The organism is Sphingobium chlorophenolicum (assembly GCF_000722875.1).
In the GTDB taxonomy this organism is placed as follows: Bacteria; Pseudomonadota; Alphaproteobacteria; order Sphingomonadales; family Sphingomonadaceae; genus Sphingobium; species Sphingobium chlorophenolicum.
Map to the genome: position 1 here is coordinate 1 of NZ_JFHR01000023.1, position 57,671 is coordinate 57,671.

Sequence of the window (57,671 nt, forward strand, 5' to 3'; positions counted from 1 at the left end):
CGGCACAAAGTCGAGAATATGTTCGGCAGGATCAAGGACTGGCGGCGCATCCACACGCGCTACGATCGTTGCGCCCATACCTTCATGTCCGCCATCTGCATCGCCGCGACCGTCATATTCTGGATCAATCAATGAGTCCTGACCCTAGGGGATTCCTAAAAGCATCGCTGAGTGATTCCTGGCGTGTCGGCTTAGGAGACTGGTGCGTGGTGAAGCGGTACGGATTGCGGGACGATCAATGGGAGCGGATCAGGGATCTTCTGCCAGGAAGTCTTGGCTATGTGGGGACGACAGCCAAGGACAACCGGCTGTTCGTCGAGGCGGTGCCGTACCGGCATCGAGCGGGTATCCCCTACCGTGATTTGCCCGAGCGTTTGGGGATTTCCGGGTGATCCATCTCCGGCATATGCGCCGGAGCTGCAGCGGGCACGGCAACGGGTATTCGAGCCTCTTGCAGCCGACAGCTACAATGAATATGCGATGCTCGATGCCACGTTGATCTGCGCGCATCAGTCGAGCGCCGGCGCAAAGGCGGATTGAGCACCAAGCTCCATGCCCTGTGCTGGGCAATCCTGTCGCTTTCCACCTGATGTCCGGCTACTGGCACGACCTGCACGGTGCCGACGTCTTGTTGCCCAAGGTCGTCGGCGGCTTCGGGGCAGCGCGGCGATAGTCGGCAGTAAGCGGCTAGCGGCGGCTCTATCGTAGTGCAAACGGCGAGACATATTCGTTAAGTTTGTCCTGCGCGGGGCGCCATTGCCTAACAAGGCCTAGATTTTTCTGAGAAAAATTCACGATTTAGGTGCTTTCGGTCGCCTCCGGGATACTTCCGGAGGTGCAAAGCGGTCGGTCTCATGGGCCTGGTCGTGAAATATCCCGTCAGGCGTCCCACCGGGAAGCTCACTTTCCGCCGTAGCTATCTTTCGACGTGCAAGGCGTGCTGGGCCGCGCGCTGAAATCACCGATAGATAGCGATCTTAAAGGACAGAAGTTTTGCGTTTCCCGCATGTGGATTTCGATCCGCCTCGCGTTCCCGTAAGACAAGGGGATGGCATTGCCCCACGATATCGCGGAGGAACGTGAGAATGACTGTGGGTGAGAAGCGGGTTCGATACGGGACATGCGTGCGTCTTTTCCTGGCCTGTTCGACCATTGCGCTTGGCGCGATGGGCGTCGTGGAGGCGCGGGACAGCCGGACCGAGCCGTCCGCCAAGGTCCAGGCCGCGCCCGCCGAAGCACAGGTTCCTCCCTCCCAGCCATGGGCGCATCTGGCGAGCGACGTGCCGGTCGACCCCAGCGTGCGCTTCGGCATGCTGCCCAACGGCATGGGGTATGCGCTGCTGCACAATGCGACCCCGCCGGGTGAGGCATCGCTGATGCTGCGCATCGATGCGGGTTCCCTTATGGAAAAGGACGACCAGCTCGGCCTCGCCCATTTCATGGAGCATATGGCGTTCAACGGAACGACGCATATTCCCAAAACCGAACTGATTGCCATCCTCCAGCGGCTTGGGCTGGCCTTCGGCGCCGATCTCAATGCGGCGACCAGCTTCGACCAGACCTTCTATCAATTGCAGATGCCGCGCAGCGACGCGAAGACGCTGGATACCGGCCTGTTCGTGCTGCGCGAGCAGGTGTCCGAAGCGACGATGGACCCCGGCGCCATCGATGAGGAGCGCGGCGTGATCGCCGGGGAGGAGCGGCTGCGCAATTCTCCGGGGCTGCGGGCCGCGGAGAAGCAGATGGCCGTCCTGGCCAAGGGGCAGAAGGTTGCGACCCGATTCCCGATCGGCGACCTGAAGATCATCAACACGGCCAAGCGCGACCGGTTCGTCGACTTCTACAACAGCTATTATCGCCCCTCGCGCGCCACCCTTGTCGCCGTGGGCGACTTCGATGTGGACGCTATGGAGGCCAAGGTCCGCAAGACATTCGCAGACTGGCAACCCAAGGGGCCGGACGGCGCCGACCCCGACCTGGGCCAGGTCGCCGCCAGGGGCAAGGAAACGCATATCTTCGTCGAGCCGGGCATGGACTCCAGCGTCTCCCTGGCCTGGACGCGGGCGCCTGACAATGCGCCCGACCGGGTGGCGAAGCGCCGCGACGATACGCTCGAAACTCTTGCCCTGGCCGTATTGAAACGGCGGCTCGGCGAAATGTCGCGGACCGACGATGCTCCGTTCCTGGCGGCCACCGCCGATGGTGGAGCTCTCATGCGCAGCGTGCAGATTTCCACGATCGGCGCGCAGTTCGTGCAGGGCAAGTGGCAGCAGGCGCTGAAGGCGATCGAGCAGGAGCAGCGCCGGTTTGTGACCTATGGCGTTACCGACGCGGAGCTTCAGCGAGAAATCAACAGCACTCGCACGACGCTTGAAAATGCGGTGAAGTCCGCCTCGACCCGTTTCACGCGCGGACTTTCCGGCAATTTGCTCAACACGGTGAACAGCCGGGTCGTCTTTTCGTCGCCAGCCACCAATCTGGCCCTTTTCCAGGAGACGACGAAGGATCTGAAGGCGGCCGACGTCAACGCCGCCATCAAGCGGATATTCGTGGGCGGCGGGCCGATCCTGACGATGACGTCGCCCGTGCCGATCGAAGGCGGGGAGCAGGCGGTCGCCGCCGCGCTCGACGCTTCGCAGAAAATGGCCGTCCTGGCCCCTGCGGCGCCAGTCAAGAAGCCCTGGGAATATACCAGTTTCGGCACGCCGGGCCAGGTTGTCGAAACGAAGCAACTGGCGGAACTGGGCGCTACCATCGTGACGTTCGCCAACGGCACGACCCTGACGTTCAAACGGACGGACTTCAGCAAGGATACGATTTCCATCTATCTTCTCACCGGCGCGGGCGAGCAGAATTTCTCGCCCGACAAGTTCGATCCCCGCGGGCTTTTGATCCGTTCCCTTAATGACGGAGGTCTGGGCAAGCTGACGGTGGACGAGATGAGCCGGGCTCTCAACGGTCACTCCGTCCGCACTTCGCTGGCGACGATGGGGGACCGCTTCCTGCTTGTTGGCTACACGCGCGGCAGGGATTTCCAACTGCAGATGCAAATGATGGGGGCCTATCTGACCGATCCGGCGTTCCGCCCCACAAGTTTCGAGCAGGCGAAGGCCAGCTACCCGGCAGCCTATGAAGCCAATCTGGCCACGCCGGCAACCGCCTTCCGGCTCTATGCGGCCGAGTTGCTGGCGGGCGGCGACAAGCGCGTCGCCGCTCTGCGGCCGGAGGAGATCGCCAATATCTCCGTCGAACCCTATCGGACCCAGCTCAAGGCGTTGCTGGACCAGGGGCCGATGCATCTGACCATCGTCGGCGACACGACTTTGGAGGAAGCGATCAAGGTCACCGCCAACACTTTGGGCGCACTACCCGCCCGGCAGCCGGTCAGCGGCCTGGCGCCCGGCGCCGACCGTCGCGCATTTCCGGCGCCGACGGCGGAGCCGCTCCGCTTCACGCATAAGGGCCTGGCGGAACAGAGCCTGGCTTATATCGCGTGGCCGGCGACCGACGCGACACGGGATCTAACCGAAGCGCGCCGGATCGAGCTTCTGGGGGCGGTCCTGAAGTTGCGCGTCCTTGAGGAGATAAGGGAGAAGGAAGGGTTGGCCTATGCCCCCAATGTTTCGACCGAGTTCTCCGACACCTACAAGGGTTATGGCAGCCTCGCGGCGCAGGCGGAGACGGACCCGGCGAAGTTGCCGTTGTTCTTCAAGGCAATTGACGCGATCGCCCAGGATCTGCGCGACAAGCCGGTCAGCGCCGACGAGTTGAAGCGCGCGCGGGAACCGCTGGTCGAACATGAGAAATTGGCCCAAAAGTCCAATTCCTGGTGGTTGAACAAGCTGGTTTACGCCGTGGACCGGCCCTGGTATCTGCCGCAAAGCATGACCTATGCGGCCGATCTGGAGGCGGTGCAGCCTGCCGACATCCAGGCGCTGGCGCGGAAATATCTGCGTCCGGAACTGGCCTGGAAGGCGCAGGTGATGCCTGAGGCCCAGGTCGCTGGCGCGGGGCCGAAGCCGACAGGTTACTAGTCATCGGGGCGCGTTGCCGCCAATGGGCGGCGGGCGCCAGCAAGGAGAAACACGGTCACCCAACCTCGTTCGCCACAGCAGGGATCGGAAGAACAGGCTTCGTTCGAAGCGCTGAACCAATCTTTTCGTCCGTCCCTGCTGCGCTATTTCAGGCGGCGCGTGGGCGCGCGCGCCGAAGTGGAGGATCTGGTCCAGCAGGTGTTCGAGCGCCTGCTGAAACGGGGCGGCGTGACCGAGATGAAATATGTCGGCGGCTATGTGTTCCAGACCGCCAGCAGCGTTCTGACCGACCATCTGCGCCGGCAGCGAAGCCATCATGCCGACGCCCATGACGAATTCGATCCGCAGACGCATTCGGATGTGGATTTTTCGCCCGAACACGTTCTAATTGAACGGGAACGTCTGGCCAGGGCCACGGCGATCCTGATCGAGCTTCCGGAACGGACACGCGTGATTTTTGTGTTGAGACGTCTGGAAGGCATGAAATATCTCGACATAGCAGCGAGACTGGGAATTTCCGTGAGCGCCGTCGAAAAACATATGGAGCGCGCCGTAGCGCGCCTGACGGAGGGGTTGGAACAAGAATGATGCGTCCCCGCGCCATTCCCCGGACACGCGGCATGTCTCCATCGGAAGGGGCAGCCCATTGGCTGGTCATCCACGATTCCCGCCCGCTGAATCCCGGCGAGGAAGCCGAATTCGCCGCCTGGATCGCTGATTCCGGCAATGCGGAGGCTTGGCGGTCCGCCAATAATGCGATGGCGGTATTCGATTTCGATTCCGGCCACGACGCCAACCTGCGCGCCTTGCGCCAGGCGGCGTTGGAGGCGCAGCCGGTTCCCAAAGTGCGTCCGGCGTTCGTCCTCGGCGCCCTTGCGGCCAGCGTCCTCGCCCTGATCGCGGTGGGCACGGCAATGCATCAGGTCGCGACTGAGGGCGGACGCAAGGGTGCGGAAACCAGAATCGCGGCGTCTGCGCCCGATTCCGGCGCGCAATCCACGCCGGGCAGTCTGGAATATAGCACCAGGGCAGGCGAGCGGCGCACGATCCGGCTTGCGGACGGAACGTCCGTCACCCTCAACACGCGCAGCCGTCTGATCGTCGCCTTTACCGAAAAGCGGCGCGTTGTTCGGCTGGCGAGCGGCCAAGCGCTGTTCGAGGTGGCCCATGACCGGAACCGTCCCTTCGCGGTCATCGCCGCCGACCGGCAGATTACGGCCCTGGGAACCGTTTTCGAGGTGCGCGTCGATCCCGGCCGGGTCAATGTCGTCCTGTTCCAGGGACGGGTCGTGGTCGACCGCGTGCCCGATGCCGCCGCCGGATCGGCAGCCGTGCCGTTGGCGCCCACCATCCTCCAGCCTGGTCAGGGATTCAGCGCCGAATTGGGGACGCCGCAAAAGGTCGGCGCGGTCGATGTCGAGCGCCAGCTTCTCTGGCGGGACGGCTTCGTTGAATTTGACGACGAACCGCTGGGGCGGGCTGTGGCCGAGATCAACCGCTATTCGAGCCATCCGATCACGCTGAACGACGACGGCGTCGCTGCGCTGCATGTCAGCGGCGTGTATCGCACGGGCGCGCCCGGCCAGTTCATCGACGCGATCCAGGGAATATTGCCGGTCGAAGCGCATCCGACCACTGACGGGAATGTCGAATTGTCGCTTGGAAAACATCCTTGATGACATTTCCGTTTCTATTTTGTGATATTCAAATGTGGTTTTCCGAAAAGCTGACGTTCACGCCTTAGAGGAAGAGCGCAACGCCTCCTCGACAACAGGAGGGCCAGCACGTGGGGGAATTCCGAGGACTTCGAAAGCATATCCGCCGTCACTTTTCGGTCGGCGCGGCGGCCGTCGCATTGGCGATGGTTCCGGCGGGCGCGGCGAGCGCCCAGACCGCAGCGGCTGAGCAGGCGCGGGTCAATCTGAACATTCCGGGCGGTGAACTGGGCAAGGCGCTGAGCCAGCTTGGCCGTCAGGCAGGGGTGCAGATCGCCTTCCTTCCCGACCGTGTTCGCGGCCAGCGCGTCAAGGCCCTGAAGGGCAATTTCACCGTCGAGCAGGCGCTGGAGCAACTTCTTTCCGGGACGGCCCTGCGTTTTCAGAAGACGTCGGGCGGTTCCTATGTGGTGGGCGGCCCCTCCTTTCAGACCATGGAAAAGGCCAGGGATATCGCCCAAGACTTGAGCGCGGCGCAGGGCATAGGCGCGGGCGGCAAGATCGATATACCTGAAATCCTCGTCCGGGGGCGACGATGGACCCTTAATCTGGATATTCCACGAACACAGGACGATGCGCAGCCCTATGTGGTCTTCACGCGTGAAGACATCGTCCGGTCCGGCTCCGGAAGCCTTGAAGACTTCTTCCGAAACTATCTGGGCGCGAACAACAGCGGCGCCCTGTCCACCCAGGCAGGTCTCAGCAAGGGGCAGAGCCTTATCAACCTTCGCGGCCTCGGCCCGGACAGCACGCTGATCCTGGTCGATGGACGTCGCTATGCGCAAGCCAATACCGGCAACGGCGTGTTCACCCAGGCTTCTATCAACGGCATTCCCATGGACGCCATCGAGCGCGTCGAAGTGCTGGCTTCCTCGGCTTCGGGCATTTACGGCTCCAATGCGGTCGGCGGTGTCATCAACATCATCATGCGCCGTGATTACAGAGGCTTCGAAGCAAGCGCCTATTATGGAAACACCAGCCGCCTCGACGCTGATGACCGACGTTTGAGCTTCAACGGCAGCCTTCCGCTGGAAAAGGGCAAGACCACCCTGTCCTTTGCGCTCAACTGGCAAAAGACCGGCGCCCTCTATGAAGGCGAGCGGGATTTCGTCTCTCACGGACGAGCGCGCCTTCTTGCGAACGCGCCTGGCCATCTGAACACCATCACGCAGCCGGTGCAAGGCGCGACGCCGAACATCGTCAGCGCCGATGGCAGCAATCTTATTCTGAAACCCCTTTATGGCGGCACGTCGTTAGGGTCGAGGATCACCTATATCCCGGCCGGATTCCGGGGAATCGGGCTGGATGGCGTCGCTCCCCTGATCGCCAATGCAGGAAAGCAAAATCTGGAGGTTTCCCAGACGCCGACGGGCGGCGGCGCCGGAAATGGAGGGCTGGCGCCGTTGATTACGCCGACGCAAACCTACAATGCGTCGGCTACCGTAAAGCGGGAGTTTGCGTCATGGTTGAGCCTATATGCTCAGGGCGGCTATTCGCGATATGAACAGGCACGACTTACCAATCCGGCCGCAGGATCGTACACCCTGCCCGCAAGCGCCGCGAACAATCCTTTCACGCGGCCGATCATCGTCTCCGCACCGATCACGGAAGGCAATCTGGAATCTATCAGCTCCACCACCACCTGGCGGGCGCTCGCAGGCGGCATCATCAAACTGCCCTATGGATGGCAGGCGGCAATCGACCTGAATTGGAACTGGACCAGCTACAAGTTCGACGATAGCCCGCCCGGGTTCGACATGGCAACCGATGCGGCTGTGCGCAACGGCACGATCAATCTGGTTCGCGACATTTCGCTCAATCCGCCGACGTTCACCTATTTGAACAGGCCGTCCCAGGGGCTTTTGACGCCATCCGACTCCTTTTCGCGATCCTATACGCTGAAGGTTGCCGGGCCGACGCCTTTTCTGCGCCTATGGGGTGGCAGGCCGATTGTCACACTCCTGCTGGAGCAGGACAAGCAAGTCCAATATGACTATGTAACCTATAACAATACGGTGCAGGCATCGTCGGTCAACTTCACGCCGCGGCGATCCCAGCGCACCGACAGCGTTTACGGTGAAATCCGGCTGCCGATCGTGGGACCGGACAATCACGTCCCCCTGTTCCATCAATTGGAACTTCAGGTGGCCGGCCGCTACGATCGGTATATCGGCGTCGGCGCCAATTCTTCGCTGAACTGTTTTCCGGGCGTAAGCCCTGGCCAGATCGTCGGACCATTGCCGGACAGCGCCTACTCCACTGCCTGCCCGCAGGCGGGGGCCCAGCCTGCATTTGCCCGCACCGACAACAGTTCGACCAATCCCACGGTCGCGCTGAGTTGGGCACCCGTCAAGGACATCACATTTCGCGGTTCCTATTCGACGGGATATCAGCCCCCTTATCTGAACTCGCTCATCACGGTCGACGCCGGCGCACCCGGCACGCTCCTTGCTGGCGTAACCGCCGTCAATGTCAGGGATCCGCTTCGCGGGAATGAAGCGATCGGCAGCAATTTTCTGGGGCTATTGCAGGTCATACCGGCAAAGATCGGCGGCAATCCCAATGTCGAGCCGCAGACATCGGAAAGCTGGTCGTTCGGCGGGATATTGACGCCGCGCTGGTTGCCCGGCTTTCGATTCTCTGTCGACTGGACCCGCATCACGCAGAAAAACCTCTACTATCAACCGGCGATCCTGCTCAGCGGCGGGGCGATTCCGGGCGGTCAGCAGGCGTTCAATGATTTCCTCGCGGCTTATCCTGAACGCTTCCCGCGGTCGACCAACCCTGCCACCTTCGGTACGTTCGGAGTTGGGCCGATTCTCTCCGCGGACGTAACGACGGCCAACCTGTTGCGATCCGAATCGGAATCGATCGACTTTGCCGGAAGCTACGACACGAAGCTCGGCAATGGCTTTCTCAGCCTGAAGGCCGGTGCGACTTGGTTGAAAAGCCTTATCATACAAACCACGCCGCTTGCCGAACCCGTCAACTCGGCTGGCGCGCTCGACAATCTGTTCATGAATTTCGTGGGCGGGGCGGGCGGCGTTTCCTGGAAGGGGAACGGTTCGGCCGTCTATTCCACCGATCGCTGGTCCCTGGGCCTGCGCGGCCGTTATGTCGGCCCTTACTATCTCAACGCCCAGCATACGGTTCAGCCGCTTCAGGGGTCGGCCAAAATCCCGTCCCAGGCCTATTTCGATGTCTTTGGAACATATAAGATCTTCACCAAGACCGAACTGCGCGCTGGCGTGAACAATGTGTTCGACAAGTCGCCGCCGATCAACGCGACCGTCAGCCTCTTCTATAGCCAGTTCGGCGATCCGCGCCGGGCCAACTTCTATCTCAGCGTCAACCAGCGCTTCTGAGATGACGGTGCGGGGAGCCTGAAGAGGGCTCCCCAGGGCGTCCCTCGCTTTGGCGGCGGGGGACGTCTGCCGGTTGCGGGCCAGCGGACCCCATGTGCCCATCCATGATGGGACGGCGAACAACCGGCTTCTTCCAAAAAGGGACTAAATCAATGACGACCCAATTCCGCCTGCCTGCGGCGCTCGCAATGTTGTGCGCCGTAGCGGCGCCGATCTCCGCCCTTGCCAAGGCCCCGGCGGCCAGGTCCGCTATCGCCGCCGATCCGCTGGCGAAGCTGACGCTCGACATTCCCTATACGCGCATGGTGCTGAAGAACGGGCTGACGCTGATCGTGCATGAGGATCATTCCGCGCCGCTGGTCGCCACGAACATATGGTATCATGTCGGCTCGAAGGATGAGCCGAGGGGACGGACGGGCTTTGCCCATCTGTTCGAGCATCTGCTGTTCAACGGTTCGGAGAATTTCAACGACGATTTCTTCAAGGCGACGCAGAAGATCGGCGCGACCCGCCAGAATGGGACGACGAGCTGGGACCGGACGAATTATTTCGAGGTCGTCCCCAAAAATGCCCTGGACGCGATCCTGTGGCTGGAAAGCGACCGGATGGGGCATTTGCTGGGCGCGATCGACCAGACGCGGCTGGACGAGCAGCGCGCCGTCGTCAAGAATGAGAAGCGCCAGGGCGAAAACCGGCCCTATGCCAAGGCGCAGGAGATATTGATCCGTGCGTTGACGCCGCAGGGCCATCCCTATGACCATAATGTCATCGGGTCGATGGAGGATCTGAATGCCGCCAGCCTTGAGGATGTCCGCGCCTGGTTCAAAGGCTATTACGGGCCGTCCAACGCGGTGCTGACGCTATCGGGCGACATCACGCCCGGCGAGGCGCTGGCCAAGGTGGAGCGGTATTTCGGCGACATCGATCCGGGCCAGCCGGTCGCGCATCCCAAGGTCTGGCCGATCGACCGCACCGGCACTGTGCGCCAGACGGTGACCGATCGCGTCAGCCAGGCGCGGCTGATCCGGGCCTGGAACGTGTCGGACTATGGCGCGCCAGACACCAGCTATCTGGAGATATTGGCCGAGGTGCTGGCGGGCGACCGCAACAGCCGCCTGACGAAGCGGCTGGTGATCGACGAGCGGCGGGCGACCGAAGTGTCGGTCGGGGTCGACGATCGCGAGATCGGGGGACAGTTCATCATCGACGTCATGATCCGCCCCGGCGAGGATGCGGCGCGGGTCGAGGCGGTGGTGGACGAGGAGTTGAAGCGCCTGATCGCGCAGGGACCGACCGCCGCCGAACTGCAACGCGTGCGCACGCGGCACGTCGCCAGTCAGGTGCGCGCCTTCGAGAGCATCTCCGCCAAGGCCGACCTTCTGTCCCAGAGCCAGACCTATCTGGGCGATCCCGGCGGCTGGAAGAACCGGTCCCGGCGCTTCCGCGAAGCGACCCCGGCGGAGGTGCAGGGCGCGGCGAAGAAATGGCTGAGCGACGGCGACCTCGTGCTGACATTCCTGCCATCCGGCGCGCTCGGCGCTTCGGCCCCTATCGAGCGCAAGGCCATGCCGCAGCCGGGCGCGATGGCTCCGGCGGTCTTTCCGGCGGTTGAGCGCGCGACGCTGGCCAACGGGCTTAAGCTTGTGGTGGCGCGGCGGGCCGAGGCTCCGATCGTCAGAATGTCCATGCTGCTGAATACCGGCATCGCGCCGGACTTCGCCCGGATCGCGCCCGGCACCGGCAGTCTGGCGCTCGACCTGCTGGGCGAAGGCACGACGACGAGGACCGGCGCGGAACTGACGGAAGCCTTCAATGCCCTGGGCGCGACCTTCTCGGCCTCAGGCGGCGGCGAGACGAGCCAGCTTTCGCTTTCCGCGATCAAGCCGACATTGCCGCAGGCGCTGGCGCTTTACGCGGACATAATGATGCATCCCGCCTTCGCGCAAAGCGACATCGATCGCCTGAAGGCCCAGACCGTCGCGGATATCGTTTCCGGGCGGGACAATCCGACCCGCATCGCATCCCGGCTTCTGCCGCGCCTCGCCTTCGGGGCGGACAGTCCCTATGGTCGGATGGTCACGGAGGAGTCGATCCAGTCGGTCGCCCGCGCCGATCTGGCGGCGTTCCACGATCGCTGGTTCCATCCCGATAATGCGACGCTGATCGTGGTCGGCGATACCAGCCTTGCCGAAATCCGTCCCCTGATAGAGGCCGCGTTCGCCGGTTGGACGGGCGCCGGTCGGGGCGGTGGCCACGCGCCGGAGCTTCTGACGCCGGTCGCTCCTCCGCTCACCAAGCCGGTCGTCTATCTGGTGGACAAGCCCGGCACGCCGCAGAGCGTGATCCAGGCTGTGACGGTAGCGCCGCCGCGCAAGGATGGCGACGAAATCCCGCGCGAGATTTTCAACATGGCCTTCGGCGGAGATTTCGTGTCCCGGCTCAACATGAAGCTGCGCGAGGAAAAGGGCTGGTCCTATGGTGCGCGCAGCCGATATTCCTCGGCACGCGGATCGCGGCTGTTCTCGGCGGGTGGATCGGTTCAGACGGACAAGACCGCGGAAGCGATGGTCGAGACGGCAAAGCTGCTGACCGGGCTTGCGGAAAGCCAGCCGATCACCGCGACGGAACTCGCCAATGTGCAGGGTTCGATGACGCTCAGCCTGGCCAGCGAATGGTCGAGCGGCGGCCGGATCGTGGCCTATCTGGTCGATCAGAGTGTCAATGCCCTGCCCGATAATTATTATGCGCATTATGACGCCCGCGTGAAGGCGCAGACCCTGGTCGCGGTGAACGAGGTGGCGCGATCGGTCGGCACGGCGGTTCCGATCTGGGTCGTGGTGGGCGACCGCTCCCAGATCGAGGCCAAGGTGCGCGCCACGGGATTGGGCGAGGTGCGCGTGATCGATGCCGACGGGAAGGCCGTCCTTCCCTGAACAGGGGGGGCCAGGGTTCGGTGCGCTCCATCGCCCTGGCCGTTCATGCAGGCGATAGAACCGGGAAATTTGATGCTGCCGCGCGGGCCGAGCCTCTATTCGAACTCGATCGTCTCCGCCGGGCGCAACGCCGGGAAGCGATCCGGCGCTATGCCGCGGGCCGCCAGTCCGGCAGCCAGGCGGGCTGCGGGCTCTTCCCAGGGTTCGTCGGTCAGCTTGAAGGTGCCCCAATGGATGCCGAGGGCGTTCCGCGCATCGAGGTCCAGCATGATCTGGATCGCCTCCTCCGGATCGCTATGCTGCGCGGACATGAACCATCGCGGATCATAGGCGCCGATGGGCAGAATGGCGAGATCGGGCGAACCGAAGCGCGCCCGCAGATCGCGGAAGATCGCGCCGGTGCCATAGCCGGTGTCGCCTGCGAAATAGATGAGCCTGCCTTTGGCGCGCAGCATGAAGCCGCCCCACAACGCCATCCGCCTGTCCCCCGGACCGCGGGAAGACCAATGGAGGGCGGGCACGATATGCGCTTCCACGCCGGGCGCTATCGTGAAGCGGTCGAACCAGTCGCCCGCCTCGACCCGCGCTTTGGGGATGTGCCGATGGACGATGCTGTCATTGCCCAGCGGCGTGATGATGGGCGGATTGCGCCGCGCCTGCAACGCCCGCAGGGTGGGGATGTCGAGATGGTCGTAATGATTGTGGGACAGCAGGATCGCGTCGATCGGCGGCAGGTCGTCCATGGCGATGCCCGGCGCGGTCACGCGGCGCGGCCCTGCGAAGGAAAGCGGGCTGGCGCGGTCGGACCAGACGGGATCGGTCAGGATGTTCACGCCGCCTGTCTGGATCAGAAGCGTGGCGTGGCCGACCATGGTGACGCGCAATCCCTCTACGCGGGTATCGGGGATGATAGGGGAGACCGGGACCGATTGGGGCCATTGCGTCCTGGGCGCTTCCCGATGCCAGCGGAGCAGATCGCGCAAGGACCGGTCCGTTTCCGGCTCCCCGCGTGGGTTCAGGAAGCGAAGCCCGTCGAAGTGGCCGCTGACGGGGCCGTCATAATAGCGGTTCCGGCGCGGCATTCAGCGATGATTTCCGGTTGCCGCGCTGGCGATGATGGTCTTCGTCATCGCGGCTATTTAGTGCGGGATGACGGAAGTTGAAGTCCTTGCAGGCCATTGGCGATGCCGGCAAGTCCATAAATGACATGGTCAATTGAGCCGCGCTTTCAGCAGGGGGCGGAGCAGATAGTTGAGCACGCTGCGCTTGCCGCTCAATATGTCCACCTCCGCCACCATGCCGGGGATGATCGGCAGCGTCTCATTTCCTTTTTTGAGTTGGCGGCCGTCGGTGCGGATCAGGACCTGATAATAGGATTCCTTGCCGTGGGGGGTCTGTTCCTCGATCGTGTCGGCGCTGATCTGTTCCAGCGTGCCCTGCAGATCGCCGTAGACGGTATAGTCATAGGCGGTGATCTTCACCTTGGCGGGCATGCCGGGGACCAGGAAGGCGACGTCGCGGGGCTTGATCCGGGCCTCCACCAGCAGCCGTTCCTCGACCGGGATCACTTCCATGATCGCCTCGCCCGGCTGGATCACGCCGCCCTTGGTGTTGATGATGATCTTGTTCACGCGGCCCCGCACCGGGGAGAGTATCTGGGTGCGGCGAAGCTGGTCGTCGCGCTGCCGCACGATGGGTTCCAGCGCGCTCAGATCGGCCTTTTTCTTCGAAAGTTCGGTATAGGATTCCTGCGCGTAGGTGCTGCGGATTTCGGCCAGCTTGCCTTTCAGCGTCGCCACTTCCTGGCTGAGTTTCAGCGCTTCCATCTCGCTCACCATGTTGCGGGCGACGAGCGGGCGCAGGATCGCAAGCTGGCTTTCGGCGATGCCGATCTGCTGGGCGATGGAGCCGGTGGTTTCGGCCAGTTTCTCCCGGCGCGAGCGGAAAAGTTCGGTTTCGGTGCGGGCCACCGATCCGCCGGGGTCGATGCCCGCCGGGAAGGTGATCGCGCCGCGGCCCAGCACCTCCGCCTCCAGCCGGGCGACTGTCGCCTTCAACCCGGCCGCTTGGTTGGAGGATTCGGCATAATTGGTTTCGAAGCGCGTGGGGTCTAGCTGCACCAGCGGCTGGCCGACATTCACCAGATCGCCTTCCTTGACCAGCAGGGCGCCCAATATGCCGCCCTCCAGGCTCTGGATCTTCTGTTCGCGGCTGAAGGGCACCACCCGCCCTTCGCCCCGCGTCACCTGATCCAGCTTCGCCCAGGCGGCCCAGCCGATGAACAGGATGAGGCAGCCGAACATCACCCACAGCGCTAGGCGGGAGCGGGGATGGACGTCGGCGGCGAAGGGATCGGCCAGTTCGCGCCGCAGCCGTTCGGGCGCCGTCAGGCTAACGCGCATCGCTTCCTCCTTCATTGGCAGGGGTAGCATTGGCCGGGGCCGCATTGGCCGGACCTGTCCGGACCTGATCGCCGGAGACGATGCCGTCGAGCGGCCCGTCCATGACCACCCGGCCATGGCGCAGCACCACGGCCCGGTCGACGAGCGCGAGCAGGCTGCGCTTGTGCGTGGTGGCGATCAGCGTGCGGCTGCCCAGCCAGCCTTGCAGATAGTCGATCACGTGATTTTCGCTGGCCTGGTCGAAAAAGGCGGTCGGTTCGTCCAGCAGCACGATCTGCGGGTCCTGGAGCAGCAGCCGGGCGAGGCCCACCGCCTGACGCTGACCGCCGGAAAGGCTGGCGCTGCCCTGGATCGGCGCGTCCAGCCCCAGCGGATTGGCCCGGACGAACGCGCCCAGCCCGACCGCGTCGAGCGCGTCGAACAGTTCGGCATCGCCCAGCGCCGCCCCGGACAGGTTCAGATTGTCGCGCAGCGTGCCGTGCAGCAGCGCCACGTCCTGCGGCAGATAGCCGATGGCGTGGCGACGGTCGGCCGGATCGATGGTGTGGAGGTTGACGTCGTCCAGCAATATGCGGCCCGAAGCCGTATCGCCCAGCCCGGACAGCAGCCTGAGCAGCGAGGATTTGCCCGCGCCGTTGCCGCCCAGCAGCGCCACCCGCTCGCCCGCGCCGATGGACAGGGCGCCGACATGCACGACCGGCGGATTGTCGCCATATTGCAGCGTCACTTCCTCCAGCCGGAAGGCGCCCGCCAGCTTTTCCTTGCGGACGAACGCCTTGCCCGCCGGTCGTTCGACCGGCGAGGCCATGAGCTGGTCCAGCCCCTCCATCGCGACGCGGACATGCTGCCAGCGGCCGAGGATCGACGCCGCCTGCGACATGGGCGCGATGCCCCGCGACGACAGGATCGAACAGGCGACCAGCGCGCCCATCGTCATGTCGCCGGTGCTGATCCGGTAGACGCCGAACAGGATGACGCCGACATAGCCAAGCTGCTGCACCAGCGTGGCGCCGTAGCTGAGCATCGCGGTCAGCGTGGCGGTGCGGCTGGCGGTGCCCGCGAGTTCGGCGGTCAGATTTTCCCACATATGCAGGGCGCGGCCTTCGCCCCGCGCCGCCTTCAGCGTTTCGAGATTTTCGATGGATTCGAGCAGGATCGAATTCTTGACCGCGCCTTCGCGCAGGTTGCGGCGGGACAGCGCCCCCAGCTTGCGCTGGCTGAGCATGCCCGGCAGCACGATCAGCAGGATCGCCGCGACCGGCACCCAGACGATGGGTCCGCCCAGCAGCGCGATCAGCGCCAGGAACACCAGCACGAAGGGCAGGTCGCTGATCACCGCCGCGCTCGACGCGGTGAAGAATTCGCGGACCGATTCGAATTCGCGTATCTGGGTGCTGAACGCGCCGAGCGAGGGCGGCTTGGCGGCGAGCCGGGTGTTCAGAACCCGTTCGAAAAGCTGGGAGGAGAGGCGGAGGTCCAGCCGCTTGCCCATCGTATCGAGCAGATGCGCCCGCAGCACGCGCAGCACCGCTTCGAACAGCAGCGCCAGGCCGACGCCGCTGGCGAGAATCCACAAGGTATCGAACGCCGCGTTCGGCACCACGCGGTCATAGACCTGCATCGCGAACAGCGCCGATCCGATGGCGAGCAGGTTCGCCATCATCGCCGCCAGCGCCACCTCCAGATAGTCGCGGCGATAGTTTTTGAGCGTGCCGAAGAACCAGTGTTTGCCCTCGGCCTGGGCGAAGGCGCCTGCGCGGCCGTCCGCCCGGTAGCGCGGCTTGGCGAAGATCGCGGTGCCTTCGTAGAAAAAGGCGAGGTCGGCCCGGTCGAACCGTTGCTGGCCGCCGCCGCTGCCCGGCAGCAGCAGGTCGGCGCCGTCCGCGTCCAGCCCGGCCAGCACCGCCCAGTCGCCGTTCCGCAACAGGATCAGCGCGGGCAGCAGATAGGGTTCGACCTGCGCCAGATCGAACGGCGCCACGCGCGCGGCGACGTCGATGCGGCGCAGGGCGCGGGGCACCATCGCCACCGGCAGCCGCCCCTGTTCCAGCGGCATGCCGTCGCCCAGTTCGGCCGCGTTGGTGGCGCGCCCCAGTTCGCGGCAGAGCAGCACCAGCCCCTCGCGCAGCGGATCGAGCCGGGGCGCGACCGTGGCGGGCGGGAGAATGGGTTCGGAAATCGCCGTCGCCATCAATAAAGTCCCTTTTCCAGCAGGTCCCCGACCAGGCCGAGCTTGGCGGCCGCCCGATATTCGTCGCGCAGCCGGTCGATGCGCGCGCTGATAAGCTGGCGCTGCGCCTCGAACCGTTCGCGGCGGGCATTGAGCAGGTCGATCAGGTCGCGGCGGCCGGCTCGGAACTGTTCCAGATAGGTCACGCCGAGGTCGGTGGAGGCGCTGACCTGCGCCTCCAGCATCTCCTGCCGTCCGCGCAGCATGGTCGCGTGATCGAGCAGGGTCCGCAATTCGCGGCGCAATTCGCGGCTGGTGGTCGCCTCGTTCCAGATCGCGGCCTGGATGCGTTGTTGCGCGCCCTTGGGCCGCAGGAAGCTGGAGATGCCCTGGAAATTGGAGCGGAGGCGTAGCGCCACCGTCGCATCGTCGACCGGCGTGCCGCCAATGTCGCGGCGGGTCATCGATCCTTCCAGATTGAGTTGGGGCAGCATCTCTGCGCGGGCCTGCCGCAATTTGGCCTCGGCCGATCGCGTACCCTCCGTCATGGCGCGATAGGCGGGGGATTCCTCGATCAGCTTTTGCAGGTCGTTACGGGCGATATAGGCCGCGACCGAGGCGGGTGACGGATCGGAAAGCCCGTCGGCTTCCTCCCCCACCAGCAGCAGATATTCGTGATGGGCATTGTCGAGCGTGCCCTGTTCGATCGCAAGCTGTTCGCGGGCGCGGGCCAGTTCCAGCCCGGCGCGGTCGGGTTCGCTGCGGTCGCTATAGCGGCCTTCGCTGCGCGCCGCAGTCATGCGCCAGATATCCTCCAGATCGGCGATATGCGTCTGGAGACCCGCCACCTGGCGCTGGGTGACGAGGATGTCCAGATAGACCTCCACGATGGAGAGGGCGACCTCCTCCCGCTTCTGCCGCAGCTTTTCGGAGAGTTGGCGGCGGACGGCGCGGCCATCGGCCACCGCGCTCTTCGTGCGGCCCCAGTCGTAGAGCATCTGGCTGGCGACGACGTCATAGGCGATGCCGTCCAGCCTGAACGATTGCGGGCCGCCCGACACGGAGACCGAGGGATAATAGCCGCTGCCCGCGATGGAGACATCGGTGCCTGCCGCGGATTCCTCGGCCTTGCCCGCGCGCAGTTCGGGGTTGATCGCCAGCCCCTTGCGCACTGCCTGCTCGACCGTGGTGGGGGCGGCGATGGCCGGGAAGGCGGCGGACAGCAGGATGGATGCCCAGCCGAGCCGGATCTTCCGGCCCCGCCGACGTTGCTTGCGCGGGGAGGACGGCCCCGCATCTTCTTTGTGCGGCATAATCTTCTTCGATGGCGGGGGATGGAAGGAAAGCTTCCATCCCCCGATGACAGGCTTCGGCCCGGATCAGGCGGCCACCAACACGGCGTCTTCGACCAGGATCGTGTTCGCCCCGAAGGTGTAGACATTATAGGCGTGGCCATCGACAAGTTGCTGACCGGTGATCTGCGCGCCCAGCATCGTCACCGTATCGGCGGAACCGCCCGCGATGGTGAGCGTGTGCGCGGCCTCCGTCGCCGCGAGTACGCCGTCGGCCGTCAGCGTCAGGCTGTTGGCGCCATTGCCCGCGCCCAGGTCGACCCGCTCGATATTCTGGATATGGGTGTTGGCGTCGATGGTGAGGTTGATGCCCGCGCCCAGCAGCAGCGTGTCGATGGCGCTGCCGTCGGTGCCCGCGCCGGTGCCGCCGTCGATGAAATGGCCGGCGACATCGTCGGCCGCATCGTAGATCAGCACGTCGCTGCCAGCGCCGCCGTGGAGCGTGTCGGCCCCTGCGCCGCCGCGCAGCAGGTCGTTGCCCGCTCCGCCGTTCAGCGTGTCGTCGCCGCCATGGCCGTAGATCTGGCTGCCCGCGGCCGAGTTGGCGTTCAGCGTGTCGCTGCCCCCCGTTCCCTCCACCACCGTGCTGTTGGCGGCGAAGTTGAGCACGCTGGCGTCGACGAGCGCGCCGGCATTGGCGCTGCCGATCAGGCCCGTGCTATCGGTCGCGGTGATCGTCGTCCCGGCGAGCACGGCGGCGAGCAGGCCGCCGCCCAGGCCGCTGAGCACCGTGTCGAAATGGATGGTGTTCAGCAGTTCGTTGACCGCGAGATTGTCCATCGTCGTGCCGGTCGCGGGGGTGATCGTCAGGGTCGACGTGTAGCCGATCAGGCCCAATATGCCGCTGGTGCTGCTCACCACTTGCAGGCCAAGTTCGGCCGCCAGCGCGGACGAATATTGCAGCGTCGCGCCGACCGCCACCAGCGCCTCGTAGCGGAACACCACCTGCGACAGGTTGTTGTCGACGTCCGTGACGATCCGGTTTCCGCCGCCGATGGTCAGGATGCCGAGCGCCTCCGCGCTGACGAGGCCGAGCAGGCCCGAACTATTGTCGACCACCAGCGGGTTATGGGCCGTGGGCGCGGTGATCTGGAAAGCCTGGCTGTCGGTGTTGCCGATATTGCCGGCCGCGTCGACTACCCGGACATCGGCGGTATAGGAACCCGTGGCGAGATTGCCCGGTCCGAAGAACCAGGACGTGCCGTCCACGGTCGCGTCTGTCCAGGTGGTGCCGCCGTCCAGGCTGATCTGCACCGCATCCCCGGCGTCGAGCGTCGCGCTCAACGTGCCGAGGATGGTGGGCGACGTGTCCTGGGTGATGAAGTCGCCTGCGGTTTCCGTGTCGTCGGCGATGCTTGTGACGTTCACGGTCTGCGTCGGCGCGGTGGTGTCGATGGATATGGTGTAGGCGCTGGACGTGCCGGTGTTTCCTGCGGCATCGGTCGCCTGGGCGGTGAAGGCGTGGGTGGTGCCGTCGGTCAGGGCGGGGGAGGTGAAGGACCACGCGCTCGTGCCGTCAGAGGTGGCGGTGCCGACTGCGATGCCGTTGTCGAGGATTGTGACCGTGCTGTTGGCTGGACCGGTGCCGTCGATCGTCGGGGTCGTGTCGTTGGTCGAACTGCCATCGGCCAGCGGGCCGGTTATCGGAGCAAAATTATCGCTCGCGCCGGTAATCGCTACGGTCGGGGGCGTGGTGTCGATGGAGATGGTGTAGGCGCTGGACGTGCCGGTGTTTCCTGCCGCGTCGGTTGCTTGAACGGTGAAGGCGTGGGTAGTGCCGTCGGTCAGCGCGGGCGAGGTGAAGGTCCACGCTCCTGCGCCATCGGCGGTTGCGGTGCCGACTGCTATGCCATTGTCGAGGATTGTGACCGTGCTGTTGGCCGGGGCGCCTGAACCGCTGATCGTTGGTGTCGTGTCGTTGGTCGAGCTGCCGCTTGCGACCGTGCCGGTGTCGATGGTGACAGCCGGAGGCGTGGTGTCGATGGCGATCGTATAGGCGCCGGACGTGCCGGTGTTTCCTGCCGCGTCGGTCGCCTCTGCGGTGAACGCATGCGTCGTGCCGTCGGTGAGGGTGGGGGAGGTGAAGGTCCACGCTCCTGCGCCATCGGCGGTTGCGGTGCCGACTGCGACGCCGTTGTCGAGGATTGTGACCGTGCCGTTGGCTGGGGCGCCCGAACCGCTGATCGCCGGTGTCGTGTCGTTGGTCGAGCTGCCGCTTGCGACTGTGCCGGTGTCGATGGTCAGGGCCGGAGCCGTGGTGTCGATGGAGATCGTATAGGCGCTGGACGTGCCGGTGTTTCCTGCCGCGTCGGTCGCCTCTGCGGTGAATGCATGCGTCGTGCCGTCGGTCAGCGCGGGGGAGGTGAAGGACCATGCGCCTGCGCCATCAGCGGTTGCGGTGCCGACTGCTATGCCGTTGTCGAGGATTGTGACCGTGCTGTTGGCCGGGGCGCCTGAGCCGTTGATCGTAGGCGTCGTGTCGTTGGTTGAGCCGCCACTTGCGACCGTTCCGGTGTCGATGGTGATTGCCGGGGACGTGGTGTCGATGGATATGGTGTATGCGCCGGACGTGCCGGTGTTTCCTGCGGCGTCGGTCGCCTGGGCGGTGAAGGCGTGGGTGGTGCCGTCGGTGAGGGTGGGGGAGGTGAAGGTCCATGCGCCTGCGCCGTCGGCGGTCGCGGTGCCGACTGCGACGCCGTTGTCGAGGATTGTGACCGTGCCGTTGGCTGGGGCGCCCGAACCGTTAATCGTTGGTGTCGTGTCGTTGGTCGAGCTGCCGCTTGCGACCGTTCCGGTGTCGATGGTCAGCGCCGGAGCCGTGGTGTCGATGGATATGGTGTATGCGCCGGACGTGCCGGTGTTTCCTGCGGCGTCGGTTGCTTGAGCGGTGAAGGCGTGGGTGGTGCCGTCGGTCAGCGCGGCGGAGGTGAAGGTCCATGCGCCTGCGCCGTCGGCGGTGGCGGTGCCGACTGCTATGCCATTGTCGAGGATTGTGACCGTGCCGTTGGCTGGGGCGCCTGAACCGCTGATCGTCGGCGTCGTGTCGTTGGTTGAGCCGCCGCTTGCGACCGTGCCGGAGTCTATCGTCAAGGCAGGGGGGAGCGCGTCGACGGTGGTGCTTGCTTGCGGGCCGGTGTTTCCGGCCGCGTCGGTTGCGGTTGCGGTGACGACCGTGCCGTCGGGGAGCGGAGAGGTGGGGGTGAATGTCCAGTCGCCCGCGCCATCGGCGGTCGTCTGGCCCAGCGCAACGCCGCCGGTGCTGATCGTCACGGTGCTGCCGGGTTCGGCCGTGCCGGAAATCTGGGCGCCGTTGCTGAGATCGAGCAGCGGCGCGGGCGGCGCCGTCAGGTCGGGAGCGACGGCGGTGACGGGGGTGCTGTGGTTGCCGCCGGGATCGGTCACGACCACGCTGACCGTCTCGCTGTCGATGAGCGGCGGGCTGAGCGGCACGGTGAAGTTGCCGTTGTCCCCGGCGGTGGCGCTGGCGTCGGGGATGCCGTCGCCGTCGGTGTCCACGCTGACGGTCGCGCCCGGTTCGGCCTGGCCGGTGACGGAGGTTCCGTCCGGCGATACCGTGACGCCGGTCGCCGGTTGGGGCGGCGTCAGGTCGGGCGCGTGGACGCTTGCGGGCGGGCTGGTGTTGCCGGCGGCGTCGCGCACGGTGACGCTGACATTCTCATCATTCACCAGCGGCGGGTTGAGCGTGACGGAAAAGCGACCGTTAGCGTCCGCGGTCGCGCTATAGTCCGGCGTGCCGTCGCCATTCACGTCGATGCGGACCGTGGCGCCCGCCTCGGCAGCGCCGGTCAATGTCGTGCCGGCGGCGTTTATCGCCAGGTTGGATGCCGCTGCGGGCGCCGTCGTGTCGGGCGTGGGTTGCGTGGGGTTCTGGCCGCCGCCATTGGGCGAGCGGTTCCCTCCGCCGCCGCCGCCCGCTGCGGCTGCGATGGCGCCGCCGCCGAGCAGCAGGCCGCCAAGGATTCCCGCAGTGCCCAGCCCGCCGGAGCCGCCTGCCGCGGCGAATTCGGCGGCGATGCCCAGCGGCGTATAGCCGGGAAGGAGCGCACCGCCAGCCGCAGGCGTCAAATCCACCGCGACCAATTGCTGATAGTCGTCGAGCAGATAGAGATGAGAGCTTTTATCGAGGCTCCCATAATAATGTTCGATTCGGAGTGTTTGCCCATCCTTGAGATGGATGACCAGATCTGATCCTTCGCGGCTATAATTGTCGACCATGTTGCGCGAAATATCCAGGGCGACATGTTCGCCGGGAGAAATTGCGATCTTGTCTGAAATGATGCGGGTCTTGACAGTCTGGAGCTGTTTCGTTTCCGAGGCGACCTTTGCCGACAATTGCATATCCATTCTCCCGAACGAACGCATTGGAGTTGCGCCATTATTCTTCACAGTAACGGCCGAATTCGCTGCCAAATTCTTGCGAGGTGCGGTTAATCCGCTGTTAACTATGCATATATTGTATTGATAGCGTAACGATTTTCATTTTGGTGAAAAGCAACGATTTCAGGAGGACTTTTGCAGTGTGAGGAATTGGCTTGGACCATGAATCATAAGTAAAATCCAAGTTCTGTCCTAGATGGGAAATGAACCGAAATGGAATGGAAAAGATATGATGATACGATGACGCTGTTTTAGATACTTTGCATGGCTCGGTCTACGTCTTAGCATGCAAAATGGATATTTTATTTTACTGGATGTGATTGCGTTTTGTTCCGGTGACATTAGGTCGCGTGGACATATTGGGAATGTCGGGAAATGGCCAATGGTGGGCGTTAATGCTTCCCCTCCCCTTCAGGGGAAGGGGACTGAGGGGTGGGGGCGTGCCCCACGCGAAAGCAGTCCTGTAACGGCACTCCCCCACCCCAACCCCTCCCCTGAAGGGGAGGGGCTCGACAACGGAAATCCATCCAAATCATTCGGTCTGGCGGGTCTTGGATTTGTCCACGCGCCCTAGGGTTACGCTCGGCAAGACGCGGAACAGAGAACTGAATACATAACCGGGACGATTTATATGAGGTGATTTGTGACCTGTTCCAACCTGGAATTAACTTACATTATATCGCCGTGACATAATTGTAACAACTTGCCTATTTATATAAACAGTTGGAAATCGCGCCGCGCATGTGGGTTCTGTCGCTGAAGGCATTGAGGGATGCCTTCTGCAAGGGAACAGGTGTGACATGCAGCTTCGTGGCATTTTGCTTGGCTCGGCGGGCTGGGGCGCCGCCGCTTTATTGATCGCGACCGGGGCTGCCCATGCGCAGACCGACAGAAACGCAGCCTCCTCCGCCGCTGCGACGGCGCCGCAGGGCGGGGACGCGGCATCGGACGCCGGAGAGTCCGTCATCATCGTGACCGGATCCCGCATCGCGCGGCCGACGCTGGACTCGCCGATCCCGGTGACGTCGCTGTCCGTCGCCGACCTGACCCGCAGCGGAGGGACCGTCATCGGGGACGCGCTCAATGACCTGCCGTCGTTGCGATCCTCCTACAGCCAGGCGAATTCCACCCAATATATCGGCACGTCCGGACTTAACCTGCTCGACTTGCGCGGTCTGGGCGTCACGCGGACGCTGGTTCTGGTGAACGGCCGCCGCCATGTCACCGCGTCCGAAGGCGATTTCCTGGTCGACACCAACACCATCCCCACCGACCTGATCGATCGCGTCGACATCGTGACCGGCGGCAGTTCGGCCGTCTACGGTTCCGACGCCATGGCGGGCGTGGTGAATTTCGTGCTGAAGCGGGATTTCGAAGGTCTTTCGCTGGACGCCAAGGCCGGCGTCACCAGCTATGGCGACCGGGGAACCTATCGGCTGTCGGGCACCTATGGCAAGAATTTCGCGGACGGTCGCGGCAATGTCGCGCTCAGCCTTGAATATAACCGGGCCAATCTGCTGACCTATACGGATCGTCCGTCCCTGACGGGCGCTTTTTCGGGACGGCGGCAATTTCAGCTCGTCGACAATCCTTCGCTGGACAATGACATTCCCGACCGCAGTTTCCTGACCGGAGTGCACAGTTTCGGTTATGACAATGGCGGCAATTTCATCGCCTATGACGGCAGCAGCCCGCTGTCCTGCGGCACGGGCGCGGCCGGGGCCTGCCGCGCCAACGGCTTTCCCCGCGTCTTCGGCTTCAACCCCGACGGTTCGCTCTATCAATATGCCTATGGCAATGATTTCCGTCCGGCGGGGTCGGGAAACAACCAGAACGGCAATGGCGCGACGCTGAACGACCGTGGGACGCTCAATCCCTCGCTCAAGCGCTTCGTCGCGAATTTCCTGGCCCATTATGACGTGTCGGACGGCTTTCGTCCGTTCATCGAGGCCAAGTTCGTGCGCGTGAAGAGCTTCAATCAGGGCGCGCCGACATTCGGGCAGGGCGGCGAGCAGGGCACTGTCGAGGTCGAGGATGAGGACGGCAATCCGATCCGCGTACCGGCCGCGCCGGACACGTATCTGGGGTCTGGCGTGCCCATCTTCTTCGACAATGCCTATCTGCAACCCGGCGCGGCCGCCACCATCCGGTCGCTGCTGCCGGCCGGGGCGGAGTTTTTCAGGCTGAACCGCAACAATAATGATCTGGGCACGCGCGACGAATATGATCGCCGCGACACCTATCGCATCGTGGTCGGCGCGGAAGGGACGTTCAACGACGACTGGCGCTATGACTTCTCGGTCAATTACGGCAAGTTCAAGAGCCGCTCGCTCTTCTACAACAACCGCATCGAATCCCGTTTCCAGAACGCGGCCGACGCCGTTTTCAACGCGGCGGGCGATATCGTATGCCGCATCAACCAGGTGACCGTCACGGACCCGGCCTGCGCGCCGCTCAACCTGTTCGGCGAAGGGGGGCGCAGTCAGGCGGCGCTGGACTATATCAACACCACATCCTCCCGACGGGGCAGCGCCAGCGAGTTCGACGTCAACGCCAATCTGGTGGGCGACAGTTCGCAATGGTTCGAACTGCCCGGCGGCCCCGTGGCCTTCGCCATCGGCGCGGAATATCGGCGGGAAAAGGCGTCCTACGCTTATGACGACACGGTGAAGGGCGGCGACACCTTCCTGAACGCCATTCCGGATTTCAATCCGCCATCCTTCGCGGTCAAGGAAGCCTATGGCGAACTGGATGTCCCCTTGCTGAAGGACATGCCCTTCGCGCAGGAACTCAGCGTCAACGGCGCGGTGCGGGTGGCCGATTACAAGGGCGCTACGGGCACTGTCTGGGCCTATAATGGCGGGGCGATCTATGCGCCGGTTTCCGACATCAAGTTTCGCGTCAACTATTCCCGATCAGTGCGCGCGCCGACCCTCAGCGACCTTTATTCATCGCCGTCGCAGAATTTCGATCTGCTGGACGATCCCTGCGACGTCAATTTCATCGACAAGGGCAAGTCGACGCGGGCCGCCAACTGCGCCGCCGCAGGGGTTCCCGCAGGCTTCGTCAACAGCGTGGCGCGGGCGGGAAGCACGGAGTTCCTGTCCGGCGGCAACCCCAATCTGACCGCCGAAAAATCGCGTAGCTGGACCTATGGCGTCATCGTGCAGCCGCGCATGATCCCCGGCCTGTCGATCACCGCCGACTATTATGACATCAGGATCGGCAAGGTCATCAGCGCGGTGGACGCGCAGACCATATTGGACGCATGTTATGACGGCGCGACGCTGAGCAACCAGTTCTGCCAGCTCATCTTCCCCCGCCAGGGCAATGGCCTGTTCGCGAGGCCCGCGCTGTTGCAGAGCACGGTGAACTTCGCCGCCCTGGTGGCGAAGGGCATCGACATGGATGTGGCCTACAACCATCGCTTCGATGCCGACAACAGCATCGCCGTCCGGCTTGTCGGCACCTGGGTGCGGACCCGCACCGATTATCCCTATCTCGACAATCCGGGCCAGCCCGAACGGGTGAAGGGCGAGTTGGGCGATCCGACCTGGAACGTCAACGCGTCCATCGACTACACGCACAGGAACCTGACCCTGGGCTATCAGATCCGCTATATCGGGCGGCAGTCAATCACCGATTGGGAGGCGCAGCACGACACCTATGGCGTCCCGGCGCTTGACCCCAACTATGCCGACACCGTCTATTATCCGCGTGTCTTCTACCATTCGGTCCGCGCATCGCTGGACGTGGACAAGCGCTTCACCCTGTATGGCGGGGTGGACAATCTGACCAATCGCAAACCGCCCTACGGGTTGCTCGGCAATGGCAGCAATGGCGATGGAGACGCCATTTACGACAATATCGGCCGCTTCATGTATATGGGCGTGTCCGTGAAGCTTTGACGGTTGGCTTCGTCATGGAAAGGGGCGCGATGTCGCGCCCCTTTCGGATTTACAGCCTGTAGCCGAGGCGAACGCCGAACGTCCGGGGCGCCAGGGACGCGCCGCTGATGAAGCCGCCGATGGAGACCGGCGCCCCGGTCATGGAGGCCCAGGCGTTCTTGTTGGCGACATTCTTCATGAACAATCCGCCGCTCAAATGACCGTCCGGATGCTGATAGTTCAGATATAGGTCGACCAGCGCATATCCATCCTGGGAATAGCGTTCCGTGTTGAAGGGCGTGAAATACATCTTGCTTTGATATTTCGCCTCGGCCCGGATGGTGATGTCGCCGATTGCAGGATGCCAGCTATAATCCGCGCCGCCGGAGAGGGTCCATTTGGATGTCTGCGCCAACATATTCCCGGCAAGGTTGATGACGCCCAGGTTCGGCCGGTTCGAATCGACGCTGGAATAGACCTTATATTCCGGGTCGAGCCATCCCGCCTGCACGTCCAGATGGAAATCCCGCGCGATGGTGGCGTCGACCGAGGCTTCCGCGCCCCATATGGTCGCCGATCCGGCGCTGTCCACCAGGTTCGCGCCGCCCAGCGGATTGATGCGCGTCACCTGAAGGTTGGTGTATCGATAGTAGAAGCCCGCGCCGTTGATGCGCAGCCGCCTGTCGAAAAGATCCAGTTTCGCGCCAAGCTCGTAGCTTTTCAGTTGCTCCGGAAGGAAGGCCCGCGTGCCCGTGCCCGGAACGAATCCGCCGCTGCGGAAACCCTGGGAATAAGTCGCGTAGAGCAGGATGTCGTCGTTCGGCTTGGCGCGCAACGTCACCTTGGGCGTGAACTTCTTGAAGGTGGCTTCGGCCCGCGGGAATGTCGCGGGCCTGGGCAGGTTCGCCGGGTCCAATATGTCGAGCGCGGGATTGTAGAAATTCGCCGGGTTGGCGATCACCGCCCCGCCGGGGCTGCCCGCAGGGGTGGGGTAGGGGAAGGTCGGCGCGGCGACATTGGCGACGCCTTCGGAATAGCGGTTCTTGGTTTCCGAACTGAAGCGGCCGCCGATGTCGATGCCGAAGACGGGGGTGAAGTCGTAGCCGATCTGTCCGAAGACGGCATAGGCGTCAGTCTTCACGCCGCCAAACTGGTAGAAGGTCTTGATGAGTTGCGGCGACAGGGCAGGATCGGCGGTGCGGCGGTCGCGAATGAGGCGGTTCTGGAAGTAGAGATCGTCCCAATAATAATAAACGCCCGCCACATATTGGAAATCGCCGGACGAACCGCCAAGTCTCAATTCCTGGCTGAACTGTTTCCCCTTCACGAACTGCGCGGCGAAGGCGGCGTCGACCAGCGTGCCGTCATAATCGAACTGATTCTTGTAATCGACGTCGCGATAGGAAGTTATCGACGTCAGCCTGGCGAAGTCCGCGAAATCCCAGTCGATGGTGCCGGAGAAGGCATAATCGTCCTTCTTGAACCAGGAAGGGGTGTTGCCGGTCGTGTTGCGATAGAGATTGCGCGCCGGGGCGCCGCCAAGGATGAAAGCGCGATTGGTCGTGGCCCCGGCCGCGCCGGGCGCGACGGGGTCGGGATCGCCCGGCCCGACATAGTGCAGGGCGAAGGCATAGTCGTCCTCATGGAAATATTCGCCCGACAACAGGATGCGCAGATTGTCCGTCGGCTTGAACAGCAGCTTGCCCCTGATCGCCTTGCTGTGCTGATCGTCGATGGGGTTGCCGATCCCGTCATGGCCATAGCCGCCGCGGTCGACCGACTGGACCGCGAGGCGGGCGGACAGGGTGGACGAGATCGGACCGCCGACTGCGGCTTCCACGCGGACCAGCCCGTAATTGCCCGCCGTCACCTCGCCAAAGCCCTGCAGCGTGTCGGTGGGGTCGCCGGTGATGACGTTGATCGCGCCGCCCGTCGCGTTCCGGCCGTAGAGCGTGCCCTGGGGCCCGCGCACGACTTCGATCCGCTGGACGTCGAACATGCCGTCGGTGGTCGCCACGGGCCGTCCGATATAGACGCCGTCGACGTGGAACGCGATCTGGCTTTCGCTGTTGCCCTGCGACGCGGTGTTGCCGATGCCGCGTATCGTGATCCTGGGAACGCCGTTCGCGACGTTGATGTTCACATTGGGAAGGCCGTTGCCGAGCCCCGATATGTCGGTGACGCCGTTCTTGCGGAGATCCTCGCCCGTGATGGCGCTGATGGCGAGGGGCGTGTCCTGAACCGTTTCGGCCCGGCGCTGGGCGGTCACGATGATGTCGTCGCTCTGCGCCGCCGGTTGATCGGGGCCTGCCTGGGCGCAGGCGGGGGCCGCCGCAGCCGCCGCGAAGGCGATGACGCTGATCGCGCCGAAATTAAATGGTCGCATAAATACCTCCCCTGTCATTTGCCAATCCATGGGCCGTCGACGGCATGGCTGCATGCCTTCGCGGACTTCTTGATTCCCCCTATATATTATTCGGCGATTCAAAAAAGGGAATAATTGAATTAGCAATCAATAAAATTATGCGAGCGATTGAACGGGCGGACCTGCGGGTTGGCCGGACGCGGGTTCCAGCAGGAAATTCATCCGGGCCGCCGCGATGGGGCGATCGGGATCCTCCTGCCACGCCTGGGCATGGATGTTCGCGATGCGGCTGCCCAATTTCATGATCCTGCCCTGCGCGAAGGATTGGCGGGGGGCGCCGTTCCGCATGAAGTCCACCGTGACATTGACCGGTTTCAGCGCCATGCCGTGATGCGCGCCCAGGGCGTGGTTCAACGCCCGATAGGCCGCGAGTTCGAGCAGGCCCGCGATGACGCCGCCGTGCAGGAAGCCGCGACGCCCCTCCAGATCGTCCGAAAAGGGCAATAGGCAGAGGGGTGCTCCGGGCGCGCCGTCGACGATCTTTATCCCCAGCAACTCGGCATAATTTCCCATTCACCGATCCTTCAAGGCGTACATGAAGGTGCCCGCGACCATCGCGATGGGCCGGTCGGATTCGCCGTCATGCGCGGTGCCGCGCGCGAAGGCGATGCGCCGGGTGATCCGGAAACATTCGCCCCTCGCGAAGATGCGCCTTCTGGCGCGGGCGGGCTTCAGATAGTCGACCCTCAGGTCGAGCGTGACGCAGGAGTGGATGTCGTCGATGGCGCTCCACACGGCGGTGCCGCACACATAGTCCATAAGGCTGACGATCGCGCCGGTGGAAAGGCTTTCCGTCGCCGGATCGACGACCAGTTCCGGCTTCCAGTCCAGATGGGCCTCCATCCAGCCGCGGCCATATTGCGCTATCTGGATTCCCAATTTGGCGTTGTGGCCGAATGACTCGGCAAATGCCGCATGCTTTTCCGCCGGGATCGTCCGGTCCATCGCGAATCTCCGCTTGATGCCCGCGCCTACAGCCTTTCGATGATGATGGCCGGGGCCATGCCGCCCGCCGCGCACATGGTGACCAGGCCGCGCTTCAGGTCGCGCCTTTCCAGCTCGTCCAGAAGGGTGCCGATCAAGATCGATCCGGTTGCGCCGATCGGATGGCCCAGCGCGATGCTGCCCCCGTTCACATTGACCTTTTCCCTGTCGAGATCGAGGTCGCGGATGAATTTTTCGGCGACCACGGCGAATGCTTCATTGACCTCCCAAAGATCGATGTCGTCCACGGTCAGGCCGGTCCTGGCCAATATCTTGCGGACCGAGGGGACGGGCGCGTTCAGCATCAGCGTGGGATCGTCGCCCAGATTGCCGGTCGCCACGATCCGCGCGCGCGGCGTGAGTCCGTTCTTTTCGGCATAGCTGCGCGAGGACAGCAATATGGCCGCCGCGCCGTCGACCACGCCGCTGCTGTTGCCCGCATGATGCACATGGTCGATGGCAAGGCCGGGATATTTGCGGGTGATGAGATTGCGGAACGTCGTCCCTTCCTCATCCAGCACCATGTCCGCCACCGCCGCGAAGGAGGGCTTCAGCGCCGCCAGACCCTCCGCCGTGGTGTCGGGGCGGGGATATTCGTCCCGGTCGAGCGCCAGGCTGCCATCCTCCCGATAGACCGGCACGATGCTCCGGTCGAAGCGGCCTTCGGCGATGGCGGCGGCGGCGCGTTTCTGACTTTCCAGGGCGAAGGCGTCGACATCCTGCCGCCCGATACCCTCCAGGCTGGCGATGGCGTCGCCGCACACGCCCTGATGCGACTGGGGATGCATGCGTTGCAGCCGCTGATTGCCCGATCCCAGCATCGTCGGCGGGAAACCGGCGGCTGCTTCCTGCCGGGCGATGGTGGCGGTCAGCGACATCATCTCCGTTCCGCCCGCGACCAGCAGATCCTCCATCCCGCTCATCAGTTGCGCGGCGGCCAGGCTGACGCTGGTGATGCCGCCGCCGCAGAAGCGGTCCAGCGTCATGCCGCTCACCCTGGTGTCGAACCCGGCGTCGAGAGCGGCCATACGGCCCAGATCGCCCCCCTGTTCGCCCTTCTGCGTGGAGGTCGACCAGATCACGTCGCCGACATCGGCGGTGGCGATGCCGTTGCGTTCCGCGATGGCGCGCAGGACGGTGGCGGCGAGATGTTGGGGGTGCATATCGGCGAGGGCGCCCTTGCCCGCCTTGCCGATGCCGCGCGGCGTCCGGACGGCGTCAATGATCAGAGCTTCTTGCATGGAGGAGTCCTTGTTCGATCTAAGATGCTGCGGCGATCAGCGCGGGGCCATGCGGATGGCGCCGTCGAGGCGGACATGCTCGCCATTGAAATAGCTGTTTTGCAGCATGGTCAGCGCCAGATCGGCAAATTCGGCGGGATGGCCGAGCCGCTTCGGGAAAGGCACGGCGGCGGCCAGCCCCTCCAGCACATTGATCGGCGCGGCCAGCATCAGCGGCGTCGCGAAGATGCCGGGCAGGATGGTGTTGATCCGCACGCCTTCGCCCATCAGATCGCGCGCGATGGGCAATGTCATGCCGACGATTCCGGCCTTCGACGCCGCATAGGCCGCCTGGCCCATCTGCCCGTCCTGCGCCGCGACCGACGCGGTGTTCACGATGGCGCCCCGCTCCCCATCCTCCAGCGGATCGAGCGTCAGCATGCCCGCGGCGGACTTCGCCACGCAGCGGAACGTGCCGAGCAGATTGACCTGGATGATCTTTTCGAAGGCGTCGATGGGGAAATGCTTGATCGCGCCGGTCGCCTTGTCGCGGCTGGCGGTCTTCATGCCGTTGCCGGTTCCGGCGCAGTTGACCAATATGCGTTCCTGCCCATGGGCCGCGCGCGCCTGCGCGAAGGCGGCGTCGATGCTGTCGTCGCTGGTGACGTCGGCGCGGCAATATGTGCCGCCGATGGCGGCGGCTACGGCCGCGCCCTTTTCCTCCGACAGGTCGAAGATCGCGACTTTCGCGCCCCTGGCGGCGAGGGCGCGGGCGGTCGCCTCGCCCAGTCCGGATGCGCCGCCGGTGACGACGGCCGCCACGGTCTGATCAATCTTCATTCTGCACTCCATGAATAGTGGTATGACGTCACCGGCTTCGCGGCTTTCGTCATTATAGGAAAAGGCGGGATATTCTTAGTTGCGCCATGACGTTGCGGTTCGGCGTATGCGGAGTCGGTTCATTTCGGCCAATATCTGTCGCGGACAAGGCGCTTGTAGAGCTTGCCGGTAGGATGGCGGGGCAATTCCTCGACGAAATCATATTGTTTGGGAACTTTCACGCCGCTGAGAGTGGCGCGCACGAACTGGCGCAGTTCATCGGCCAATTCGGGGCCTGCGTCCCTGGGGTCGTTGGTCTGGATGACGGCGACGACCCTTTCGCCCAGATCGGGGTCGGGCGCGCCGATCACCGCGACGTCGGCGACCTTGGGGTGCGTCTGGATCAGATTTTCCACTTCCTGCGGATATACGTTCACCCCGCCGGAGATGATCATGAAGCTCTTGCGGTCCGTCAGGTAGAGATAGCCCTCTTCATCCACATAGCCGACGTCGCCCATGCTGGACCAGCCATGGCTGTTGCGGCTTTCCTGCGTCTTTTCGGGGTCGTTATGATATTCGAACCGCAGGCCGCCGCTGAAATAGACCTGCCCCACCTGATGGGCGGTCAGCGGTTCGCCATCCTCGTCGCAGATATGCACTTCGCAGCCGATGGGGCGGCCGACCGAACCCTTATGGTTCAGCCATTGCTGCGGATCGATGGCGGTCATGCCGTTGCCCTCCGTCCCCGCATAATATTCGTGGATGATGGCCCCCCACCATTGCATCATCGCCTCCTTGACCGGGATGGGGCATGGCGCGGCGGCGTGGAATGCAGTGCGAAGGCTGGACAGATCATAGCGCGCCCTGACCTCTTCCGGCAGGTTCAGCAGCCTGATGAAATGGGTGGGGACGAACTGCGCGACCGTCACGCCATGGCGTTCGATCGCCTTCAGCACGTCTTCGGCGTCGAACCTTTCCATGACGACGACGGTGCCGCCAAACTGGTGCACCAGCATGGCCCAGGCCTGCGGCGCCGCGTGATAGAGCGGGGCCGGGCAGAGGAACACGCTATCGCCCGATCCGCCGTAGAGCGTCGTGAACAGGGCGGCCATGGGCGGAAGGTCCAGAAGCGTGCCTTCGCTCAGGGCGCGTTTCACCCCCTTCGGCCTGCCGGTCGTGCCCGACGAGTAGAGCATGGGGCCGCCGACGGATTCGTCCGCGATGGGCGTTTCCGGGAAGGCGGAGGCGGCGTCATCCCAGGAGGCGCAGGAGCCGTCATGGGCCCCGGCCATATATTTGGGGAGGTCCGGGAAAATCGCCGCCAGCTCCTCCGCAACCGTCCCGGCATAGGCGGAGAGGAACAGCGCGCCCGCGCCGGAATCGCGGATGATATATTCGGATTCCGCGGCGGTGAGGCGCGTCGAAAGCGTGGTGAAATACAGGCCCGCGCGCTGGGCCGCCCACAGGAAGATGAAGATGTCGAGGCCGTTTTCGAGGATCGCCGCGACGCAATCCCCGCGCTTCAGCCCCAGGGAGCGGAACAGATGGGCCGTCTGGTTCGCCCTGGCTTCCAATTGCGCATAGTTGAGGGTTTTGCCCGACTGGGCCAGGATGATGGCGGGTTTTTCGGGCGTCGCGCGCGCAGATATGAATGGATGCGTCACAGGCCTGATCCTCCACTGTGCGTATTTGGTTGTGGCGGGCGACTCGGCCCTTCATGTGCAGCGATCAACTAACAATAATAGATTGCTTATTCAATATATGCCGGACGCGGCGGAAATTTTCCTCGTCCGGCCGCCGTCCGCTGCCAAATTCGCTCGCCAAATCAGGCTTGCGCGTATATGGGGGTGCGATGCCCACCGTCAAAAATGCCAAGCCGAAAGAGGCGCCTCGCGTTCCTGGCAAGCGGGGAAGGCCGCCCCTGCGGGACATGGGCAGCCGCCCGGACATGCGCGAATATCTGATGCAGACCGCCAGCGAAATCATGATCGCGAAGGACAGTTCGGAAGTTTCGCTGAGCGAGATCGCGGAAAAGGCCAATCACAGCCCTGCGCTGGTGCAATATCATTTCGGGAACAAGCAGGGGCTTTTGCACGCGATCCTGGAGCGGGACGGCCGAAGGGCGCTCGCGCAATTGCATGAATTGATGGATCTGGACCTGCCCGCGGTGGAAAAGCTGCGCATTCATATCAGCGGTCTTGTCAGCGCCTATCAGCGGGCGCCCTATTTGAACCGGCTTATCCACTATATGATCCAGAGCGAAGATCAGGAAGTTTCGGGAAAAGTATTCACGGTTTTCATTGAACCGCTGGCGAAATTCTACGAAGTCATTCTCGCGGAAGGGGTTGCGTCGGGACAGTTCAGGGATATTCCGCCGATGCATCTCTTCTTCATCGTGACCGGCGCGTCCGATCAGCTATTTTACCGGAGCAACACTTTGAGGGTCTTCGGGATCAGCGAAGTGACGGAGGAGGTCAAGAAGGATTATGTCCGGTCGGTAACGGGCATCATATTGGGCGGGCTTCTTGTCGACCCCGGCGCGGCTGCGCGGATTCAGCTTTGAAGGGCCGGATTATTAAATAATCGATCAATATAGGGTTCCGGCATCTTGTGCCTTTCCCCTCGACGCAGCGAATATTGGGCGGCGCCTGAGGCATAGGGCCTGCCCGGCCGGGTCAGAGCAGGTCGAGGCTGCCCAATTTCAGCGCCTGCCGGGCAGGGCGTTCGGCCATGACGGCGAACATCTCGTCGCCGCGTTCCGTGCGCTCGACGCTCATCGACGCGAAGACCGCCATGAAATAGCCGCTGAGCGCGCCGAGCCGGTAGTCGGTCCAGAGGGCGGCTTCGTCAGGCGCTATGCCGCGCCTGCGGAGCGCCGCGATCCATTGGTCGAAGGCGGGGCGGTCGGCGGCGGCGCGTTCCGCCGGGTCGGCGATGCTGGTGCCGATCAGATAGGCAAGGTCGGTCGCGCCGCTGCCGCGCCCCAATGTCTGCCAGTCGACCAGCCAGCATTGGTCGCCGCCGGGCGCGAACAGGATATTGTCGATGCGCAGGTCGCCGTGGACGAGCGCGCGGGCCGCCGGTTGCCGCGCCATATAGGCTTCGAGACGCTCCACGATGCCCGCGCCCAGGTCGAGTATATCCGGTGCGAGCCGCGTCGCGTAGCGATCCCGGAAGCCCGCATAGAGTTGCGGGAAGAGGGCGCGGATCAGCGGGCTGGCGTCCCGCGTGAGCCACGGTGTCTCGTCAAGCCGGGGATCGTTCCAGAGCAGGGCGTGGAGGCCCGCCGCCGCGTCGATGCAGGGGGCGAGTCCGGCCAGTCCCAGCCCCGCCAACTGGTCGCCCTGCCGCGCGGGGGCGAGGTCGGACAGGATCAGGATGAAGTTGACGTCGTCGTCCGCTATGTCGGCATGATGGCATGTCGGTGCGGCGACGCCGCTGCCTGCGGCGAGTTCGCGATACCAGTTTACTTCCTTGAGGTAGGTGCCGGTCATCTTCGCGATGTTGCGGCTGGCTTCGTCATGGCTGGGGAATTTGACGATGACGGTGGCGGGGGCGGCGTTGTCCGCCCAGTCGAGCGTCAGGCGGAAACTGTCGCACATCTGGCCGGTGCCGACCTTGCCATAGGTGAAGCCGCGAAGCGCCTGGGGCGGCTGGCCCAGTTTTTCGGCGAGCCAGGCCGGGGTCATCGTTTCGGGTGATGCGGGGAAATTCATGATGCTGGCTCCATCAGGCCGGTGAGACGGGTGGGGGCGTGGGGACCGACGAACATTTGTTCGAGCACGCCGACGCCGCGATGCGTGATGCCGCCGTCGGTCAGTTCGGCGGTGACGAACGCCTGGATATGCATGGCGAGCGGATTGCCCCAGGCGCGCTCCGCCTCCGCCATGCTGTCGTGCGCGACCGCCGGTTCGGGGCCATGGTCGAGGCCGTGGCCCCAATGCGGATGGGTATAGCCCAGGCCGCTCATCGCGAAGACCGGCCCGGTGGGCGTCAGCGCTAACGACCGGCCGCCGCCCAAATCGGCGGTCATGCGGGCCACGCGGCGGGTGCCGGGTTGCCATTCGATGCCGAAGGTCGCCGCGTCGAAATGCTGCTCTCCGCGTTCCCCCGCGATCACGGCGCGGCGGTTCCATGGGCTGCCTTCGCCATCGTCATTGCTGTGGAAGAAGAGCGAGCGGTCGGCGAAATTGCAGGGCGTCCAGAGCCAGAAGAACTGGCTGAAATTGCCTTCGGGCGGTGGTTGCGGTTCCCGTGCCCCGACCGGGCGGACGCCCCAGCTTCGGTCGCGGGTTCCGGGCCAGCCGTCGCCGACCTCGATTGGCCGTCCGTCGACCGACAGGCGGCCCGACCAGAATCCGTTCTGCGTCATCCGCGTATAGTCCATGAACAGCCGCGTGCCGTTGCGGCGGATGAAGCGGGGTTCCTCGATCGGGAAGTGGCGGGCGCTGAAGGTCAGTTCGGCGGTCAGGGGGCCGTCATTGGGAGCGATGCGCAGCGTGATCACTTCCAGCGGCGCGTCGATCTCCAGCGAGATGGGGCCGACCGACAGGTCCAGCCTTTCTCCGCCCGACCGACGGCTGGCGCGGAGATTATGCTGCACCCCGTCGACAAGGACGCAGAAGCTGGCGTCGACGATGCCGAGTTGGGGATAGAAGCCCATCGCCGCGGCGAAGAAGACCGACCCGTCCGGACTATAGCCGTTGAAGAAATAACGGTCGTAGAAATTGCGGTCGGTCCCGGCAAAGGCGATCGGCTCGCTGGTCTGGTGGAGCGGATAATCGTCACCCTTGGTCAGCATATATCCTTCCTCCCGCCTGTCCGTAATGAGATACGGTACATATGTACCATATCTTGCGATGGGCGGCGCATGTCAAGGGGCAATGGGCTGTCGGGTGACCGGGAGAGCAAATGAGGGAAATGCACTGGAAATATGGGCCGGTTTCCGGCAGTCTGGCGGCAATCGGGGGGAAAGCGCATGTCGGAACGCCAACTCAAGGCATGGCAGGATGCGGGCCTGATCGATGCCGGGACCGCCGGGCGAATCCGCGAGTGGGAGGCGGCGCATCATCGGCCGCTGGGCCTGTGGGCGATCATCGGGCTGGGCGCGCTGGCCATTGGTCTGGGCATCGTGTCCGTCGTCGCGGCGAATTGGGACGCGATATCGGGGGAAACCCGACTGGCGATCCATTTTGCCTTGATGGTCGGGCTGGCGGGGCTGTTGTGGCGCTATCTGCCCGATGCGGCGGCGAAGAATGATTATTTCAACGATGGCGCCTTGTTCGTGGCGGCGGTGCTGGGCCTCAGCTTCTTCGGGCATATCGGGCAGGTCTATCAGACATCCTCTCCGCTGTGGCAGCCGTTGCTGGTGTGGCTGGTCATTTTCTCGCCGTTGCTGCTGCTGTTCGGGCGGGGCTGGCCGGTCGCGGGCCTGTGGCTGGCGGGGGTGTTGGGCACCGCTTGGTCCCATGCCGATGAATATGGCCGGGGCTGGCTGTGGGGGCAGTCCATGCCGCAGCCCGCCTGGCCCACCCTTTATTGGGGACTAATCGCCACGCCCCCGATGGCGGTGGCTGCCCTGGCCGCATTCATGCGCGGGCGCAGCGACCGGCCCGGCTTCTGGCGGTTGCTGGAGCAACTGGCGATGATCGTCATCCTGACCGGCGTGAGCATCGCCATCATCGCGGGCGGGTGGGACAGCGGGACGCATCATGTCGTCGGCAGCGCTGTGATCCGCAGCCTTGCGCTGGCCGGGACGGCGGCGGTGATCTGGGCCTTCAGGCAAGGCCGGTCCGGGCAGGCGACGGCGGGCATATTGGCCGTCGCGGCGGTGCTGCATGTCGCGCAGGCTCTGCTCCTGGGTGTCGAGGGGGCGACGCGGGGACCGTGGATCGGCGCGCTCTTCTTCCTGCTATTGTGGAGCGCTGTCGCGGCGGGCGCGCTTTTCGCGCGGTGGCGGCGGCTGTTTCAGGGGGCCATTGCGTTGCTGGCCCTTCGCATCATCATCCTCAGTTTCGAACTGAATGACGACCTGCTGGGTAGCGGGGCGGGCCTTATCCTGTCCGGCGCTTTCGCCATGGCGGTGGCCTGGGGGACGGTGCGCATATCCAGACGCTATGCTCCGGCGGAAAGGAACGGCGAATGAGGGCGCTTTCTTCGCTTCGTCTTTGGCTGGCGGGGGCGTTGCTGCTGCCGCTGGTCGCCTTTGGTTTTAGCTGGGCGGCTACCTATCGTCTGGCCCAGCAAGGGCAGGAATGGCTGGTGCCCATTCGGGGCTATGATCCGAGAGACTTGTTGCGCGGACATTATGTCCAATATCAATATGACTGGCCTGTTGCGGATGCTTCGTCGGAAGGGCAGGACAGCCTGTCCTTTGCCAGCCGGTTATGCATCGAGGGGACGGCCCCCGATATCGTTCGGGTGCGGGAATTGCCCGCTGCCCTGGGGCGGGACGATCCGGGGCAGGCGAGGGGATGCGCCATTGTGGTTCGGGAGTCGCTGGGTACGCGGCGGGAGGTCCGGGGGTTGAGTTCGGGCATTTTGTTCGCATCGCAGGAGCGCGCTTTGGCATTGTCGCGGCAGTTGACGGATGTCCGTCAGCAGGGGTTCGTGCGGGTCAGGATCAGGCCCGATGGGGTCATGCGGCCGGTGGATATTGAGTTCAGGCCGCGTGGGGGTGGGTCGCCGCGTTAGCGGCGTTCTTCCTTGGCCGATAGCGCGGAAGCTCGCTGCGCTCGCGCCCACCCCCTGACCCCCTCCCGCTTGCGGGAGGGGGGACCACCGAATCCCACCTGCGAGATCTGAATTTGTCCGCGCTGGTTGACTTCAGCGCTTCTCAACGACCGATGCGCACAACTTGTTTGCGCTAAAAATCTACTAATCTAGTAGAGAATGAAAATCCGCGTGGGGCGGAGGGGGTAGAGAAGCGCTTTTCATGACATATGCATATCGTTCGCTCGTCGCTAACGCGTCGTTGGCTTCCGCCATGTTGCTGGCGCAATCGGCTCAGGCCCAATCTGCTCAGGCGCCGCTCGATGAAGCGGGCGGCGGCGGGGAAATCATCGTCACCGCCGAACGGCGGGCGACCGATCTGCAGAAGACCGCCATCGCCATTTCCGCCTTCACGCCTGAACTGCTGGAGCAGCGCAACATCGGCAGCGTGCGTGATCTGGCGGGGCAGGTGCCCAATCTGTTCGTGGCGCGCGCGTCGATCAGCCATACGACGCAGACCTTCTCCCTGCGCGGCGTGGGGGAGGCCGATCCGATCCAGGAGCCGGTGCTGGCCGTCTATGTCGACGATGTCTATGTCCCCCGTCAGATCGGGTCGATGAGCGAGTTCGTCGATCTGGAACGGGTGGAATTGCTGCGCGGGCCTCAGGGCACGCTGTACGGCCGCAACAGCAGCGCGGGCGCGTTGCGCCTGATCACCCGCGATCCCGACGACACCACCCATGTGACGGCGGAGGCGGGCTATGGCAGCTATAATGACGTGCAGTTGCGCGCTTTGGTCAGCGGGCCGATCGTCAAGGATAGGCTGTCGGCCAGCCTGTCCTACATCCATCGGAAGCGCGACGGCGTCACCTACGATCCGACGCTGGGCCATGATGTGAACCGCATCGATCTGGATGGATGGCGCGGCAAGCTCCGTTTCACCGGGGTCGCCGGTCTGGACGCGCAATTGACGCTCAACGTGATCCGCGACCGCAGCGACAGCCGGTCCTATGTGCCGGTCGACCAGCCGGGCGGGACGTTCAGCCGCCGCCGGTCCTATTCGGAGGTGGAGCCGCTCCAGCATCTGAATGCGCTCAACGGATCGCTGCGCCTGATCTATACGCTGTCGCCCCAGCTTTCGGTCAAGTCGATCACGGCGGCGGGCGGCTTTGACCTCGATCCCGTCTTTTACGACAATGATGGGCAAGCTGCGCTGATCCAGAAGAATCTGATCCATTATAAGGACAAGTTCATCAGCCAGGAGGTGCAACTGAACGGCGAACTGGGCGATGTCAGCTTCACCAGCGGCCTGTTCTACCTGCATGAGCGTTTCTTCGTGGAGCGGGACGGGTTCAGCCGGACCGGCACGGCGGCGACCGCGCCGATCAGCAAGCAGCGCGCCCACAACATCACCTATACCGATGCCTACGCCGTTTTCGGGGAAGGCACGTGGAAGGCGAGCGACATATTCAGCCTGACGGCGGGCATTCGCGGCACCATCGAGAAGAAGCGGTTCCTGTTCGACAACAAGCTGATCGACGACAATCGCAACGTGGTGGCGCAATCCATCGCGGGCGAGGCGGAAAAGACGTGGAAGGCGCTGACGCCCAAAATATCGGTGCAGGCGCAATGGACCCCCAATCTGCTCAATTATCTGACCTGGTCGCAGGGGTTCAAGTCCGGCGGGTTCGACAATCGCGCCACGCGGCTGGACCTTGCCACGCTGCCCTTCAATCCGGAGAAGGTGACCACCTATGAAGGCGGGTTGAAGGCGACCCTGTTCGGCCGGGCGCTGCGCAGCAATCTGGCGGTCTTCTATAATGACTATAAGGATTTGCAGGTGTCCTTCTACGACCCGGCCTATGTCGGGCTGCGGCGCGGCAATGCGGGCAAGGCGCATAGCTGGGGCGTGGAACTGGAAAATGACCTGCGGCTGACCGACGCCTTCAGTGTGCAGGCGTCGGGCGGCTATCTGAAGGCCGTCTATGACGATTATAAGGGCGCGGGCGGCAATGGCGTCGATGCGGACGGCAATCCGCTGACCAATGCGCCGAAATGGTCGCTTTCCGGCGGGGCGACCTATGACGTGCCGCTGGGCGCGGGCGGCAGCCATTTGCGGTTGTCGGCCAACGCCCAATATCAGAGCGGTTTCTATTCGAGCGCGCTTGCCCGGCCGCAGGATCGTGTGCCGGGCCAGACCTTCGTCAACGGGAGCATCGCTTGGACCCTGCCGGACGACCGGTTCCAGGTGGCGTTGACCGCCAGGAATATATTCGGGGCGAACAAGCCGGTTAGTTCGACCTATCAGCCGTCCACGGGGGTCTATTATAAAAATTACGCCGATCCGGCGACCGTGCTGGCCAGCGTCCGCTTTTCCTATTGACGGTCATCGGCGGGCCGTCGGCTGCGCCGCGCAATGTTTCGATTGCAGGAAGGAGAGGACCAGCATCTCTTCGGGGCGGAGGCCCTCGAGCTGGCTGCGCACGGCGCGCTTCGCCTTGCGTTCGATTTCCAGCACCAGGCTTTGGGTCAGATAGCTGTCGATCACCTGCGGGTGGACATAGCAGCGGCGGCATATGGCGGGGGTGTTGCCCAATTGGGTCGCGACTTGCCGGATGGCGGCCTGAACATTGCGTTTCGCGGCGGCTTCGCTATCGGTCCTTTCGAATTCCACCAGGGTCAGGGCGGTCAATACCGTTCCGGCCCAGGTGCGGAAATCCTTGGCCGTGATGTCGCTGCCGCTGATTTCGCGGAGATAGGCGTTGACGTCTCCGGAGGTGACTTCGCGCCGTTCGCCATCCTCGTCCAGATATTGGAACAGATGCTGGCCGGGAAGTTCCTGGCTCTGCCGCACGATCCGGGCGACGCGGCGGTCGGTCAGTTTCAGATTCCACAGCTTGCCGCCCTTGCCCGTGAAGCGGAAGCGGATTTCGTCGCGTTCGACCCTGACATGCCGGTCGTTGAGCGTGGTGAGGCCGTAGCTGCGATTCTGCCGCGCATAGTCGATATTGCCGACGCGGATCATCGTCGCCTCCAGCAGCCAGATGATCGTTGCCAGTATCTTTTCGCGGGGAAGGCCCCGGCGGCGCATGTCGCTGTCGATCCGCTGGCGGATGCCGGGCAGCGATCTGGCGAATTCCAGCATATGTTCATATTTGCTGCTGTCGCGCATTTCCCGGAAGCGGGGGTGATAGAGATATTGCTTGCGGCCCCGCGCGTCGCGGCCGGTCGCCTGGATATGGCCATTTTCCTCCGGGCAGATCCACACGTCCGTATAAGCGGGCGGGATGGCCATGGCGTTGATCCGTTCGATCACGCTGCGGTCGGTGACGCGCTCCCCCTTCGTATCGAAATAGCGCCAGCCGTTGCGATAGGGGCGGCGGGTGAAGCCGGGTTCCTCGTCGCTTGCGTAGAAGAGGCCTGCCTCCGCTTTTTTCCTGCCGGTATCGACATTGGTTTCGGTCGTTTCGGTCCGCTTTTGCCGCTTCGTCATGACAGGCAGAACGCGCCCAAGCGAAACCGGTTTCGGATGCTTTGCGCGAAGGGGTGAACTGATCGCTCCGGCAGTCGTTGGCAGGGAAAGGAGAGTATCGATGTCCGAGACCGAGATGATTCACGAAGATGGCCTGCCGGGTCATGAATCCCGGCTGGAACCGAAACCGGAATGGGAGCCGCGCTATCCCGGATCGGGTCGTCTGGCCGGGAAGGTTGCCATCGTGACGGGCGCGGACAGCGGCATCGGGCGCGCCGTGGCGGCGCTCTATGCGCGGGAGGGGGCGGATGTCGCCATCCTCTATCTGTGCGAGCATGACGATGCGGAAAAGACGGCGGAGATCGTCCGGGGCGAAGGGCGGCGGGCCATCCGCATCGCGGGCGATCTGGGCGACAAGGGCTTTTGCGAGCGGGCCGTCGCGCAGGTGGCGGAGGAATATGGGCGCATCGACATAGTCGTCAACAATGCCGGGGAGCAGCATCCCGATCAGGACATTGCCGACATTACGGAGGAGCAGCTTCGGCGCACCTTTCAGACCAATATTTTCGGCATGTTCTTTCTGACGCAGGCGGCGCGGCCGCATCTGCGGCGGGGGGCGGCCATCGTCAACTGCACGTCCGTCACCATGTATCAGGGGTCGAGCGAACTGCTGGATTATTCGAGCACGAAGGGCGCGATCACCGCCTTCACCCGGTCGCTTTCCGAAAATCTGGTCGGGGAGGGGATCAGGGTGAATGCGGTCGCGCCCGGACCCATATGGACGCCGCTCAACCCATCCGGCGGGGCGAGTCCGGAGAAGCTGGAGCATTTTGGGGAAAGCACGCCGATGGGGCGGCCGGGCCAGCCCAATGAAGTCGCGCCGTCCTTCCTGTTTCTGGCGTGCGATGACGCCAGTTACATGTCGGGGCAGGTGCTGCATCCCAATGGCGGGACGATCGTCAACGGTTAGGCTGTATCGACATTCAATTTAAAATATGAGGACGTCGTTTTAGCATCATTCCTCCCCATCGATAGATGGGGAGGGGGACCGGCCGAAGGCTGGTGGAGGGGAATGCGGCACCACCTGCGATTTTCCCCTCCACCACCGCTTTCAGCGGCGGTCCCCCTCCCCACGCTGCGCGTAGGGAGGATTTAACGTCCGCCCGACATTGGGAATTTGTCCCCGCGGCCTAGGACCAGTAGGAATCGCCTCCCGTCACAGGCTTTGAACGCTTCGCCCCGAAGCGTCCTTTCCGGCGGGGCTACGCAGGATCGCCTGGCTGAGATCTTCGTTCTCCCTTTTACGAATCCATAAAAGGAGAGTGATAATGGTCGATACGATTGAAACCGACGAAAGCTCGCGCCTGATCGCTTCCAACAAGGTGGAAGGCACGGCTGTCTATAATCATCAGAATGAGAAATTGGGGTCCATCTATAATTTCATGGTGGACAAGCAAAATGGTCAGGTCGAATATGCGGTCCTGCAATTTGGCGGATTTCTGGGCATGGGCAATGATTATTATCCCCTGCCGTGGAGCATATTGAGCTACGACCCGTCGCAGGGCGGTTATGTGATCGATCTGGACAAGGATGTGCTGGAACAGGCCCCGCGCTATACGGCCGGGAACGAGCCGGCCTATGACAAAAATTATGGGAATAGCGTCTACGACTATTATGGCGTGACCTATCCCTATTGAACCGCTGGAGGGGCGGCGCGCGCTGCCCCTTCGGGAACCAACTCCGGTTCCGGGCGCTGTTGGCATGGAGGTTGTTCATGCCCGCACGCGCATATTGGCAGGGCCAGATCAAGCTGGCGCTGGTGGCCATTCCGGTCGAAGTCTATCCCGCGACCAAATCCGGCGCGGCGATCAGTTTCCGGCAGATTCACGAACCGACGGGCAAGCCCATCCAATATGAAAAGGTGGTGAGCGGCGTCGGGCCGGTGGATCGCGACGAAATCTTCAAAGGCTATGAATTGTCGAAGGGCAATTATGTGCTGCTGGAGCAGGACGAGATCGAGTCGGTGAAGATAGAGAGCCGCAAGACGCTGGATCTGGTCCAGTTCGTCGAGGCTGACGCGATCGACGTGCTTTATTATGAGAAGCCCTATTTCGTGATTCCGGCGGACGATCTGGCGGAGGAGGCCTATGCCGTGCTGCGCGACGCGTTGCGGCGGACGAAGAAGGTCGGGCTGGGGCAGCTTTCCGTGCGCGGGCGCGAGCAACTGGTGTCGATCAAGCCGTGCGGGCGCGGGCTGGTGCTGGAGGTGCTGCGCTATGCCGATGAGGTGGTGAAGGCGCAGACCTATTTTCGGGGGCTGCCCGCCGATACCGCCGATGAGGATATGCTGGACCTGGCCGTCGGCATTATCGACAAGCGGACCGCGCCCTTCAGTCCGGAGGAGTTTCGCGACCGCTATGTCGAGGCGCTGCACCGCTTGATCGACAAGAAGAAGAAGGCCAAGGGCAAGCGCATCATCGAGGATGTCGATGACCAGTCCACGGCGCGCAAGGGCGGCAATATCATCGACCTGATGGCCGCGCTCAAACAGTCCGCTGGCGAGGGCAGGCGTAAAGCGCCAGCGGCGAAGAAGGCCGCCGCGCCGAAGAAGGCCGCGCCCCGGCGCAAGAGCGCCTGACCATGGCGGCCGACCCACTGGCCCCCTATAACGCCAAGCGCGATTTCCGGCGCACCCGCGAACCGGCGGGCAAGGTCGCGAAGAAGGGCGGCAACAGCTTCGTCGTCCAAAAACATGCGGCGACGCGGCTGCATTGGGATTTCCGGCTGGAGATCGATGGGGTTCTGAAGAGTTGGGCGGTGACCAAGGGACCGAGCCTGGATCCCGCCGACAAGCGGCTGGCCGTCCGCACGGAGGATCATCCGATCGATTATGGCAGTTTCGAGGGCAATATTCCCAAGGGCGAATATGGCGGCGGCACGGTCATGCTGTGGGACCGGGGTAGCTGGGAACCGGTGCCGGGCAAGAGCGCCGACGATTTGAAGGACGGCCACCTCCATTTCATCCTGCATGGGGAGCGGATGAAGGGCGAATGGCTGCTGGTGCGCATGAAGGGACGGCCGGGGGAGAAGCGCGAGAACTGGCTGCTCCGCAAGATAGACGATGGGGAGGCGGGAGAGGGCGACATGCTGGTCGAACGGGCGCTGACCAGCGTGCTGACGGAACGGTCCATGGCGCAGATCGAGGCGGATGCGGAGGCCACCCAATCGTTGAAGGGCGGCGGGAAAAGGGCCTTTTCCGACAAGATGCGGGCGGCGGAGGCGCATAACGCCAAGGTGCGTTCGAAGGCCGGGCGGAGGGCCGGCGCGACGGGGCTGCCGCGTTTCGTGAAGCCGCAACTGGCGACGCTGGTCGACAGCGTGCCCGCCGGGAATGACTGGCTGCATGAGATCAAATATGACGGCTATCGCATGCTGATCGCGGTCGATGGCGCGAAAGTGAAGCTGTTCACCCGCAATGGTCTGGACTGGACCGACAAGTTTGGCCCGCTGGTGGAGAGGATCGCCGCGCTGGACCTGCCTTCCGCGCTGATCGACGGGGAGGTGGTGGCGCTGGGCGAGGATGGCAATCCCAGCTTTTCCGCCTTGCAGGCGGTGCTGAAGCGCGGCCATGGCGCGCAGCGCGCCGATACGCCCTTTCACCTCTTCGCCTTCGACCTGCTCTTCCTGGACGGCATGGATTTGAGGCCGCTGCCCACCATAGAGCGCAAGGAAAGGCTGGAGGCGCTGCTGCATGACAGCCAGCCGCCCGTCCATGTGGCCGATCATCTGATCGGCGCAGGGGAGAAGCTCTACCGGTCGCTCTGCGACGCCGGGCAGGAGGGCATCATCGCCAAGCGCATCGACGCCCCCTATCGCGGCGACCGGACCCGCAACTGGGTCAAGGTCAAATGCATCCGGCGGCAGGAATTCGTTTTGGTCGGCTGGACGAAAAGCAAGGCGAAGGGTCGCGCATTCTCTTCCCTGTTGCTCGCCCAGAATGAGGGCGGCGCGATGGTCTACAAGGGGAAGGTCGGAACCGGCTTCGACGCGACGGCGATGGAGGAACTGGCCGGGGCGATGGCGCCGCTAACCGTCGACAAGGCGCCGCTGGAGGTACCGCGAGCGGAGGCGCGGGGCGTGCAGTGGATCAAGCCCCGGCTGGTGGCGGAGGTCGCCTTCGCCGAATTCACCGGCGAGGGGCGCGTCCGGCACGGCACTTTCCTGGGCCTGCGGTCCGACAAGCCTGCCAAGGCCGTGCAGCCGGAAAGGGCTGAACCCGCGCCCTTGCCCCAGAGCGGCGTGACGATCAGCAATCGCGAGCGGATCATCTTCCCCGAAGATGGGCTGACCAAGGGCGACTTGGCCGACTATTATGCGCGTGTCGCGCCGCTGATGCTGCCCTTTGCCGCGAACCGGCCGATCAGTCTGGTCCGCTGTCCTCAGGGGCGGGCGAAGAAATGCTTCTTCCAGAAACATGACAGCGGATCGTTCGGCGACCATGTCCGCCAGGTGCCCATCCGCGAGAAAGATGAGGGGTGGGAGGATTATATCTATGTCGAGGATGCCGACGGGCTGCTGGCCTGCGTGCAGATGGGCACTATCGAATTTCACGGATGGGGGAGCCGCGCCGACGCGGTGGAGAAGCCCGACCGGATGATATTCGACCTCGATCCCGACGAGGGCATGGATTTCGCCAAGGTGCGGCAGGCGGCGCAGGACATTCGCGACAGGCTGAGCGATATCGGGCTTGTCTCCTTCGCCATGCTTTCCGGCGGCAAGGGGGTGCATGTGGTGGCGCCGTTGACGCCGGGTCATGACTGGGACGCGCACAAGGATTTCGCGTCCCGCTTCGCGCAGGCGTTGAGCGCGGCCGAACCCGACCGTTTCGTCGCGACGATGAGCAAGGCGAAGCGCAAGGGGCGCATCTTCATCGACTGGCTGCGGAATCAGAGGGGGAGTACTGCCGTGCTGCCTTATTCCGTGCGGGCTCGCCCGGGTGCGCCGGTTGCGGTGCCGATCGATTGGGAGGAATTGGGTGGGATGAAGGATGCTCATCCTTTTGGCATCGGCGATGCTGAGAAATTGTTGCGGCGATCCAGGGAACTCAAGGGTTGGGGGTTCGCGGCGCAGGGGTTGCCTGGATTATAGGGGGGGGCAAGCCTATCTTCTCCCCTCCCGTAGACGGGAGGGGCCGGGGGTGGGCCGCCGCGTCAGCGGCGTTCTTCCCTAGCCGAGAAGCCGGAAGCTCGCTGCGCTCGCACCCACCCCCTAACCCCCTCCCGCTTGCGGGAGGGGGAATGATGTCTCTCCGCCTTAAGCGGTTACCAGCTTGACCGCCGATGGTTTTGCCGGGGGGAGGCCGCCGGTTTCGGCTTGGCGCATCAGTTCCTGTTTCCGCGCCAGCATCTGGTCGCGCAGCGCCACCAGGTCGACTCCGGCTTCCCGCGCCTGGGCGAACATGCCTTCGGATCGGCGCTCTTCTTCCGCGACATGGTGCTTGATCTCTTCCGACAGCACCTTGACCTTCGCGTCGAAGAAATCGGCGGAGGGCGTGGCGGCGGCGATGTCGTTCACCAGCACCTTCGCGCCGTCATGTTCGACATAGGCCTCATCCAGCGTGTCGTCCTCGATCTTGCCGCGCAGGGTCGGATAGAAGATTTCCTCTTCGATGATCGTGTGAATCTTGAGTTCAATGACGATCTGGGTGGCCAGCGACTGTTTCTGATCGTCGCTGCGCGCTTTCTCGAACTTTTCGAACAGCGCTTCCACCTTGCGATGGTCAGCCTTCAGCAGCGCTATCGCATCGGTATATTTCTCTTCCGCCACAGCCATTCTCCTATCGTTTACCGCTTATACTCGCGGCGCATGATAGGGTTCCGCTTGCGAGCTACAGCCAGTCCTTGGCGCGATAGGCTTCGACCGTCGCCTTCAATCCCTGCTCGGTCGGCACGGTCGGCGTCCATAGCCGTTTCGGTGGTTGCTTGCGCTTCTTCGCCACCCAGTCGGGATGGCAGAAATAGCTGACCCGGTCGGGCGTCAGCTTGGCGTTGCGGCCACGCACCAGCCGGTCCAGCCGCGCCCCAAGGCCCAGCGCCCAGGCGGGCGTGGCGAAGGTTCGCACCGGCCGCCCGACCGCCCGGCCGACCGCCTGCGCGAAGTCCATATGGTCCCAGCCGTTCGGCGTGCCGTCGTCCACCTCATAGACATGGGTCAGGCTCTTCATGTCCTTTTCGACCGCCAGCGTCAGGAACAGCCGGGCAAGGTCGCTCACCTCTATCACCGACAGCCGACCGCCCGGCGGCATCAGCATGATCCCGCGCTTCGCCATGCGGAACAGTTCCAGCATCTCCCGGTCGCCCGGCCCGTAGATGGCGGGGGGACGGATGATGGTCCAGTCGAGGCCGCTGGCCTTCACATGCCGTTCGGCCAGTTCCTTCGACCAGCCATAGTCGGACAGGCCCGGCTCCCGCGCCGAGAGGGAGGAGACGTGGATCAGCCGTCTGACGCCGCGCTGGCGCATGGCGTCGACCACCGCCATGGTGCCCCGCGCATTGCCGCGTTCAAAACCGTCCCGGTCGGGCGCGTTCACCACGCCTGCGATATGGATCACCACGTCGGCGTCGCGCACCAGCGTGTTGAGCGCTGCCCGGTCCTCCAGCGCGCCGGGCACCCATTTCAGGTGCGCGCGGGGCGGCTGCGCCCGGCGGGTGATGGCGGAGACATGATGCCCCGCCGCCAGGGCCTGATTCAGGGTTTCGGCGCCGACGAAGCCCGTCGCGCCGGTCATTGCGATGCGCAGGGACATGGATCAGACCATCGCCATATGGTCGCGGTGGACCAGCACGGACCGGGGCAGGTGGCCCAGCAGCGCGGCGATATCCTCGCTGCGCTTGCCCGCGATGCGCGCCGCTTCCTCGCTGTCATATTCGATGAGGCCGCGGGCGATGACCCGTCCGTCCTCCGCCAATATGTCGACCACGTCGCCGCGGGCGAAGATGCCCTCTATCCGCGCCACGCCCGCCGGGAGCAGGCTGTTGCCGCGCCCCAGCGCCGCTTCCGCGCCTGCATCGACCACGATTCGCCCGCGTACCGTCAGGCGACCGGCCAGCCAGCCCTTGCGCGCCCCCTTCGCCTGCGCGGCGAGGAAGATCGATCCCTTGCCGCCATCGGTCCAGTGCGACAGCGGCGAATCCACCTTGCCGGAGATGATCGCCAGATGCGCGCCCGCCCCGGTGGCGATGCGCGCCGCCTCGATCTTGGAGGTCATGCCCCCCGATCCCATGCCCGAAGCGGAGCCGCCGTCCGCCATGCCCGCGATGCGCGCATCGATGCGCTCGATTGTCTCTATCAGCATGGCGTTCGCATCGACATGCGGATTGGCGCTGTAAAGCCCGTCGACGTCCGACAGCAGCACAACTGCGTCAGCCCGTGCCGCCTGTCCGATACGCGCCGCCAGACGGTCATTGTCGCCGAAGCGGATTTCCGCCGTGGCGACGCTGTCATTCTCATTGACCACGGGCACGACGTCGAGCGCCATCAGCCGCTCCAGCGTGGCGGAGGCGTTGAGGTAGCGGCGGCGATTTTCCAGATCGTCCAGCGTCACCAGCATCTGCGCGGCGGTGATGCCCCTTTCGTGCAGCAGGCTGGCCCAACATTGGGAGAGGGCGATCTGGCCGGTCGCGGCGGCGGCCTGCGCGTCTTCAAGGGAGCCGCGGCCGCCCTTGGGCAGTTTCAGCCTGCGGGCGCCGAGCGCGATGGCGCCGGAGGAGACGATGATGATTTGCTGTCCGGCCTGCTTGCGCGCCGCGATGTCGGCCACCAGCGTGCGCAGCCAGGCTTCGCGCACTTCGCCCTGCGGATCGACCAGCAGCGCCGACCCGATCTTGATGACCAGGCGGCGGATCTGGGAGGGGGGGAAACCGGAGAGGGAAGGGGTCACTAAGCAAATATCCGTTCGGTTCGAGCGAAGTCGAGAACCGTCATGCACCCGCTTCTCGACTTCGCTCGAAGCGAACGGGTGTCATGCAATCCGCTTAGATTGGCGACCACGGCGCGTCGCCTTCCTCGCCTTCCTCATCCTCATCGCTGTCCCGCGCCTCGCCCATCAGCGGCAGCACGGCGTCCAGCAGGGCGGGCACGCCTTCGCCGGTCGCGCCGGAGATGATGAACACATCCTCCACCCCAGCCTCGTCCCGAAGCTGTTCGGCGATATCCTCCATCAATTCCTGCCCGAGCAGATCGCCCTTGTTGAGCGCGACGATCTGCGGCTTTTCGTCCAGACCGCCGCCATAGGCCGCCAGTTCGTCCTGCACGATGCGGAACTGTTCGACCGGGTCGTCGCCGGTCGCGTCGATCAGGTGCAGCAACACGCGGCACCGCTCGATATGGCCGAGAAAACGGTCGCCGATCCCCGCGCCCTCGGCCGCGCCCTCGATCAGGCCGGGAATGTCCGCCAGCACGAATTCCCGGTCGCGGTGCAGCACCACGCCCAGTTGCGGCTTGGTGGTGGTGAAGGCATAGGCGCCGACCTTCGCCTTGGTATTGGTGACCTGGTTGATGAAGGTGGACTTGCCCGCATTGGGCATGCCGACAAGGCCGACATCGGCCAGCAGCTTCAGCCGCAGCCAGACATACATTTCCTTGCCCGGCCAGCCGGTGCCATGCTGGCGCGGGGCGCGGTTGGTGCTGGTCTTGTAGGACAGGTTGCCGCGCCCGCCGTCGCCGCCGCGCAGCAGGACGATGCGTTGCCCGACTTCGGTGAAGTCGGCGAGGAGTTCCTGTTCATACTCCATCGTGCCGTCCTCATCCTCGCTGCCCTCTATGGGCGTGGGATCGGACAGGATTTGCGTGCCCACCGGCACCTTGATGATCAGGTCTTCGCCGCCCGCGCCATAGCGGTTCTTGCCCGCGCCGCCACCGCCGCGCTGCGCCTTGAAATGTTGGGTGTAGCGGAAGTCGATCAGGGTGTTCAGCCCTGCCACCGCCTCGAAGATGATGTCGCCGCCCTTGCCGCCGTTGCCGCCGTCCGGGCCGCCATATTCGACATATTTTTCACGCCGGAAGCTGACCGCGCCGGGACCGCCCCAGCCGGACTTGATGAAAATCTTCGCTTGATCCAGAAAATGCATCGCGCGCCCATAGCGGTTTATGCGGCGGAATTAAACCCGCAGTTGGGCGGCGATTTGCGCGGATCGGGAAACGGCGCGGCCCGTTTCCCGATCGCGATGGTCAGGCCGCCAGCGCGGGCCGCGAATCCGCGTAGAGGTCCATGGACGAATCCGCCACCATGCGGGGGGCCTCGCCTTCCTGAAAGACCAGGCAGTCGGCCGCCGCGCCCCGGCCCAGGCTGAAGCGCTTCTCGATCCGGCCGGTGGGGCGGAAGCCGATCTTGCGCAGCACGTTGCCCGATGCCGGATTGTCCGCGAAATGGGCTGCGCGGACATTGCGGACCCCGGCCGCGCGCGCCATGTGCATGACGGCCTGCGCGGCCTCCGTCGCGAAGCCCAGACCCCAATAGGGGCGGGCGATCCAATAGCCCAGTTCCGGCGCGCCGTCGTCCGCCAAGTGGATGCCGCAGCCGCCCACCAGGCGCGGCGCGCCCTTGGTGCGGGTGAAGGCCAGCAGATTCGGCAGGCGCTGGTCCTGCGGCTGCGCCAGGAAATCCTGCGCATCCGCAAGGCCATAGGGGGCCGGGGCGCGGGTCAGGTTGCGCAGGACGGAGGGATCGCCGATCGCTTCGGCCAGGGCCGGCGCATCTTCCATCCAGCCGGGCCGCAGCAGCAGGCGGGGTGTACGGGCGAACATCGAAATTCTCCTAATCTCCAGTACGTCCATGGCCGCGAAAAGTTACGGCTTGACGACTGTCTTCCCAGGCTGGCTCCGCCCGCATGACGCGTGAGAAAGCGAGCGGTTCCAGCGGCTTGAGGGAAAAATGGGGGGAGACGCCCGTGCAAACGGAAAAGGGGCGCTCCCGGATGGGGCGCCCCTTGTTTCCCTCGAACCTTGCGGTGGCCTGTAAGCCGTTCCGCCAGGAGGATCGCCCCGATTGCGTGGGACGATCCGTCATCGATCATCCGTTATTCGGCTGCTTCGGCCATTGCGTCGACCGACACATATTTGCGGCCGAGCTTGCCGGTGTGGAATACCACGCGGCCTTCGCCCAGCGCGAACAGGGTGTGATCCTTGCCCATGCCGACGTTGCGGCCGGGATAGACGCGGGTGCCGCGCTGGCGAATGATGATGTTGCCGCCGATCACTTCCTGACCGCCGAACTTCTTCACGCCAAGGCGCTTCGATTCCGAATCGCGACCGTTGCGCGACGAACCGCCAGCTTTCTTATGTGCCATGACTCAAACTCCTCGTGACTTTGCTGCGGCTCAGGCGATCGACACGATCTTGAGGATCGTGTGATTCTGGCGGTGGCCGTTGCGGCGACGGTAGTTGTGCCGACGGCGCTTCTTGAAAACGATGACCTTCTCGCCCTTCGCCTGCGCGACGATTTCGGCGGCGACGGTCAGCTTGGCCGCGTCCTTCACGTCGCTGCCTTCGCCGGCGAACAGGACGTCGTCCAGGGTCACCTTGTCACCGGCCTCCCCGGCCAGCTTCTCGACGACGATCTTGTCTCCGGCGGCGACGCGATATTGCTTGCCGCCCGTGCGCACGACTGCGAACATGGCTCTTCTCTTCTCGTTCAAATCTGCTTTACGCAGATCGTCGAGGGACAATGCCCTGTTGGACCCGCGCGGGAATGTGGCCCGCTACTGGAATGACTCGCCGATGTCAACCGGCAAGCTCGGCTTTCGGGGCTGGTTTTTCGGCGCGTCCGTTCCTATCTTGCGCTGCGAAGGGACAGTATCGCAGATGACGCCGACGCCATACAGGAAGGAAGCCGGGCCGGGTGGCCTGCCCTTCATCCTGTTCCTGTGGCTATCGCTCTGCGTCGCGCTGCTGAGCGCGCTGGCGCCATTGGGGCCGCCGTCCAGCAGGCTTACCGGTTCCGCCTTCAACCCCGCGACCACCAGCGTCGTGTTGAAGGCCCGCGCCGCCGCCAACCCGATTCTCTTGCGAGTGACGGAGCCGGATGGCGATGGGCGGGCGCCGCTGACGGCACCCGCCGCGATCCTGCCGCCGTTCGCGGCCTCGCTGATGCCGGTTATCCCGGCGATTCGGCTGGTCAGCCGATTTTCGCCGTCTTTCCCGTCCCCGATTTCCTTCCACCTTCTTTCCCGCCTGCGCGCCCGCGCGCCGCCTGCCCTTTCCTGACGCATCGCTCTACAGGCGGGCCGTCCCGGTCCGTCGTCAGGAAAAAGGAGCCTTCCCATGATCCGCGAAAGACCGCGTCGTCGCGGCCCCGGTTCGTCCCGGCGCCGCCCGCCCTGGTGGTTCATGCCTGCCGTGCTGGCGGGACTGGGCGCGGCCGGGGCGCTGCTGTCGGCGGCCGTGCTGGCTGTCGCTGAATGAAAATATGATAAGCTGCCGGTGGAGGGTGCATTCCCACCGGCGGCCAGGGAAAGATAATCCATGCCCCATCACACGCCCCTGATCGGAACGATCGTCGCGGGCCTTGTCGTTGCTTTCGTCATGGGCGCCATCGCCCATCGCCTGAAATTGTCGCCGCTGGTCGGCTATCTGATGGCGGGGATCATCGTCGGTCCCTTCACGCCCGGATTTGTGGCTGACGCCGGATTGGCCAACGAACTGGCGGAAATCGGCGTCATATTGCTGATGTTCGGCGTCGGCCTGCATTTTTCGCTGCGCGACCTGCTGTCGGTGAAGAATATCGCGGTCCCCGGCGCCATCGGCCAGATAACGGTGGCGACGCTGATGGGCATGGGGCTGGCCTATTATATGGGCTGGCCGGTGATGGGCGGGCTGGTCTTCGGTCTGGCGCTGTCGGTGGCGAGCACGGTGGTCCTGCTGCGCGCCCTGCAAGGGGCGAATCTGGTGGAAACCCGCCGGGGCCGGATCGCGGTCGGCTGGCTGATCGTGGAGGATCTGGTGATGGTGCTGGCGCTGGTGCTGCTGCCCGCGCTGGCCGGGGTCATGAACAATGCCGACGCGGCGGGCGGAGCGGGGTCGCTGCTCGCGCCGCTGCTCGGCACTTTGCTGAAGGTTGCGGGCTTTGTCGCGCTGATGCTCATCGTCGGGCGGCGGGTCATTCCCTGGGCGCTGCATTGGGTGGTGCATAGCGGATCGCGGGAATTGTTCCGCCTTGCCGTGCTGGCCATAGCGCTGGGCGTGGCGTTCGGCGCGGCGGTGGCGTTCGACGTCTCCTTCGCGCTGGGGGCCTTCTTCGCGGGCATGATCCTGGGCGAGACGCCGCTCAGCCGTCGCGCCACGGAGGAGACGCTGCCCCTGCGGGACGCCTTCGCGGTGCTATTCTTCGTTTCGGTCGGCATGTTGTTCAATCCGTCGGTATTGGTCGAACAGCCGCTGCCCCTGCTGGCCACGGTGGCGATCATCATCGTCGGCAAGTCCATCGCCGCCTTCGCCATCGTCCGCGCCTTCGGCCATCCCGGCGACACGGCGCTGACCATCGCGGCCAGTCTGGCGCAGATCGGGGAGTTCTCCTTCATCCTGGCCTCATTGGGGACGGGGTTGGGCGTGCTGCCCGCCGAGGGGCGTGATCTGATCCTGGCGGGGGCGATCGTTTCGATCTTCCTCAATCCGCTGATCTTCTCCCTGATCGTGCGGAGCAACAGGCGGGAGGAGGCGGAAAAGCCGCCCGAACAGCCTCGCATGGGCCATGTCATCCTGGTCGGCTATGGCCGGGTGGGCAAGCTGATCGGGCAGCGGCTGGCCGAACGCAAGGCGCATTTCGTGGTGATGGAGACCGATCCCGACCGCGCCGAGGAGGCGGAGGAAGCGGGCCTTTCCGTCGTGCGGGGGAGCGCGCTGGAGGACCGCCACCTGATCGCCGCGGGCATCCGCGAGGCGCGCCGGATGCTGATCGCGGTGCCGGAAGGGTTCGAAGGCGGGGCCATCCATGAACATGCGCGCCATTTGAACCCTGACCTCCAGGTCATCGCCCGCGCCCATTCGGACGCGGAAGTCGCGCATCTGGAGGGGCTGGGCGTTCCCCATGTCGTGATGGGCGAGCGCGAACTGGCGGCGCGGATGCTGGCCCTTTGCGGGGCGGGGTAGGATTGATGCGCGACCTGCTCCTGCGAAGGTAGGAGCCCATTCCCTCGCCCTGAGCTGGGCTCCTGCCTTCGCAGGAGCACATGGTGCGCTCAGTCGAAATAGGGCCGCTCTGTCGAAGAGCGGCCCTTTCCTGTTATCGGGGCTTGCGCGGTCCGGGCCGCTTGGGGCCGCCCTTGAACGGGCGCGGGCTGTGCGCGGGCGGGCGGGGGCCGCGATCGTTGGGGCGGCCCTTGCCGCGAGGGCCTTCGCGGCGGTTTTCGCGGGCGGCTTCACGGGGCGTGCCCTCGACCTGTTGGAAGCTGACTTCCGCGCCCTCGTCGCTGGCCTCGCCCGTGCGCTTCAACGCGCTGACGAAGCGGGAGGCGATGGCGCTGGGAATTTCGAACAAAGTTTCATGGGCAGCGATGCGGATTGCGCCGATATCCTGCCGCGACACATGGCCGCGCCGGCAGATTAGCGGCAATATCCAGCGCGGATCGGCATTCTGGCTGCGGCCGATATCCATGCGGAACCAGACCGTGTCCTCGAAGCCGGGGCGCGGCCCGTCGCGGCGTTGCGGGGCTTCGCTGGCGTCCAGCAATTCTTCGGGCGCGGGCAGGGCGGCGCGGGCGCTCTTCACCAGCATCGCGGCGATTTCCTTGGCGGACTTCGCCTCCAGCAGTTCCGCGCCCAGCGCCCAGTCTTGCTCGTCCAGTTCGGCGCGTTCCATCAGTTTCTCGCGCAGGCGGGCATTATCCTGTTCCTGGATCGCTTCCTTGCTGGGCGGGGTGCCCCATTCGACCGGAATCTTCGCGCCGCGCAGCATGGATTCGACCCGGCGGCGGCGGGGATAGGGGACGATCAGGACCGCCGTGCCCTTCTTGCCAGCGCGGCCGGTGCGGCCGGAGCGATGCTGCATTGTTTCCGCATCGCGGGGCAGTTCGACATGGACGACCAGGCTGAGATTGGGCAGGTCGATGCCGCGCGCCGCGACGTCGGTCGCCACGCAGACCCGGGCGCGGCGGTCGCGCAGGGCCTGGAGCGCGTGGTTGCGTTCATTCTGGCTATGCTCGCCCGACAGCGCCACCGCCGCGAAGCCGCGTTCGGTCAGGCTGGCGTGCAGGTGGCGGACATTGTCGCGGGTGGCGCAGAAGAGGATCGCCGTCTCCGCCTCATGATAGCGGAGCAGGTTGACCACGGCGTTTTCGATGTCGGCGGGGGCGACGGTCAGGGCCTGATAGCTGATGTCGCCATGGCCGCGTTCGTCGCTGACCGTGGAAATGCGCAGCGCGTCCTTCTGGTAGCGCTTGGCGAGCGACACGATCGGCTTGGGCATGGTGGCGGAGAAGAGCAGGGTGCGGCGCTCTTCGGGCGCGCCGTCGAGAATTTCTTCCAGATCCTCGCGGAAGCCCATGTCGAGCATCTCGTCGGCTTCGTCGAGCACCACGGTCTTGAGGCCGGAGAGGTCGAGCGCGCCGCGTTCCAGATGGTCGCGCAGGCGGCCCGGCGTGCCGACGACGATATGCGCGCCATGGCTGAGCGCCCGGCGTTCCTTGGCGGCGTCCATGCCGCCCACACAAGTGGCAATACGTGCGCGGGCTTCGCCATAGAGCCATTCCAGTTCGCGGGCGACCTGCAACGCCAGTTCGCGGGTCGGGGCGATGGCGAGGGCCAGCGGCAGGCCGGGGACGGGGAGGCGGCTGCTGTCGCCCAGCAATTCCTTCGCCATGGTGAGGCCGAAGGCGACGGTCTTGCCGGAGCCGGTCTGGGCCGAGACGATCAGGTCGCGGCCTTCGGCTTCGGGCTGGGTGACTTCGGCCTGCACCGGGGTCAGGCTTTCATAGCCTTTTCGCGTCAGCGCGTCGGAGAGGAGGGTGGGGAGATGTTCGAAAGACATTATATTTTCCATCGGTAAAAGGCGACCCGCCATTCCCGACGGATACTGGATGACCTGTTGCGCTACGGCCGGGGCCGGAGCCGGGGTGCAAGGTCACGCACCCCGAAGTTCACACCGTTGTTGGGCGAGTCTGCCCAAAGTCACGGTGTCTTGTGATCGCGTTATAACATGCATGCCTATCCTCCGTTCGCCCTGAGCTTGTCGAAGGGGCTTTTTCTTTCCTTCAAGAAAAGAGAGGGCTTCGACAGGCTCAGCCCGAACGGGTGAGAGGGCGTTTTACGGTGCCAACTCTCCAAAAAACGAAAGCCTCCTTCCCCGCGTGGAGGAAGGAGGCTCCCCTATCAGTTTAATGCTTCAGATCAGACCGAGGCGACTTCCGCCACGTCGACCTTCACGCCCGGACCCATCGAGGACGACAGGGCGATCTTGCGGACGTACTTGCCCTTCGAACCCGACGGCTTCGCCTTGACGATGGCGTCGACGAAGGCGTCGAAATTCTTGCGCAGGTCGGCCTGGCTGAAGCTGGCCTTGCCGAGGCCGGCGTGGATGATGCCCGCCTTTTCGACGCGGAATTCGATCTGACCGCCCTTGGCGGCCTTGACCGCTTCGGCGACGTTCGGGGTCACGGTGCCCAGCTTCGGGTTCGGCATCAGGCCCTTCGGACCCAGAACCTTACCCAGACGGCCGACCAGACCCATCATGTCGGGGGTGGCGATCACGCGCTGGAAGTCGATGTTGCCGGCCTGGATCGAATCCAGCAGGTCT

42 protein-coding genes and 1 pseudogene (1 of these 43 running past the window's edge) are annotated in these 57,671 nt (G+C 64.3%); 19 read left to right on the top strand and 24 right to left on the bottom strand.

What is annotated here, in order from left to right; translation table 11 throughout:
• The 7 genes and pseudogenes from BV95_RS11145 to BV95_RS11170 form a co-directional block, all read left to right on the top strand.
• Positions 1–135 (top strand): transposase (locus tag BV95_RS11145; protein WP_037451481.1); only part of this gene is annotated, 135 nt, incomplete at its 5' end.
• Positions 136–209: 74 nt separating this feature from the next.
• A pseudogene (locus BV95_RS24930) lies at positions 210–643 on the top strand (transposase); the annotation flags it as partial.
• 442 nt (positions 644–1,085) lie between these two features.
• The gene (locus BV95_RS11150; RefSeq protein WP_051749719.1) at positions 1,086–4,034 is read left to right on the top strand and encodes a M16 family metallopeptidase; all 2,949 of its coding nucleotides are present in this window, start codon (positions 1,086–1,088) and stop codon (positions 4,032–4,034) included.
• 111 nt (positions 4,035–4,145) lie between these two features.
• Entirely contained in the window at positions 4,146–4,622 is a 477-nt protein-coding gene (locus BV95_RS11155; RefSeq protein WP_037451484.1) for an RNA polymerase sigma factor, read from the top strand.
• 32 nt (positions 4,623–4,654) lie between these two features.
• Positions 4,655–5,710, top strand: a complete 1,056-nt coding sequence (locus tag BV95_RS22720) for a FecR family protein (protein ID WP_162179742.1) — start codon at positions 4,655–4,657, stop codon at positions 5,708–5,710.
• A 110-nt stretch (positions 5,711–5,820) separates the two neighbouring features.
• Positions 5,821–9,114, top strand: a complete 3,294-nt coding sequence (locus tag BV95_RS11165; RefSeq protein ID WP_037451486.1) for a TonB-dependent receptor — start codon at positions 5,821–5,823, stop codon at positions 9,112–9,114.
• A gap of 152 nt (positions 9,115–9,266) precedes the next feature.
• On the top strand, positions 9,267–12,047 hold the full coding sequence (locus BV95_RS11170) for a M16 family metallopeptidase (RefSeq protein ID WP_037451490.1): 2,781 nt from the start codon (positions 9,267–9,269) through the stop codon (positions 12,045–12,047).
• Positions 12,048–12,142: 95 nt separating this feature from the next.
• Here the strand turns inward: BV95_RS11170 and BV95_RS11175 are convergent, their stop codons facing one another.
• From BV95_RS11175 to BV95_RS11195, 6 genes are all read right to left on the bottom strand, one after another.
• A complete protein-coding gene (locus BV95_RS11175) occupies positions 12,143–13,129 on the bottom strand; it encodes an MBL fold metallo-hydrolase (protein ID WP_037451493.1) in 987 nt (328 codons plus the stop codon).
• A complete protein-coding gene (locus tag BV95_RS24030; RefSeq protein WP_162179743.1) occupies positions 13,104–13,262 on the bottom strand; it encodes a hypothetical protein in 159 nt (52 codons plus the stop codon). The genes BV95_RS11175 and BV95_RS24030 overlap by 26 nt, the downstream gene beginning before the upstream one ends.
• Complete coding sequence (locus BV95_RS11180; RefSeq protein ID WP_081873353.1) at positions 13,259–14,449, bottom strand: beta-barrel domain-containing protein; 1,191 nt, start codon at positions 14,447–14,449, stop codon at positions 13,259–13,261. Before BV95_RS11180 ends, BV95_RS24030 begins: the two co-directional genes overlap by 4 nt.
• Positions 14,439–16,640: a type I secretion system permease/ATPase gene (locus BV95_RS11185; RefSeq protein ID WP_051749722.1), complete on the bottom strand. Its 2,202-nt coding sequence runs from the start codon at positions 16,638–16,640 to the stop codon at positions 14,439–14,441. The genes BV95_RS11180 and BV95_RS11185 overlap by 11 nt, the downstream gene beginning before the upstream one ends.
• Positions 16,640–17,932 carry a TolC family protein gene (locus tag BV95_RS11190; protein WP_051749723.1) on the bottom strand — a complete coding sequence of 431 codons (1,293 nt, stop codon included), beginning with the start codon at positions 17,930–17,932 and terminating at the stop codon, positions 16,640–16,642. Before BV95_RS11190 ends, BV95_RS11185 begins: the two co-directional genes overlap by 1 nt.
• Before the next feature lie 66 nt (positions 17,933–17,998).
• Positions 17,999–22,330 carry an Ig-like domain-containing protein gene (locus BV95_RS11195; RefSeq protein ID WP_051749724.1) on the bottom strand — a complete coding sequence of 1,444 codons (4,332 nt, stop codon included), beginning with the start codon at positions 22,328–22,330 and terminating at the stop codon, positions 17,999–18,001.
• Between the two features lie 839 nt (positions 22,331–23,169).
• Between BV95_RS11195 and BV95_RS11200 the strand changes: the two genes are divergently transcribed.
• Complete coding sequence (locus BV95_RS11200; RefSeq protein WP_037451497.1) at positions 23,170–26,277, top strand: TonB-dependent receptor domain-containing protein; 3,108 nt, start codon at positions 23,170–23,172, stop codon at positions 26,275–26,277.
• Positions 26,278–26,326: 49 nt separating this feature from the next.
• Here BV95_RS11200 and BV95_RS11205 read toward each other — a convergent pair whose 3' ends face one another.
• The 6 genes from BV95_RS11205 to BV95_RS11230 form a co-directional block, all read right to left on the bottom strand.
• The gene (locus BV95_RS11205) at positions 26,327–28,642 is read right to left on the bottom strand and encodes a TonB-dependent receptor (RefSeq protein ID WP_037451500.1); all 2,316 of its coding nucleotides are present in this window, start codon (positions 28,640–28,642) and stop codon (positions 26,327–26,329) included.
• A gap of 135 nt (positions 28,643–28,777) precedes the next feature.
• Positions 28,778–29,194, bottom strand: a complete 417-nt coding sequence (locus BV95_RS11210) for a PaaI family thioesterase (RefSeq protein ID WP_051749725.1) — start codon at positions 29,192–29,194, stop codon at positions 28,778–28,780.
• Positions 29,195–29,626: a PaaI family thioesterase gene (locus BV95_RS11215; RefSeq protein ID WP_037451503.1), complete on the bottom strand. Its 432-nt coding sequence runs from the start codon at positions 29,624–29,626 to the stop codon at positions 29,195–29,197.
• A 26-nt stretch (positions 29,627–29,652) separates the two neighbouring features.
• Entirely contained in the window at positions 29,653–30,906 is a 1,254-nt protein-coding gene (locus BV95_RS11220) for an acetyl-CoA C-acetyltransferase (RefSeq protein WP_037451505.1), read from the bottom strand.
• A gap of 36 nt (positions 30,907–30,942) precedes the next feature.
• A complete protein-coding gene (locus tag BV95_RS11225; RefSeq protein WP_037451509.1) occupies positions 30,943–31,725 on the bottom strand; it encodes an SDR family NAD(P)-dependent oxidoreductase in 783 nt (260 codons plus the stop codon).
• A gap of 119 nt (positions 31,726–31,844) precedes the next feature.
• Positions 31,845–33,368, bottom strand: a complete 1,524-nt coding sequence (locus tag BV95_RS11230; protein WP_037451512.1) for an acyl-CoA synthetase — start codon at positions 33,366–33,368, stop codon at positions 31,845–31,847.
• 266 nt (positions 33,369–33,634) lie between these two features.
• On the opposite strand from BV95_RS11230, the gene BV95_RS11235 reads away from it, so the two are divergent.
• On the top strand, positions 33,635–34,267 hold the full coding sequence (locus tag BV95_RS11235; RefSeq protein WP_051749726.1) for a TetR family transcriptional regulator: 633 nt from the start codon (positions 33,635–33,637) through the stop codon (positions 34,265–34,267).
• Positions 34,268–34,379: 112 nt separating this feature from the next.
• Here BV95_RS11235 and BV95_RS11240 read toward each other — a convergent pair whose 3' ends face one another.
• Together BV95_RS11240 and BV95_RS11245 are read right to left on the bottom strand one after the other, a co-directional pair.
• Positions 34,380–35,420: a phosphotransferase gene (locus tag BV95_RS11240; protein WP_037451515.1), complete on the bottom strand. Its 1,041-nt coding sequence runs from the start codon at positions 35,418–35,420 to the stop codon at positions 34,380–34,382.
• A complete protein-coding gene (locus tag BV95_RS11245) occupies positions 35,417–36,505 on the bottom strand; it encodes an Rv3169 family protein (protein WP_037451518.1) in 1,089 nt (362 codons plus the stop codon). The genes BV95_RS11240 and BV95_RS11245 overlap by 4 nt, the downstream gene beginning before the upstream one ends.
• 177 nt (positions 36,506–36,682) lie before the next feature.
• Here BV95_RS11245 and BV95_RS11250 point away from each other — a divergent pair, with 177 nt between their 5' ends.
• The 3 genes from BV95_RS11250 to BV95_RS11260 all read left to right on the top strand — a co-directional run bounded on the left by BV95_RS11250 (position 36,683) and on the right by BV95_RS11260 (position 40,798).
• A complete protein-coding gene (locus BV95_RS11250; RefSeq protein WP_037451520.1) occupies positions 36,683–37,849 on the top strand; it encodes a DUF2157 domain-containing protein in 1,167 nt (388 codons plus the stop codon).
• Entirely contained in the window at positions 37,846–38,397 is a 552-nt protein-coding gene (locus tag BV95_RS22725; RefSeq protein WP_051749727.1) for a GDYXXLXY domain-containing protein, read from the top strand. Before BV95_RS11250 ends, BV95_RS22725 begins: the two co-directional genes overlap by 4 nt.
• A gap of 241 nt (positions 38,398–38,638) precedes the next feature.
• Positions 38,639–40,798, top strand: coding sequence for a TonB-dependent receptor (locus tag BV95_RS11260; RefSeq protein ID WP_037451523.1), 2,160 nt, complete (start codon positions 38,639–38,641; stop codon positions 40,796–40,798).
• A gap of 3 nt (positions 40,799–40,801) precedes the next feature.
• Here BV95_RS11260 and BV95_RS11265 read toward each other — a convergent pair whose 3' ends face one another.
• Positions 40,802–41,908, bottom strand: coding sequence for a DNA topoisomerase IB (locus BV95_RS11265; protein ID WP_037451525.1), 1,107 nt, complete (start codon positions 41,906–41,908; stop codon positions 40,802–40,804).
• 100 nt (positions 41,909–42,008) lie between these two features.
• Between BV95_RS11265 and BV95_RS11270 the strand changes: the two genes are divergently transcribed.
• From BV95_RS11270 to ligD, 4 genes are all read left to right on the top strand, one after another.
• Entirely contained in the window at positions 42,009–42,857 is an 849-nt protein-coding gene (locus BV95_RS11270) for an SDR family oxidoreductase (RefSeq protein ID WP_037451527.1), read from the top strand.
• A gap of 358 nt (positions 42,858–43,215) precedes the next feature.
• On the top strand, positions 43,216–43,584 hold the full coding sequence (locus BV95_RS11275; RefSeq protein WP_051749728.1) for a PRC-barrel domain-containing protein: 369 nt from the start codon (positions 43,216–43,218) through the stop codon (positions 43,582–43,584).
• 77 nt (positions 43,585–43,661) lie between these two features.
• Complete coding sequence (gene ku / locus BV95_RS11280; protein ID WP_037451530.1) at positions 43,662–44,525, top strand: non-homologous end joining protein Ku; 864 nt, start codon at positions 43,662–43,664, stop codon at positions 44,523–44,525.
• Positions 44,526–44,527: 2 nt separating this feature from the next.
• Entirely contained in the window at positions 44,528–47,035 is a 2,508-nt protein-coding gene (ligD, locus tag BV95_RS11285) for a DNA ligase D (protein WP_037451533.1), read from the top strand.
• A 165-nt stretch (positions 47,036–47,200) separates the two neighbouring features.
• Here the strand turns inward: ligD and BV95_RS11290 are convergent, their stop codons facing one another.
• The 7 genes from BV95_RS11290 to rplU all read right to left on the bottom strand — a co-directional run bounded on the left by BV95_RS11290 (position 47,201) and on the right by rplU (position 52,560).
• Positions 47,201–47,713 carry a hemerythrin domain-containing protein gene (locus tag BV95_RS11290; protein WP_037451535.1) on the bottom strand — a complete coding sequence of 171 codons (513 nt, stop codon included), beginning with the start codon at positions 47,711–47,713 and terminating at the stop codon, positions 47,201–47,203.
• 61 nt (positions 47,714–47,774) lie between these two features.
• Positions 47,775–48,692, bottom strand: coding sequence for an NAD-dependent epimerase/dehydratase family protein (locus BV95_RS11295; protein WP_037451538.1), 918 nt, complete (start codon positions 48,690–48,692; stop codon positions 47,775–47,777).
• Positions 48,693–48,695: 3 nt separating this feature from the next.
• Positions 48,696–49,826 carry a glutamate 5-kinase gene (gene proB / locus BV95_RS11300; protein ID WP_037451541.1) on the bottom strand — a complete coding sequence of 377 codons (1,131 nt, stop codon included), beginning with the start codon at positions 49,824–49,826 and terminating at the stop codon, positions 48,696–48,698.
• A 94-nt stretch (positions 49,827–49,920) separates the two neighbouring features.
• Positions 49,921–51,015 carry a GTPase ObgE gene (gene obgE / locus BV95_RS11305; protein ID WP_037451544.1) on the bottom strand — a complete coding sequence of 365 codons (1,095 nt, stop codon included), beginning with the start codon at positions 51,013–51,015 and terminating at the stop codon, positions 49,921–49,923.
• A 100-nt stretch (positions 51,016–51,115) separates the two neighbouring features.
• Positions 51,116–51,691: a GNAT family N-acetyltransferase gene (locus BV95_RS11310; RefSeq protein WP_037451547.1), complete on the bottom strand. Its 576-nt coding sequence runs from the start codon at positions 51,689–51,691 to the stop codon at positions 51,116–51,118.
• A 272-nt stretch (positions 51,692–51,963) separates the two neighbouring features.
• On the bottom strand, positions 51,964–52,233 hold the full coding sequence (gene rpmA, locus BV95_RS11315; RefSeq protein ID WP_007683600.1) for a 50S ribosomal protein L27: 270 nt from the start codon (positions 52,231–52,233) through the stop codon (positions 51,964–51,966).
• Positions 52,234–52,263: 30 nt separating this feature from the next.
• Positions 52,264–52,560: a 50S ribosomal protein L21 gene (gene rplU / locus BV95_RS11320; protein ID WP_007683601.1), complete on the bottom strand. Its 297-nt coding sequence runs from the start codon at positions 52,558–52,560 to the stop codon at positions 52,264–52,266.
• A gap of 187 nt (positions 52,561–52,747) precedes the next feature.
• Here rplU and BV95_RS11325 point away from each other — a divergent pair, with 187 nt between their 5' ends.
• The 3 genes from BV95_RS11325 to BV95_RS11330 are packed head-to-tail and all read left to right on the top strand — an operon-like array spanning position 52,748 to position 55,030.
• Complete coding sequence (locus tag BV95_RS11325) at positions 52,748–53,149, top strand: hypothetical protein (protein WP_037451648.1); 402 nt, start codon at positions 52,748–52,750, stop codon at positions 53,147–53,149.
• 57 nt (positions 53,150–53,206) lie between these two features.
• Positions 53,207–53,347: a hypothetical protein gene (locus BV95_RS24295; RefSeq protein ID WP_169804661.1), complete on the top strand. Its 141-nt coding sequence runs from the start codon at positions 53,207–53,209 to the stop codon at positions 53,345–53,347.
• 60 nt (positions 53,348–53,407) lie between these two features.
• Complete coding sequence (locus BV95_RS11330; RefSeq protein ID WP_037451550.1) at positions 53,408–55,030, top strand: cation:proton antiporter domain-containing protein; 1,623 nt, start codon at positions 53,408–53,410, stop codon at positions 55,028–55,030.
• A gap of 133 nt (positions 55,031–55,163) precedes the next feature.
• Here BV95_RS11330 and BV95_RS11335 read toward each other — a convergent pair whose 3' ends face one another.
• Both BV95_RS11335 and rplA read right to left on the bottom strand, forming a co-directional pair.
• Positions 55,164–56,906 carry a DEAD/DEAH box helicase gene (locus BV95_RS11335; protein ID WP_037451553.1) on the bottom strand — a complete coding sequence of 581 codons (1,743 nt, stop codon included), beginning with the start codon at positions 56,904–56,906 and terminating at the stop codon, positions 55,164–55,166.
• 359 nt (positions 56,907–57,265) lie between these two features.
• On the bottom strand, positions 57,266–57,671 hold the 3' portion of the coding sequence (gene rplA, locus BV95_RS11340; RefSeq protein WP_037451556.1) for a 50S ribosomal protein L1. It continues 293 nt past the right edge of the window; only the last 406 of its 699 coding nucleotides appear in the window; the start codon falls outside the window, past its right edge; it ends in the stop codon at positions 57,266–57,268.

Excerpts from the sequence above, each read along its gene's own strand:
- BV95_RS11150 (WP_051749719.1), top strand. The coding sequence starts at position 1,086 with ATGACTGTGGGTGAGAAGCGGGTTCGATACGGGACATGCGTGCGTCTT.
- BV95_RS22720 (WP_162179742.1), top strand. The coding sequence starts at position 4,655 with ATGTCTCCATCGGAAGGGGCAGCCCATTGGCTGGTCATCCACGATTCC.
- BV95_RS11170 (WP_037451490.1), top strand. The coding sequence starts at position 9,267 with ATGACGACCCAATTCCGCCTGCCTGCGGCGCTCGCAATGTTGTGCGCC.
- BV95_RS11175 (WP_037451493.1), bottom strand. The coding sequence starts at position 13,129 with ATGCCGCGCCGGAACCGCTATTATGACGGCCCCGTCAGCGGCCACTTC.
- BV95_RS11180 (WP_081873353.1), bottom strand. The coding sequence starts at position 14,449 with ATGCGCGTTAGCCTGACGGCGCCCGAACGGCTGCGGCGCGAACTGGCC.
- BV95_RS11185 (WP_051749722.1), bottom strand. The coding sequence starts at position 16,640 with ATGGCGACGGCGATTTCCGAACCCATTCTCCCGCCCGCCACGGTCGCG.
- BV95_RS11190 (WP_051749723.1), bottom strand. The coding sequence starts at position 17,932 with ATGCCGCACAAAGAAGATGCGGGGCCGTCCTCCCCGCGCAAGCAACGT.
- BV95_RS11195 (WP_051749724.1), bottom strand. The coding sequence starts at position 22,330 with ATGCAATTGTCGGCAAAGGTCGCCTCGGAAACGAAACAGCTCCAGACT.
- BV95_RS11200 (WP_037451497.1), top strand. The coding sequence starts at position 23,170 with ATGCAGCTTCGTGGCATTTTGCTTGGCTCGGCGGGCTGGGGCGCCGCC.
- BV95_RS11205 (WP_037451500.1), bottom strand. The coding sequence starts at position 28,642 with ATGCGACCATTTAATTTCGGCGCGATCAGCGTCATCGCCTTCGCGGCG.
- BV95_RS11210 (WP_051749725.1), bottom strand. The coding sequence starts at position 29,194 with ATGGGAAATTATGCCGAGTTGCTGGGGATAAAGATCGTCGACGGCGCG.
- BV95_RS11215 (WP_037451503.1), bottom strand. The coding sequence starts at position 29,626 with ATGGACCGGACGATCCCGGCGGAAAAGCATGCGGCATTTGCCGAGTCA.
- BV95_RS11220 (WP_037451505.1), bottom strand. The coding sequence starts at position 30,906 with ATGCAAGAAGCTCTGATCATTGACGCCGTCCGGACGCCGCGCGGCATC.
- BV95_RS11225 (WP_037451509.1), bottom strand. The coding sequence starts at position 31,725 with ATGAAGATTGATCAGACCGTGGCGGCCGTCGTCACCGGCGGCGCATCC.
- BV95_RS11235 (WP_051749726.1), top strand. The coding sequence starts at position 33,635 with ATGGGCAGCCGCCCGGACATGCGCGAATATCTGATGCAGACCGCCAGC.
- BV95_RS11240 (WP_037451515.1), bottom strand. The coding sequence starts at position 35,420 with ATGAATTTCCCCGCATCACCCGAAACGATGACCCCGGCCTGGCTCGCC.
- BV95_RS11245 (WP_037451518.1), bottom strand. The coding sequence starts at position 36,505 with ATGCTGACCAAGGGTGACGATTATCCGCTCCACCAGACCAGCGAGCCG.
- BV95_RS11250 (WP_037451520.1), top strand. The coding sequence starts at position 36,683 with ATGTCGGAACGCCAACTCAAGGCATGGCAGGATGCGGGCCTGATCGAT.
- BV95_RS22725 (WP_051749727.1), top strand. The coding sequence starts at position 37,846 with ATGAGGGCGCTTTCTTCGCTTCGTCTTTGGCTGGCGGGGGCGTTGCTG.
- BV95_RS11260 (WP_037451523.1), top strand. The coding sequence starts at position 38,639 with ATGACATATGCATATCGTTCGCTCGTCGCTAACGCGTCGTTGGCTTCC.
- BV95_RS11265 (WP_037451525.1), bottom strand. The coding sequence starts at position 41,908 with ATGACGAAGCGGCAAAAGCGGACCGAAACGACCGAAACCAATGTCGAT.
- BV95_RS11270 (WP_037451527.1), top strand. The coding sequence starts at position 42,009 with ATGTCCGAGACCGAGATGATTCACGAAGATGGCCTGCCGGGTCATGAA.
- BV95_RS11275 (WP_051749728.1), top strand. The coding sequence starts at position 43,216 with ATGGTCGATACGATTGAAACCGACGAAAGCTCGCGCCTGATCGCTTCC.
- ku (WP_037451530.1), top strand. The coding sequence starts at position 43,662 with ATGCCCGCACGCGCATATTGGCAGGGCCAGATCAAGCTGGCGCTGGTG.
- ligD (WP_037451533.1), top strand. The coding sequence starts at position 44,528 with ATGGCGGCCGACCCACTGGCCCCCTATAACGCCAAGCGCGATTTCCGG.
- BV95_RS11295 (WP_037451538.1), bottom strand. The coding sequence starts at position 48,692 with ATGTCCCTGCGCATCGCAATGACCGGCGCGACGGGCTTCGTCGGCGCC.
- obgE (WP_037451544.1), bottom strand. The coding sequence starts at position 51,015 with ATGCATTTTCTGGATCAAGCGAAGATTTTCATCAAGTCCGGCTGGGGC.
- BV95_RS11310 (WP_037451547.1), bottom strand. The coding sequence starts at position 51,691 with ATGTTCGCCCGTACACCCCGCCTGCTGCTGCGGCCCGGCTGGATGGAA.
- rpmA (WP_007683600.1), bottom strand. The coding sequence starts at position 52,233 with ATGGCACATAAGAAAGCTGGCGGTTCGTCGCGCAACGGTCGCGATTCG.
- rplU (WP_007683601.1), bottom strand. The coding sequence starts at position 52,560 with ATGTTCGCAGTCGTGCGCACGGGCGGCAAGCAATATCGCGTCGCCGCC.
- BV95_RS11325 (WP_037451648.1), top strand. The coding sequence starts at position 52,748 with ATGACGCCGACGCCATACAGGAAGGAAGCCGGGCCGGGTGGCCTGCCC.
- BV95_RS24295 (WP_169804661.1), top strand. The coding sequence starts at position 53,207 with ATGATCCGCGAAAGACCGCGTCGTCGCGGCCCCGGTTCGTCCCGGCGC.
- BV95_RS11330 (WP_037451550.1), top strand. The coding sequence starts at position 53,408 with ATGCCCCATCACACGCCCCTGATCGGAACGATCGTCGCGGGCCTTGTC.
- BV95_RS11335 (WP_037451553.1), bottom strand. The coding sequence starts at position 56,906 with ATGTCTTTCGAACATCTCCCCACCCTCCTCTCCGACGCGCTGACGCGA.